Origin of the sequence: Xanthomonas codiaei (assembly GCF_002939785.1) — a bacterium.
In the GTDB taxonomy this organism is placed as follows: Bacteria; Pseudomonadota; Gammaproteobacteria; order Xanthomonadales; family Xanthomonadaceae; genus Xanthomonas; species Xanthomonas codiaei.
In genome coordinates, this window is sequence record NZ_MDEC01000001.1 from 286787 (window position 1) to 344457 (window position 57671).

The following is a 57671-nucleotide window of genomic DNA, read 5'->3' on the forward strand; positions in this document are numbered from 1 at the left end:
ATGGCAAGACGCGATACAAACAGGGACGACATCGATTCACTCCTGCGCAGCGGCCAATGCCGCCAGGCGTTGTTCGGGTAGCGCCGCAGAGTCAGCGGCGAGGTGGGGGGCGGGCGTGGCGGTGTCATGCGCGCGGTTGGGTGTGGTGGTGGCTCGTGCCGCGGTGGGCCCTCATCCGCCGCTACGCGGCACCTTCTCCCGCTGGCGGGAGAAGGACACCCATGGCTCGCGGAAAGTCAGGGTGCCGGACGAAAGGCATGCCAGGACATCAGTTCCTTCTCCCGCGTCGCGGAGAAGGTACCCGCAGGGCGAATGAAGGCATGCATCGCAGGACATCAGTTCCTTCTCCCGCTCTGCGGGAGAAGGTACCCGCAGGGCGGATGAGGGCCGCTTCGTGCTTCATTTCGCTGCCGCTGCCTCCGGCGGCTCCGGCGGAGCGCCGGCCAGCGTCGAGGCCAGGTCGCGCACCTGCAGCGCTGCCTGCACCTGCGCCATCGGCAGCTTGCTGGACACGTGCAGCGTCAGCGGCTCGCCCGGCAGCAGGTCGAAGGCGTTATCGGCCACCTTCACCTCCAGCTCGCCGAACGACAGCCATACCTCTCGCGCCAAGTTGTTGCTGGTCAGGGTCAGCGCATAGCCATCGCCATCGGCGCGCCACTGGGTGTCGATCTTGGCCGTGGGCAAGGCCAGCTGTTTGGCCGGTGCGAAGAACACCACTTCGCGCGAGAGCACCTTGTCGCCCTCCAGCAACTCGAACACCGCATAGCTGCGCTTGGGGTCGGCCTTGCCCAGCAACTGCGCATCGCTGAAGTCGCCTACCTGCAGGCTGCTCAGCGGCTTGACCATGGCCTTCTGCTCGCGCTTGCTCAGCACCTTGCCGTCCATGCCCATCACCCGCATGCGCCAGCGTGCCTGCAGTGGCGTGGTGCGATCGGAGACCAGCGAGACCTCGGTCTGGCCCTTGCCGTTGCGCAGCGCGGCGATCAGCTCCGGCGCATAGAAGCGGCGTGCGTGATAGTGCAGCGCCTTCCAGCGGCCGTAGTAATCCACGCTGGACCACGATGCGCCCGGCCATACATCGTTGAGCTGCCAGTACAGCGAGCCCATCGACTGCGGACGCGAGGCGCGCAGGTGCGAGGCGGCCAGATTGATGCCTTCGGCCTGCATCAGCTGGCTCAGGTAGACGAAGCTTTCGAAATCCTTGGGCTCGCCGAATTCGCGGCGGATGTACAGCATCAGCCGCTTGTTGCCGTTGCCCTTGTCGAACTTCTGGTGCGCGCGCATCACCGGCGATTCCGGGTCCATGTCGGCCGCATCGGCGAACACGCGCACGGTGCGCATGTCAGGGAACGACTGCAGGCCGTATTCGGACATGAAGCGCGGGGTGACGTTGAGGTATTCGGTCACCGGCAGGGCCGGGCCGCCCCACACCTTCCAGTAGTGCATGTCGCCGTCGTTGGTCTGATCGGCGGCACCATCGAAATTGGTGCCCGGCGAGGTGGCCCAGTACGGCACGTCGCTGTCGTAAGTGGCCACCACTTCGCGGAACACGGTGCCGAACAAGGTGGTCATGCCGCGCTCGATGCGGCTGCGTTCCTCCGGGTCCACCGACTGCTTGAACTTGACCCGGTCGCCCCAGTTTTCCCAGCCGGTCTGTACTTCGTTGTTGCCGCACCACAACACGATGCTGGGATGGTCGCGCAGACGCTTGACCTGTTCGATCGCCTCCTGCCGGGTGTTCTCGCGGAACTCCACGTCATACGGCGGCACCGCGCCGCCGAACATGAAGTCCTGCCAGATCATGATGCCCAGTTCGTCGGCCACCTCGTAGAAGTGGTCGTCCTGGTAATGCCCGCCGCCCCACATGCGCAGCATGTTCATGTTGGCATCGCGCGCGTCCTGCAAGGTGCTGCGCATGCGCTCGGCGGTGACGCGCGAGGGGAAGGCATCCAGCGGGATCAGGTTGGCGCCCTTGGCGAAGATCGGGATACCGTTGATCACGATCTCCATGCTATTGCCCCACTTGTCTTTTTCGCGACGCAGCTCCACCGAACGCAGGCCGGTGACGCGCTTGATCTGCTGGCTGTCGCCATCGGCGTCGCGCACGCTGGCCACGAAGGTGTAGCGATCCTGCGCACCATAGCCGGCCGGAAACCAGCGCTTGGGATTGGCGATGCGTACCGGCAGATCGATGCGGTTCTGGCCTGGGTCGACCACCGCGTCCTGGGTGAACTGGCCCACCTTCTGCCCGTCCGGGCCCAGCACCTCCAGCGTCACCTGCACCGGCCCGCTGCGCCCGGCCTGCAGTTCCAGCTGCGCCTGCAACTGCGCGCTGCCGGCGTCGACGCGTTGCTGGGCGATATGCAAGCCGTCCACGCGCACTGCGTCCCAGGCTTCCATGCGTACATCCTTCCAGATGCCGGCGTTGACCATGCGCGGGCCCCAGTCCCAGCCGTAGCTATACGGCGCCTTACGCACATAGGTGGAGCTGTGGCGGCCATCGGGCTCGTCGCCGAACGCCGAATCGTAGGCGCCCGGCAGCGCATACGGCTGCTTGGCCAGCCACGGCTGGATCTTCTTGATCGGCGAGAAGAACTTGATTTCCAGCACGTTGTCGCCGCGCTTGAGCAGCGGCTTGGCGTCCACCCGCCACTGCCGGAACATGTTGTCGGCACTGAGCAGCTTCTTTCCGTTGAGGGTGACCTCGGCCAGCGTGTCCAGGCCGTCGAACACCAGCTCCACGTGCTCGCGCTTGAGCGTGGCCGCATCCACCTTGAAGCGGGTCTGGTACTGCCAGTCGCTCAGGCCGGCCCACTGGATCTTGCCTTCGTTGTCGCGCAGGAACGGGTCGGGCACCACCTTGGCGGCGATCAGGTCGGTCTGCACCACGCCCGGCACCTGCGCCGGCATCCAGCTGGCGGCCTTGGGATAGGTCTTGGCCTGCGGTTGCCCCGGCACCAGGCGCACCTGCCAGCCGCTTTCCAGATTCACTGCCGTCGGCGGTGCGGCCCAGGCCTGCGAAAGTGCAAAGGTCAGGGCAAGCCCGAGACGTGCGGGTGTGAGCAGGGACAGTGCGGGAGTAGTGCGGTGCGACAGGGGCATGGGTGGATCTCCTTGGATGGGTCAACGCGTGGCGGCGGGGGGCGCCTGCGCGGTGGTTTCGATCAGTTGCACGGCGCCGATGGCATACAGCGGGCCGCGGATCGGTGCGGTGAAGCGCAGGCACAGATCATGGATGCCGGTGCGTGCGGGCAATGGGGTTTCCAGGGTGAATTGTTCGCCCAGGGCGTCGCTACGGGGCAATTGCACGCTGGCGAGCAGCTCGCCCTCGCAGCCCTGGCGCACTTCCAGCTCGCCACCGCGGGTTCTTGCCGGGTACTGCACCACCTTGGATTGCTCGTGCGCCAGGCCGAAGTTGTTGGGCAGGCGGGCAGCCTCGATGCGGATCGCACCAACGCCATCCAGGCGTGCCTGCGGATACAGCCGGCAGGCATGGAACAGATCGACGTTGTAGACCGGCGTGTCGGCGCCGGTCATCTCCGGCAGCAGCGGCAGGCGCAGGCCGAGCGCGCCGGCCTCCACGCAATGGCGCAGGCCTTGCGTGTCCATGCGCAACAGCGAGGCGCGGTCGAAGCTGCGGCTGCGCGTGGCGGCCAGCGGCACGCCGTCGGCGGTGAATGCCGTGGCCTTGACCGTGATCGGCAGGGTGATCGTAAACGGCGCCTCATAGCGCGGCGATGCCGGCGTGGGGTCGCTACCGTCGATGGTGTAGTGCAGCGTGCCCGCCCCAGTCTGCGTGCTCAGCGCCACCTTGGCCGGGCCACCGGCAAGCACCGGGTTGGGGCCGTTTTCCAGGGCGATCTCGGCGGCGAAGGCGCCATCGCTGTAGTCGATGCCCAGCGCCTGGTAGCGCTGCAGCTGTGCCGGAAGGCGCGCCAGAAAGCTGTCCCAGTTGCGTGCCGCCGGCGGCGACCAGGTCACTTCCGCCACCGCCGACAGACGCGGAAACAGCGCGTGATCCACATGCCAGCGCGAAGGAATGTATTCGGCCCACAATGCGCCTTGTGCGCCCAGCACATGCCTGGACTGGTCGGGCGTGAGGTCGGCCGGCACCGGCTCGAATGCGTAGACCTTGGACAGCGGCAACACCGTCAGGCGGCCGTTGGGCTCGTCGTTACGGGTGGTCTGCAGATTATCCAGATACAGCCAGTCGCCCGGCGCCAGCACCACATCGTGGCCTTGCCTGGCGGCGGTGACCGCGCCTTCCACGCCACGCCACGACATCACCGATGCGCTGGCCGGCACCCCGCCTTCGAGGATTTCATCCCAGCCGATCATGCGCCGGCCGTGCGCGGTCAGATACTGCGCCAGTTGTTCGTTGAACCAGCCTTGCATGGCGTGGGCATCCTTCACCCCCAGCTTGCGCATCTGCGCGCGCACCGCCGGCGAGGCTTCCCACTGATCCTTGACCGCCTCGTCGCCACCGATATGGATGTAGGTCGACGGGAACAGCGTCAGCACTTCGTCCAGCACCTGGGTGATGAAACTCAGGCTGCGCTCGCTGGTATTGAACAGATACGGGTTGACGCCCCAGTCCACGCCCACCTGCGTGCGCACACCGGGCACGCCCACCTCTTCCGGATACGCGGCAACGGCCGCCTGCGCGTGGCCGGGCATGTCCAGCTCAGGCAGCACGGTGATGTGCATGCGCGCGGCGTAGGCGACGATCTCGCTGATCTGCTCCTGGGTATAGAAACCGCCGTAGCGTTCCGGCGTGCCATGCCGGCCTGCGCCCGGCGGCGTGCGCCAGGCACCGACCTCGGTGAGTTTCGGGTAGCGCTTGATCTCGATGCGCCAGCCCTGGTCGTCGGTGAGATGCCAGTGCAGCACGTTGAGCTTGTGCACGGCCATTGCGTCCAGCACATGCTTGACCGTGTCCACATCGTGGAAGTGGCGGGCCACGTCCAGGTGCTGGCCGCGCCAGCCGAAGCGTGGCCAGTCGCGGATGCTGATCCCTTGCACCGTCACCGCGCCCTTGCGCGCGTCCGCTGTCATCAACTGCCAGGCGCTGACGGCGCCATACAACAGCCCGGCGCCATCGCGTGCGGCGATGCGGATGCCCTTGGCGGTCACGTCCAGGCTGTAGCCTTCCTTCTGCGCCACCGGTGCCTGCGCGCTGCGCTGCAGGCGGATGCTGGCCGGCGAGGCGGTTGCCTCGGTGCGCACTTCCAGCGTCAGCCCGCGGTTGCGCTTGAGCAGGCCGGCTAGATATTCAGCACTGCGCCGCGCATCGGCATCGCCGCCTTCGATCGAAATCACCGTGCCGGCATCGATGGTGAAACTGCCAGCCGCAGGCTTCGCCTCGACCGGTGCGGGAATCAGGGGTAACGGTGCACTGGATGAGGGCGCGGATGCGGTCGCCCCCGCATCTGCCACCGCCGGTGCGGTGCCGGCTTCGCGTTTACCACAGCCGGCCAGCATCAGCGCGGCCAGCGACAATGCAAGCAAACGCGACGGCAGTCTGCTCAACGACAGCCTGCCCAATGACGGCATGCGCACTGGCCGCGTGCACGATGCAGACGTGCTCGATAGGGGCGTACCCGATGACGATGCATCCAGCCGCAGCACTCTCGACAATGGCGTGTGTGGAGCCCGGCTGGTGTTGACCATCATGCAATCACATCCCGATATGACGGAGAGCGGGTCGCTGCGACAGGGCATCGACACAGCGGAGTAGGGCAGCGGCATCGTGCAGTGCCGCAAGCCAGCTGTGCCCGGCCGCTGCGATGCTGCGACTCACACATATGGCGACACTGGCTGCAGCCCCGTTGCAGTGTACGAGTGGCGAGCGATGATTTCGAGCGCATGCCGCATCCCCGCCGCATCGGTGCACATGGCGATCTGCTCATGCATCGCGCAACGCACAGTAACAAAGCCTCCATGCTTTACGCAGGGACTGGCGCACGCTTCAACGCGCTGCGCCAGTCGGGTGTGTGGGTCAGCGCTGCGCGACCGGCAATTCGTCCCACACCTTCGGATCTTCCGCACCCAGCACCCAGCAGCTGAAGCCTTCCAAGCCGTACTGCTTGGCCATGTCGTAGCGTGCCTTGAAGCTGCGCGCGTCGGGGCGGAACACCCACTCGCGCATATCGTCGCGATAGAAGTAGAACCACGACTCCTGCTCGACCGGATCCCACTGCACGGTAGCGTTCTGTTCGATCGCCAGCGGGAAGGACTCGTCGGCATCGATATACGTCGCGGAAATATTCGACGCTTCGGTGCCGTCTTCCTTGACCGGGTTGCCGGTGTACCAGCGATAGCCATAGGTGGCGATGCCCAGCGACAGCTTTTCCTTCGGCACCTGGGTAATCGCGTAATCCAGGTGCTTCTTCATCCACACCATGCCATCGACCGGGCCCGGCGTGGTCCAGCGGGTGTGCTGGTCGTAGGTCATCAGGCTGATCAGATCCGCAGCCTGGCCCAGCGCCTTCAGGTCGTAAGCGCCGCGCCAGTATTCCCACATCCACTTGGAGAACTGGCCGCCTTCGGCATGGCCCGGTGCGTTGGGTACCACCGCCACCGACATCTTGAAGCCGGCCTTGTGCAGCGCATCGGCGGTCTGTTTCACCATCAAGGTGTAAGCGTCGCGATCGGTCCAGGCGATATTCTCGAAATCGAACTGGAAGCCGTAGTACTTGTGCTGCTTGCCGTGGATCAGCAGCGATTCGATCATGCGCTTCTTGGCCGCTTCATCGTGCATCAGCTTGTGGAAGCCGTCGCGTCCGGTGGTCATCGACAGGATCGGCATCACCCGCAGCTTCTTCTGCTTGGCGATGTCATACAGGTACATGTTGGGGGTGCCGTTGACCAGGCCGTTCTGATCCACGCCGTACCAGGTGGGCACCACCACATCGATCTTGTCGACGTTGGCAATGAACGAGTTGGTCGATTTCTGCGTGTTCATCAGATAGAACAACGCCGTGGGGTTTTTGGCCAGGGCCGGGGCGCAGGTCAGTGCCAGCGCAAGTACTATCCAGCTCAATCGCTTGCTCATGAAAGACAACATCCGTCAGGGAGTGGGGGAAGAAAGGTCGATGCGGAATACATACGCACTCTCGCCGACCGGCTTTACCGGAAGGCGCAGATGCAGGCCGTCGGCGCGTTGTTCGAACGGAATCTTCTTGCCGTTGGCCAGCAAGGTCACGCCGCGCACGCCATCGGCGGGTGTCAGCGAGCGGATCACCGCTTCGCCATCGGTTGGCCAGCCGAGCTCGATCGCATACAGCGCGCCGTCGCGGGTGGTGAAGCGGAAATCTTCTGCCGTGTACGGTTTGGTCTTGACGTCCTGGAAGGTGCCGCCCACCACTTCGGTCGGGCCTTCGCCATACACGCGCCACGGCGCGCTGTCGTAGATCGCGCTGCCGTTGGTCTTGAGCCAACGCCCGATCGCCAGCAGGATGCCGCGCTCGGTGTCGGGGATCGAGCCATCGGCGCGCGGGCCGATGTTGAGCATCAGGTTGCCGTTCTTGGCCACCACGTCGGCCAGCATGTGGATGATGAAAGTGGGCGACTTGTAGGTGTCGTTCTCGATGTAACCCCACGATGCATTGCTCACCGAGGTATCGGTCTGCCAGTGGGTGGGGTGGATGCCGGTGAGCTGGCCGCGCTCGATATCCAGCGTGCCGGCGCCTTCCGGGAATGCGCCCAGCTTGTAGTTCACCACCACCCCGCGGTCGGCGTCGGTACGTGCCGCGCCCTGGTTGTAGTAATAGGCCAGCATGGTCGGCAGGCTGCGCCGGAAGGTAGGGTGCGCAATCCACCAATCGAAATAGATCAGGTCCGGCTGATAGGTGTCGATCAGCTCGGTGGTGCGTGCCAGCCAGTCGTCCAGCCAGGCCTGCGACACCGGCGTCCAGTCGTTGGCCACGTCGGCATCGTCCTTGCCCGGCAGGCGCACCTGCGCCGGGCCGTACAGCGCCGCATAACGCGGATCGTTGACGTCCGAGTCGAATTTGCGTCCGCCATCGAAAAACCAGTTGTGCTCGGCGCGATGCGACGACAGGCCGAAGTGCAGGCCCTGCGCGCGGATGGCGGCGGACAGCTCGCCCAACAGGTCGCGCTTGGGCCCCATCTTCATCGCGGTCCAGTCCGACAGCTTGGAGTCGTACAGCGCAAACCCGTCGTGATGCTCGGCCACTGGCACCACATAGCGCGCACCGGACTCACGGAACAACTTGGCCCATCCCTTGGGGTCGAACCGGGGCGCGGTGAATTTGGGAATCAGATCCTTGTAACCGCTGGTCGCCTGCGGGCCGTAGGTCGCCACGTGATGGGCGAACTCCTTGGAGCCTTGCAAATACATGTTGCGCGAGTACCACTCGCTACCGAACGCCGGCACCGAGAACACGCCCCAGTGGATGAAGATGCCGAACTTGGCGTTGTCGTACCACGCCGGGGAGCGATACGCCTTCAGCGCAGCCCAGTCGGGACGGAATGGACCCTTGCGCGCGCCGGCCTCGGCTTCGCGCACCAGGCGTTCGCGTTCGGGCGCGTACTTGGCGGTGGCATCGAGCCACTGCTGGTCGATGGCCTCGGGGCTGAGCGTAGTAGCGGTCGGTGCGGTGGGCGATTGCGCGCTGAGCGTGGCAGCAGGCAATGCGAGCAGCAGACCGAGCGCGACCATTCGCGTTCTGGGTGCAGCTCCGGCGTGGCGGCGGGATGGAGCCGCAAACACGCGGCTATCGGTCGTCATGGGAACTGCACTCCTGTTGAGCAAGACGCGCCGGCGATGCTGCAGCCGTGCGTGGATGGCAAAAGCGGGCCTGGCCATGCTCCCTCAACCGCGAAGGGGCGTGGCCAGTACCACTCCTTGTTACAACTTCAAGTTGTGCGCTGCATGCGACGCACAGCTCAAAAAAAAGCGCGCCACCGTGGAGGGTCGGTGGCGCGCCGGTGCTACGTCAGAACTTGAAGTTCAGCTGGGCCTGATAGCCGCGGCCGTTCTTGTAGAACGCCGTGGGCGCTGCCCGGGTGTTGCTGAAGAGCCGGTAGGTCGAATCGAGCAGGTTGGTCGCGCCGAAGGTGATGCCCATGTAGTCGGTGATCTGGTACGAGGCGGTCAGGTCCAGCTGCTTGTAGCTGTCGGCGAAGTCCTGCGAGGCCAGGCGTCCGATCTGGGTGAAGTACTTCGAGCGGTAGCTGTAGTTGACGCGCACCATCCAGTCGCCATGTTCCCAGTACGGGATGATGTTGTAGGTGTCGCGCGACAGATACGGCAGGTTCAGGCCGGAGCTGGAGTCGGATTCGGCGAAGGTGTAGTTCGCCTGCACGCCGAAGCCCAGGCCCAGCGACTGCTGGTAGTTCACCGCCACGCCCTTGACCTTGGCGTCGGACACGTTCACCGGCGTGGTCACCTGGTAGATGCCGGCTACGGCCGGCGGTGCCGGGTTGAGCTGCTGGCTGACCGTGGTGTTGACGATGTACGAACTGATATCGCGGTAGAACACTTCGCCCGACAGCATGCTGGACGGAGCGAAGTACCACTCGGCCGCCACGTCGTAGTTGGTGGATTCGTACGGCTTCAGATCCGGGTTGCCGCCATTGGCGGTCAGGTTGCCGTTACCGCTGTTGATGGTGAACGAACCGGCCAGATCGGCGTAACGCGGGCGCGCAATGACCTTGGCTGCCGAGAAGCGCAGCACGGCGTCGTCGGTGATGTCGTAAGCGATATTGAAGCTGGGCAGCGCCTTGCGATAGTCGTTGGTCTCGGCCACACGGTTGAAGGTCGCACCACCGTCCTGGCTCTGCCAGAACTCGGACTTGTCGGTGGTGTCGATCAAGCGCACGCCGACGTTGCCGCGCCACTGGCCCGACTCGAAGTTCAACTGCGTATAGACGTTCTGGGTGATTTCCTTCACGTCGAACGAAGAGCCGAAATCCGTGCGGTATGCACCCTGCGGCTGCGCGAGCAGATAGCGACGCACGGCCTCCAGGTTGGCGGTCGGCCAGGTGGTCAGGTCGCCGCTGGCGCCCAGACCGTCGTACAGGCCGCTCGGCGTGGTGCCCGGGTTGAACTGCGTCAACGAAATCGGGTCGGTGGTGTTGATGCGGTTACCACGCGCTTCCACGCCGTTGTTGTGGTTGATGTACTTGTAGCCGAACATCAGCTTGGTGAACGGACCCCAGGCCAGATCGCGCGCCGCGTCCCACTGGAAGTATTTCTCTTCGTCGGTGCTCTTCTGATAGAAGATGCCGCCGGCCTGCATGGTGCTGGAGTCCTGCGAGCCTGCCGGCAGGCCCGCCGGCGAACCCGGCAGCGTCCAATTGGCGGCGTTGCCGTTGTCGTAGTTGACGGCGGTGTTGCGGCCGTCGAATGCATAGTTGTAGCCACCGTCCTGCATCAGGAACTTCATCAGGTATTCGGGGTTCTTGCCGCCGGTGGCCTTCGTATCACCGACCTGTGTGGTGAACACCCACTTCTCGCCCGACCAGTCGTGGCGCAGGTTCAGGCTCTTGGTGGTGACGGTGCTCTCGCGGTAGTTGGCATCCAGCTGCGCATACGGCTGGCCGGCAGCGCCATCGCTGACGGTGGCCGAGGTGACAATGCCGTTCTGCACGTTTGCCTGGGTGATCTTGCGCATGTCGTCGTTGCAGGCCGGGCAGACATAACGCGACTGACTGAAGTTGTTGTACTTGCCCTTGATGTACAGGCCGGTCAGGTTGAACTCGTTCTGCTCGTTGGGCTTCCACTGCAACGCACCCTGCACGCCACTGCGTTCGCGGGTCTGCTGGAAGAATGCGCTGTTGATGCCGGCCGGCACACGGGCGGTGGCCACGTTGCTGCCGTCGCCGGTGATGGTGGCGGTCGGCGGGATGTTGGCGCCGGTGGTGTAGCCGAAGTATTCGATACCGGCGCGCGCCAGGTCCTGCTTGTCGTGCGTGGCGGAGATCAACGCGCCGAAGGTTTCGTCGTCGTTCTTCCAGCTCCACAGCGCCGAGCCGCGCGGATTGCCTTCTTCCGAGCGGTCGTTGTAGTTGTAGCCGAGCGAGCCGCGGATGGTGTTCTTGGGCAGGTCCAGCGGCTTGCGGGTGTGCACGATCACGGTGCCGCCGATCGAGCCTTCGTCGATGCGCGCCTCGGGGGTCTTGTAGACCTCCATCAGGCCGATGATTTCCGGCGACAGCAGGGTGTAGTTGAAGGTGCGGCCGCTGGTGTCGGTCGGGTTGCCGCCCCAGTCGCCGGAGGCGATGGTCTGGCCGTTGAGCAGCACGCGGTTCAACGCCGGGTCGGTGCCGTTGATGCTGACCTTCTCGCCTTCGCCGAACTGGCGGTCGACGCTGATGCCCGGCAGATGCGACAGCGATTCGGCGGCATTGATGTCCGGGAACTTGCCGATGTCCTCGGCGCTGATCGCATCGACGATGGAGTTGGCCGAGCGCTTGACCGCCTGGCTCTTCTCCAGCGACGCGCGGTAGCCGGTGACGGTGATGGTGTCCAGTTCGGTCGTTGCCGATGCGCTGGCAGGCGTTTGTTGTTGTTCTTGTCCGGCAGCCATTGCAGAGCCGGAGCAGTACAGAGCGGCGGTGATACAGAGTGCTAACGTCGTGGTGCGGCTGTGCATGGCTAAACCTCGTTGGTTAGTGCTGTGAGCGCGCCGCCTTCCAAAGGCGTCACGCGCTCGGCGTGGCCGGCAAAACAACACGCCCTGACCGATCGCGGTGGTCGCACTCGGTGCCGCGCAATGGCAGCAGGCGGTGTCGATTCGCGTGGTAGAGGAGGTGTCCCCCGTATGGTGAAGCGGTGGAGCGAACGCGACATCAGCGGGCCGCGCGTCTGACGACGCAGGACCCACGAACCTGGAATCAGCAGGGAAGGGAAGAGCCGTTCTTCAGTACCGAACAGTCCATGGCCCCTCCTGCCAGAACTCCGATTTGGATCGAGTCTCGCGTAGCGCTGACAGCGTTGTCAACACATCGTCACAGATCTCTGATGTGGCTGCGATTGCGCTGCAATGCAGCATTTTTGCGACGTGATCGCCGAAGTGCGCGTGCGTCCGGCCGCGATAATGCAGCTGGCCGGAGGGCGCGATTGGCGCTTTCAATGGCTGCACGGAGCGTAGCCGGGTCTTGCCCGATGTTTGTGCGGAAATCGTTGTGATCGGTGCGGATTTTTCGTGGATGATGGGCGTAGGCCGGGACGGCGTCGATTGTGGCCGGCACGGTTGCGTTACACGGCGATTACTGACAACGTTGTCTACCCGGTGCCGTTCGTCGGACAGCGGGACTCGACGCCAGCCCGCTGCCACTTATCAGGAGAACGCGTGAGCGCAAGCAGCCCAATGGAAGCGGTGGCCTTTCCGCGCCCCGACACCTTCGTTGCCGCAGACGTGGGAGGGACGCATGTGCGCCTGGCGTTGGTGTGCCCGAGCAACGATGCGCGCACGCCGGTCACGGTGCTCGACTACCGCAAGTACCGCTGCGCCGATTACCCGGGCCTGGCCGAGATCATGTCCGCCTTCTTTACCGAGTTGGGATGCGCGCCGGTGCGCCGCGGCGTGATTGCCAGCGCCGGGTATGCGCTGGAGGACGGCAATGTGATCACCGCGAACCTGCCGTGGGTATTAGCGCCGGAGCAGATCCGCCGCCAGCTCGGTATGCAGGCGCTGCACCTGGTCAACGATTTCGAAGCGGTGGCCTATGCGGCCAATTCCATGGTCGGCAATCAGGTCATGCAGCTCTCCGGCCCGGCGCAGGGCGCGCCCGGCCCGGCACTGGTGCTCGGCCCGGGAACGGGGCTGGGTGCGGCGGTGTGGATCCCCAATGGTGCCAACCCGGTCGTGCTGCCGACCGAAGCCGGCCACGCCGCGCTTGCCGCTGCCAGCGATCTGGAGGTGGCCTTGCTGCAGGAACTGCGCCGCACGCGCAGCCACGTAGGCACCGAAACGTTGCTGTCGGGCCCAGGTCTATTGACGCTCTACACCGCACTGGCCACGCTGCGCGGCGAGCCGGCGGTGCATGCCGGTCCGGCCGATGTCACCGCCGCCGCACTGGCCGGCAACGACGTGCTCGCGCGCGATGCGCTGCAGGCGTTCTGTGGTTTCATGGGCAGCGTGGTCGGCGACATGATGCTGCTGTACGGCATCCGTAGCGGCGTGTATCTGGCCGGTGGGTTCCTGCCGCAGATCGCCGACTTCATCGCCGCCAGCGATTTCGTCGCCCGCCTGCTCGACAAGGGTACGCTGCGCCCCGCGCTGGAGCAGGTGCCGGTGCGCATTGTCGAACACGGCCAGCTCGGCGTGATCGGCGCGGCCAACTGGTTTTTGCAGCGCGCCAGCTAGCGCGGCTAATAAAACGTAGCGAGCGGTCGTGAGGTGGGGGCGGACGGCGCGGAGCAACCACAGTGTACGCGTGGTACATGCCGCACCGAGCACCTACCGCGCCCGCCTGGCGGCCGCGCAGTCGTTTTGCCGGCTGCTCTAAGCCAAAACCAGATCGCATCGCCATGCAGGAGTGCCCCAGGGCGTTGCACGAGCGCCCCTGGGGGCGAGAGGCATTGCCGTGGCTGCTGGAAAACGTCGCTCTCCAGGGGAAGCCCTGTCGCGACCGGTTGCGCTCCTGCGCGTCATCGTGGCTGCCTTGCCTGTGGGAGCTGCCCCATCCGCGTGTAGCTGCACCTTCCACGATCCATGCCGCCACGGCAGCGCCTTATAGATCCCCGAACCGCGATTGCAGTGCCGCAATCGCCGCCAGCCCGGCGGTTTCGGTGCGCAGGATGCGCGGGCCCAATTGCAGGCCGCTGAAGCCGGCGTCTGCCAGGATGGCGCGATCGCGCGGCGACCAGCCGCCCTCCGGCCCGATCGCCACGATAAGCCCCTGTTCCATATCCGCACTCAGCGTGGACAGGCGATGCTCACCCTGCGGGTCCAGGGTCAGCCGCAGTGCCTGCAGGTCGCTGGCCTGCGCTGCCTCTTGCAAGCCAAGCGGCGCAGCGACGGTGGGTATGCGCGCGCGGCCGGATTGCTCACATGCGGACACCACCACGCTGCGCCAGTGCGCCACGCGTTTCTCCAGGCGTGCCGCATCCAGCTTGACCTCGGTGCGCTCGGCATTGACCGGCACGATGGCCGCAACGCCCAACTCGGTGGCCTTCTGCAGGATCAGGTCCATCTTCTCGCCGCGTGCAATGCCCTGCAGCAGAGTGATCCGCAATGGCGATTCGTTGTGCAGGGGCTCGACACGCTCCACCCGCGCACGCGCCTCGCGCTTGCCGGCCACGCTGATGCGGGCGTGGTAATCGCTGCCGTCGCCATTAAACAGAATGCAGGCATCGCCCTCGCGCAGACGCAGCACGCGCAGCAGGTGATTGGCGGACTCGTCTGGCAGGGTGACGTCCTGGTCGCACTGCAGCGGCAGTGCCACATGCGAGCGGGTCAGGCGCATGCAACGGCCTCCTCGATGGCGTGGCGGGTAGTGGCCGCCAGCAACGCGAGTTGCGTCTCGTCCACGCAATACGGCGGCATCCAGTACAGCACATCGCCCAGCGGCCGCAGCACCACGCCACGGTTCAGCGCTGCGCGATACGCCTTCAACCCGACCCGCGCCGCCGCAGGGAAGGGCGTACGCTTGTCGCCGTCCCGGGTCAGCTCGAACGCCACGATCATGCCGGCCTGACGCACGTCCGCCACCGCCGGGTGTTCGCCGATCTGCGCCGCGAGCGTGGCCATGTGGGCAGCGGTGTGTTGGTTGCGCGCAATCACCTCGTCGTCCGCGAAGATCTGCAGGGTCGCCAACGCGGCCGCGCATGCCAGTGGATTGCCGGTATAGCTATGCGAATGCAGGAACGCGCGCTCGCGCGAATCATCCAGGAACGCGTCGTATACCGCTTGCGTGGCCAGCACCGCCGCCAATGGCAGGAAGCCGCCGGTCAGGCCCTTGGACAGGCACAACAGGTCGGGCATCACCCCGGCCTGTTCGCAGGCGAACAAGGTGCCGGTGCGGCCGAAGCCGGAGGCGATCTCGTCGGCAATCAGGAACGCGCCATGCGCATCGCACAGTTCGCGTGCCCGACGCAGATAGGCCGGGTGATACATGCGCATGCCGCCGGCGCACTGCACGCGCGGCTCCAGGATCAGCGCGCAGATCTGCCCAGGCGAGCGCTCGAACATGGCCTGCAGTGCATCAGCTGCCTGCAGCGCGTACTCCTCCGCAGTCTGTCCGGGCTCGGCCAGATAGGCATCCGGGGATGGCGCAAAGAGCGATTCCAGCAGCAGCGGTGCGTACACGCGGCGATACAAGGGAATATCGCCCACCGACAGCGCGCCGATGGTCTCGCCGTGGTAACCGTTCTCCAGTGCGATGAAACGCGTGCGGCCGTGCTCGCCGCGGTTGTGGAAATAGTGGAAGGCCATCTTCAAGGCCACCTCCACGCCGGCCGAACCATTGTCGGCATAGAACACCTTGGCCAGCGGCGCGCGCCCGGCCTGGCGCGGTGCAATCGCCAGCAGGCGCTCGGCCAGCTGCACTGCCGGCGCATGCGTGAAGCCGGCCAGCATGACCTGCTCCAGCGTGCCGGCCTGCTGCGCGATGGCCGCACCGATACGCGGTTCGGCGTGGCCGAACAGGTTGGTCCACCAGCTGCTGACCGCGTCCAGATAACGGCGACCATCGTGGCCGATCAGCCAGGCGCCCTCGCCGCGGGCGATCGGTACCAGCGGAAGCGTGTGCGGGTGCTCGCGCATCTGCGTGCATGGGTGCCACAGCACCGCGAGATCGCGTTCTCGCCAATGATCGGCAGCTGCGGAGGCTGCCGGGTCTGCTAGGATTTCGGGCTCATGAACATGTCGATGCATCCGCCTATTCTATCGGCCCGCTCCGCGGCTGCGTGCTGCGCATGAGCCCGCGTCTGCCGATCATCCACAAGACCACCGATCTGGGCGACGGGCCGTTCCGGCGCCAGCAGCTGGATCTGGAATTTTCCAACGGCCAGCGCCGCATCTACGAACGCCAGCTCAGCCAGGGCCATGGCGCGGTGGTGGTGGTGCCGCTGCTGGACGAACAGACCGTGCTGCTGGTGCGCGAGTACGCCGCCGGCGTGCACCGCTACGAGCTGGGCCTGGTCAAGGGCCGCATCGATGCCGGCGAGACGCCCGAGCAGGCCGCCGACCGCGAGTTGAAGGAAGAAGCCGGCTACGGCGCGCGCCAGGTGCAGGTGCTGCGCGCCATGACGCTCGCTCCTACTTATATGAGTCACCAATCGTGGCTGGTGCTGGCGCGCGACCTCTACCCCGAACGCCTGCCCGGCGACGAACCGGAAGAGATGGAAGTGATCCCCTGGCCGCTGGCGCGCCTGGACGAGTTGATGCTGCGCGATGATTTTTCCGAAGGCCGCTCGCTGGCGGCACTGTTCATTGCGCGCGAGTGGCTGGAGCGCAACCGATGATCCGCATCCCGATGGAGTTGCGCGAAACCGTGATCGCCATCGCCCGCGAAGCCGGCGACGCCATCATGCAGGTGTACGCACAGGACTTCGCGGTCCAGATCAAGGACGATGCCAGCCCGTTGACCCAGGCCGATCTGGCCGCCAACCGCGTCATCGTCGAAGGGCTGCGCCGGATCACCCCGGACGTGCCGGTGCTGTCGGAAGAATCCGCGCACGTGGCATGGACGCAGCGCCAGTACTGGACCAGCTACTGGCTGGTCGATCCGCTCGATGGCACCCGCGAATTCGTCAAGCGCAATGGCGAGTTCAGCGTCAACATCGCGCTCATCCATATGGGCGCGCCGGTGCTGGGCGTGGTGCAGGCGCCGGTGGACGGCCGGGTGTGGTACGCCGCACGCGGCGAGAACGCCTACCGACGCGATGGCGATCGCGATGAAATGCTGCAGACGCGCACGCCGGCCGCTTCGCCGCTACGGGTGGCGGCCAGCCGCTCGCACCGCGATGCGCGCACCACGGCCGCGCTGGAGCGCATGGGCGAGGTCGACGTGGTGGCGCAGGGTTCGTCGTTGAAGTTCTGCCGCATCGCCGAAGGCGATCTGGATGTCTACCCTCGCTTCGGCCCCACGTCCGAGTGGGACACAGCCGCAGGCCAGTGCGTGCTGCACGCCGCCGGCGGCGTCCTGCTGGCCGGCGCCAGCGGCAAACCGTTCCGCTACAACCGTCGCGAGACCTTGCTCAACGGCGATTTCATCGCGCTGGGCGACCCCAATCTGCCATGGCGCGATTGGCTGGCCTGAGCGTGACCGTCGCTCGTGTGCGTGGCGAACGGCCGGCGGGCAGGGCCGTCATCGGCTGACCGCTACACTTCGGCAGCTTCTCCGCGCGGCATCGGTTTCGGCGATCGGCGCGGCGCGCCGGTGAATCGCGGAAGGCGCCTTCTCCCCGCATCCCGTTTCAGGAATCCAGCATGTCCCAGACTCCCTCCACCGGCGATCTCCACGGCCTGCTGCAGCTGATGGCGCGCCTGCGCGACCGCGAGCATGGATGCCCGTGGGATCTTGAGCAGACCTTCGCCAGCATCGCCCCGTACACCATCGAAGAGGCCTACGAAGTGGCCGACGCGATCGATCGCAACGATCTGCAGGGGTTGCGCGACGAGCTGGGCGACCTGCTGCTGCAGGTGGTCTTCCACGCGCAAATGGCGGCCGAGCAGGGCGCGTTCGGGTTTGCCGATGTGGTCGCCACGCTCAGCGACAAGCTGGTGCGTCGCCACCCGCATGTGTTCGCGGCGCAGGTGGCCGACGATGCGCAGGCGGTCAGCACCAATTGGGAGCGGATCAAGCGCGACGAACGCCGCACCGCCGGACACCAGGACGACTCGGCACTTGCCGGCATCGCCCGTGGCCTACCGGAGTGGCAGCGCTCCACCAAGCTGCAGGCGCGCGCGGCGCGGGTCGGCTTCGACTGGCCGGGCCCGGCGCCGGTGCTGGACAAACTGCAGGAAGAAATCGAGGAACTGCGGGTGGAATTCACGCGCGGCCCGGTGGCCGACAATCAGGCGCGCCTGCAAGACGAACTCGGCGATGTCCTGTTCGTCTGCGCCAATCTGGCGCGGCATGCCAAGGTCGACGTGGGCGCCGCGCTGCGGCACGCCAACCTGAAATTCGAACGGCGCTTCCGCGCGATGGAGGCCCGCGCGCAGGCGCAGGGCAGCGCACTGGACGCGCTGTCGTTGAGTGCGCAGGAAGCCTTGTGGCAACAGGTCAAGCGGGACGAAGCGGCCGCAGCGGCGATGCCCGATACCGGCCCTGCGGCACACCGATGAACTCCGCGCTGGGCACCGTGCTGCTGTTCGTCGCCACCGCCGTGGCCGAGCTGGTGGGCTGCTACCTTCCTTATCTATGGCTGCGCAAGGGCGGCAGTGTGTGGTTGCTGCTGCCCACCGCGTTGAGCCTTGCGCTGTTCGTGTGGCTGTTGAGCCTGCATCCCACCGCCAGCGGGCGCACCTACGCGGCCTATGGCGGGGTCTATATCGCCAGTGCGCTGCTGTGGCTGTGGTGGGTGGATCGCATCGTGCCCACGCGCTGGGACCTGCTCGGTGCCGCCTGCTGCCTGCTGGGCATGGCGGTCATCATGTTCGCGCCACGCAGCGCCTGAGCCGGGTAGACGCCGGTCGCGCAGGCCGGCTGAAGCTTGCGCGCAACGGCGTGATCGGTGCTGCGCAGCGTTGCCCGTTGCCGCCGGTGCGATGTATGCGGCGGGTGCCTACCTCGCGCAGGACCGACGCGTCATGCAAAGGGACTGCGCAGGGTTCCAACTTCGTTTCTGGCCATCGTCGTGCTGGTCGCCGGCGTCGTCGTGTCGTTCAAGACCGTGCCCATGGTGCCGCAGGGATTCCAGTGCACGGTGGAGCGCTTCGGCCGCTACACCCACACCATGTACATCCGCGACACCTAGCCGCCGCGCGATCCGATCGATTCGACGGCGCGGCAGATGAAGGCCGAGCGCGAAAAGCCCGCGCAGATTCTGGAAGAAGGCTCTCGGCAATCGGAGGTCCTGCGTGCCGATGGCGAGAAACAGGCCGCCGTGCTCGAGGCCGAAGGCCGCGAGGAAGCCGCCTTCCGTGATGCAGAAGCAGGCGGGCGGCTGGCCGAGGCCGAATCCCGCGCCAGCCAGGCGGTGTCCGATGCGATCGCCAACGGCAGCGTGCAGGCGAGCAATCGTTTCGTTGCGCAAAATGACGTGGAGGCGTTCGAGGCGCTGGCCACTGCGCCCAGTCAGAAGTTGCTGCCGATGCCGATGGAGTCCAGCGGCATCATCGGCTCGATCGCCGGCATCGCCAACCTGGCAAAGGAAGCGCTGGCCACGCCCGATACCGCCGGCGTTCGGGTGCCGCCGATGCCGCTGCGCGCGCGAGGCTGAGCCATGCGTCGGGACGTGGTGGTGTAGGCGGTGCTGGCGCTGCTGTTGATCGCCGCCGAGACCTTGGTGCCTGGTGCATTCCTGTTGTGGATGGGTATTGCCGCGGCCGCGGTGTGCGTGCTGGTGCCGGCAGTGCCGGGCATGCCGCTTTTGGTGCAGATCGTGGCGTTCGCGCTGCTCAGCTTCGTGTCGGTGCACGTCTAGCGCAGCTGGTTTGGCGGCAAGCGGCGGCAACGCGACCGTCCCTTGCTCAACCGGCGCGCCGAGCAATTGAGCGGCCGTCGCGTGTTGCTCGATCAGCCCAGCCACGATGGCCGCGGTCGCGCCGAGGCCGACGATGCGTTCCGGGTGGTCAGCGGCCCGGAGCTGCCGGCCGGCGCACCGGTACGTATCGTCGGCGTGGATGGCATGACCTTGCTGGTGGAAGCGGCGGGCTGATCGATACGCCGGCATCCCGTGCTGCACGGCATGTTGCAGTGCGGGGTCGCAGTGTCAGGCGTACGCGCCTTGGAGTCCGGCTGTGCGTCTGCACGGCTTCCCCGCAAGTGCGGCCGGGCGGCGATAATGGGCGACTTTCCTCGGACCGGCGCTCATGACCCAGAAGACCATCCTCAACGACACCCATCGTGCGCTCGGCGCCAAGATGGTCGACTTCGGCGGCTGGGACATGCCGATCCACTACGGCTCGCAGATCGACGAACACCATCAGGTGCGTCGCGACGCCGGCATGTTCGATGTCAGCCACATGACCGTGGTCGACCTGCACGGGGCGCGCGTGCGCGAGTTCCTGCGTTACCTGCTCGCCAACTCGGTGGACAAGCTCAAGGTCGCCGGCAAGGCGCTGTACACCTGCATGCTCAACCCGCAGGGCGGGGTGATCGACGATCTCATCGTCTATTTCATGCGCGAGGATTTCTTCCGTCTGGTGGTCAATGCCGCCACCCGCGAAAAGGACCTGCAGTGGATCGGCGCGCAGGCCGCACGCTTCGACGTGCAAGTGCAAGAGCGCAGCGACTTCTCCATGGTCGCGGTGCAGGGCCCCAACGCGCGTGCCAAGGTCATCGCGTTGCTGGACCCGGCCGACGCCGCGGCTGCGAGCAAGCTCGGCCGTTTTGCCGCGCTGCAGACGCACTCGCGCGACGGCGTCGCATTGTTCGTCGCACGCACTGGCTACACCGGCGAAGACGGCTTCGAGATCGTGCTCCCGCAGGAGGCGGCGGTTGCGTTCTGGAATTCGCTGCTCGCGCAGGGCGTCAAGCCTGCCGGCCTGGGCGCGCGCGACACCCTGCGGCTGGAAGCGGGCATGAATCTTTATGGCCAGGACATGGACGACGCTGTCAGTCCGTACGAGGCCGCGCTGGCCTGGACCATCGCACTGGACGAAGGCCGCGACTTCATCGGCCGCGAGGTGCTCGAGTCGCAAAAGGCGCAGGGCGCCCCGCGCCAGATGATCGGCGTGGTGATGGACGAGAAGGGCGTGCTGCGGCACGGCCAGACCGTGCTCACCGCGGCCGGCCAGGGCGAGATCCTGTCCGGCACCTTCTCGCCCACGCTGGGCAAGGCGATCGCCTTCGCACGCGTGCCTGCCGGCAGCATCGACGACCTGCGCGTGGACATTCGCGGCCGCCAGGTGCCGTTGCGCGCGGTGAAGTTTCCGTTCGTGCGCGATGGGCAGGCGCATCCTGGCGTTCTCGGCGAATGAGTCTGGCGATGCCGGCCGTCGTCGGCCGGCGTCATGCGATCGCATGCAGCCCAGCCATGCCGGCGCGCGTGCACCTGTCTCATCGCGCGGTCTAAACTAGCCACCTGTCCCCAACCCCAAGTTTCCCCGGAGCACACCCATGAGCGAGATTCCTGGCGACCTCAAGTTCCTCAAATCCCACGAGTGGGCCCGCGTCGAAAGCAACGGCCGCGTGACCGTCGGTATCTCCGACCACGCGCAGGGCTTGCTGGGCGACCTGGTCTATGTCGAACTGCCGGGCGTCGGCGACACCGTGCAGGTCGGCAACGGCGCGGCGGTGGTCGAATCGGTCAAGGCCGCCTCCGACGTGTATAGCCCGGTCAGCGGCACCGTGGTCGAGGTCAACAGCGCGCTGAGCGACAAGCCGGAAACCATCAACGAAGACGCCTACGGCGACGGCTGGATCTTCGTCGTCGAGATGGACGACAAGGACCAGCTCAACGATCTGCTGTCGCCGGACGACTACGCCGAACTGCTCGAAGACGACGACCACTGATTCCAGCTTGCCAGCCGCAATACCGATGGCCGCTCTCCGAGCGGCCATTTTTTTGGAGGCAGGGCGCGCGCGATGTGCGTGCCGGAGCGTGATCGAGTGGGCAATCGGACCCGCGCGCTGCGATCGACGCCTCGCCATGGCCGGTGCTGCCGCTGATGGGTTCGCGCTTGCCTGCATCTTCGACAGGATTCCACGGCGGCGGCACCCTGCCGGCGCGTCGGACGTCTGTGGCGTGAGTCGGTCGTGAGGGACCGGCGTGCGCTCGGTGAAAACTTTGTCGGCGACGACGCGCGTCGACGATGCTTTCCATCTCGCGTGCAGTGCCATCGCCACCGCGCAAGAGCGCATGCGCGAGGATCGAACGACGCAATAAGTTTGCGCATTTCTGCTTGTGCGACGCCGGAAGTGGAGCTTGCGGATAAAAAATTTTCAGCTGGCGGACAGGCGGCGGGCGATGCCGTGATGCGTGCCGCGCAGTCGCGGCAACGTGGCTGCTCCAGCCGCACGGTTTTGCGTCGCTTGCAGAAAACAGCCGAAAAGAAGTGCTTTTTCGAAAACGGTGTCGCGAGGCTGTGCGCCATGGGCAGGCCGCGCATACCGCGTGCGGCGCACCGGCCCGACGTCGATGCCGAACATTGCGATGGCCGGCGGAAAAAAATTTGCAAAAGAGTGTTGACAGTAAAAAAAAGCGTGATTAGGTTTCGCCCAGCAGACATTGCTGCGAAAGAGAGTGAGCAGAATCGACACCAAGCCGACCAGCTTGTCCAAGACGTCCACCGAAGCACGATCGATGGTGGAGTCGGGTCCGCTTCCCTCCAAGAAAACAGCAGTCGTCCCGATCACGCACCCGTGTCGCCGTTCGATGCGGGTGTTTCTGTATCCGTCCCGTCGCGCATCACCCGCGGACGGTTCCCGACGACGGCATGCCGGCGCGGGGTTTGGTTCAACTGGGCGTTTCACCTCCATAGTTCACTGACGAGGAGCCAATTACATGGCCACTAAAAAAGCTGCGAAGAAGAAACCCACCGCCAAGAAGGCAGTGAAGAAGACCGCCGCCAAGAAGGCGACCAAGAAGGTCGCGAAGAAGGCAACCGCCAAGAAGGCAGTGAAGAAGACCGCTGCCAAGAAGGCCGTCAAGAAGACTGCCAAGAAGGCAACCGCCAAGAAGGCAGTGAAGAAGACTGCGAAGAAGGCAACCAAGAAGACTGCCGCCAAGAAGGCAGTGAAGAAGACCGCCAAGAAGGCGACCAAGAAGGCAGCCGTCAAGAAGACTGCCAAGAAGGCAGTAGCGAAGAAGGCAACCAAGAAGGCGGCTACCAAGAAGTCCGCTGCCAAAAAGCCTGCCGCGAAGAAGGTCGCCAAGAAGAAGCCGGCCGTTCGCAAGAAGAAGGCCGCTCCGGTCGCGCTGCCCGCAACCCCGGCACCGCTGATCTGATCTGCAACACCCGATCGCCGTAAACATCGAGCTCTCTCCCCGACGCCCAGCGGGGAGGGAGCTTTTTTATTGTGTGTCCCTCAGGTCGATTGCAGCGTGCGCAGCGGTGCTGATGGGCCGATCAGGGATCGTGGCGGCGTCACGCAAACCGGGGCTGCTGGCTCTGGCAGGCGACCCCATTGCGACGCAGCTGGGTAGAGGACGACGCTAGATGCCTGCTCCGGCCGTATCCACCGGCAACGCGACATCTACCCCAGCTGTCCTGTGCAACGCGCAGGATGCCCAAAGCGCCAGTTGCGGGCTGCCGTGTCGCGGGCTACGCCGCGGCCCCAGCACAGTACCGTCGAGCTACCGCATGGCCCGGATTGCAGCACTGCGAGAGCTACAGCATGGCCAAAGCTACAGCATGGTCAGATCTACAGCAGGGCCAGAGTTACAGCACCGCCATATCTGCATCACAGCCATATCTGCATCACAGCCATATCTGCATCACAGCCATATCTGCATCACAGCCAGATCTGCAGCACAGCCAATCTGCAGCACAGCCAATCTGCAGCACAGCCAATCTGCATCACAGCCAGATCTGCCAGCACAGCCAGCCTTCGCTGAGCGTACCCCTGGCCGCATTCCAGCGTACCGGCCGCACCGCGCGGCGGAGGTCGAAGCGTATCGCCTTCCTTCCCCCGCCTGCGGGGGAAGGTGCCCGAAGGGCGGATGGGGGGGGGGCGTGGTGCCCGCACTCCGCCGAGCCGAGCCGCTGCACGACTGCACGACTGCACGGCCGCACTGTGCGACGCGGCGAGCGCTCAGGCCGGCGCGCCAGCTAGGAGTGTGTCCATATGCTGTCCCACGCCTGCGGCTTCGGTAGCAGGCGCGCGGTCCGGGCCGAGCATCGCAGGCCATCTCCCCCGCGTGGACGAATTGCGATGCCTCGGCGGTGCCATCCCCGCCTGCGACGCGCGCATTCCGGATGCGCAGCCGCCCAGGCCGAACGGGGAGCGGAGTCGCGCTGCATACGTTACGCATGCCAGTGCGACGCCCTTCGTCGTCCATTCGCGTATCCGTCCGCTCCGATCAGGGCGGAGATCGGTGCCATCCATTCCTGCACCGCGTCTCTCGCATCGTCATGTGCTGCGACGTGGGGTGTCCTGCGACGGTACGCGGGCGGTGCACCGGTCAGAAACGACACAGGCGGCCGAAGCCGCCTGTGTCTGCACGTGCGCCATCAGGCGCTGGAGACCGCGACGTGCTGGCTCAGCGCGGCGAGGCGACCGACTTGCCGGATGAAGCGCCCTTGCCGGCTGGATCGGGTCGTTCGGCCAGCATGTTCTCGCTGCCGAAGTCGCCATCCACATCGATGTCCAGCCAGCGCTTGGCCGGCAACCCGAGCGCGCGGTCCAGGATGGTCGGCATCATGCCGGAGGGCAGGCCGCTCTCGCCGTTCCACATGATCGCGATGCCGAGGTCGCGCTCGGGCAACAGGGCGACCAGGCCGCGATAGCCCTGCACCGCGCCGGCATGGAAGATCACCTGGTGGCCGGCGTAGTCGAACACGCGCCAGCCCAGCGCGTAGCTGGCGGCATCCACGCGCTCGTGGCGCCAACCCGAGCGCATTTCGCCCGGAGTGGAGATCAGCGGTGCGTGCAAGGTGGCCAACAGCGGGGCAGGCAACACATCGGGGCGGTGCCCGGTATGCGCAAGCAGCCACTGCGCCATATCGCTGGCGCTTGCATTGACGCCGGCGGCTGGTGCGAGGCGGTAATAGGTGGGCTTGGGCGTCAGCGACACCCAGCCATTGCGGCTGCGCACATGCGGAACTGCCCAACGCGGGCTGGCCTGGATACCGGCCAGGCCCATGCTGGCATCGTTCATGCCCAGCGGTTTGAAGATGCGTCGCTCCACCGATTGCTCGTAGAAGCTGCCGGAGGCGGCAAACACCACATCGCCCACCAGACTGAAAGCGACATTCTGGTAGGCATAGCAATCGCCCGGCGCACAGCGCAGCGGCGCGGCCGCCAGCTTGTGACTGAGCGAGTAGTAATCGGCGTTGGACTCGATGTCGCGGTCGTAGGCATTGCGGGTCAGGCCGACGCGATGGCTGAGCACTTCGGCGACGGTGAGGTGGCGGGTCGCTGCGGTATCGCTGAGCTGGAAGCCCGGCACGTAGTCGACCACCTTGCTGTCCCAGCGCAGCACGCCGTCGTTGACCAGCAGGCCGGCCATGGTGCCGGCGAAGGCCTTGGACAGCGAGGCCAGACGGAACACGGTGTGGGCGTCGACCGGCTGCGGGCGATTGACGTCGGTGACCCCATAGCCGCGCGCGCTGAGCACCTTGCCGCCCTGCACGATGGCCATCGCCATGCCGGGCACGCGGTTGCCATAGGTCAGCTGGTCGGCCATCGATTCGAACGCCGCCACGTCGAAGCCGGCGGCTGGCGCCAACACGCTGCTGGCCGGCAATGACGCGCGGTACGCGAGCGGTGCAGTGGGAGACTGCGCGATGGTGGCTGGCTGCAACGCGTTAGCAGTGGGCGCAGGCGTCTGTGCCGTGGAAGAGAGGGCCAGAGGCAATAACGCCCCAAGCAGCCCGATGGCCAACGGACGGAACCGTCGGCGCCTGCGCATTTGTGTCATGGTTGTCCCGCCTGTTCCACTGCCTTCGGCGATTCTAGCGCCGCGCTTCGCAATAGCACAAACTGCCGGAAGATGAATGGGCATCATATTGATCCTATTGACGATTTTGATTCAGAAACCGGGCCGCTTCGAGCGCCTGAAGTGCAGCCGGTGACCTGCATGTGGACCTGTGGCTGAAACGCTGCAAGCGGCGTGCCGGACGATGGAGCCATGGCATCCGCGTGCGGCGGCCGCTGGTCGTGCTGCGCTGCATCGGCTAACTTGCGCGCTTCTTCCGCCGCGTGCTGTGGCTGCCATGCTCTTGCTGTCGGGCTCGTTCGCGCGGGCGATGTTGACGCCATGACCCACTCGCTTGCACCGCGCTCTGCGCTTGGCCGGCTGAGCGCAGCATTGCGCCGTTCGCCGCCGCTGACCTGGTCGTTCCTGTATTTCTTCTGCCTGCTGAGCGGGTATTACGTGTTGCGCCCGGTACGCGAGGCGATGGGTGCCTCGGCGGATGTGGAAGCGATCTTTCCCACCGGCGTGATCGCCTTCTTCGCCGCACACGGTGTGCCGCTCAAGGACTTCACCTTGCAGGTGCTGTTTACCTGCACCTTCCTGATCATGGTGCTGCTGCAACCGCTGTACGGTGCGCTGGTCAGCCGTTACCCGCGGCGTGTGTTCCTGCCGGCGGTGTACGGCTTCTTCATCGCGACCCTGCTGCTGTTCTATGTGCTGTTCGACAGCGGCGTGCCCGGTCGCGGCATGGCGTTCTTCCTGTGGGTGACGGTGTTCAACCTGTTCGCGGTGGCGGTGTTCTGGAGCTTCATGGCCGATGTCTTCAGCAATGCCGAGGCGCGCAACTACTACGGCTACATCGGTGCGGCGGGCACGCTGGGCGCGTTTCTCGGGCCCGTCCTCACCCGCACCTTGGTGGAGCGGATCGGCGTCGCCCATCTGATGCTGGTGTCGGCCGGGTTCCTGACGGTGTGCCTGGTGTGCGTATTGCGGCTGCGGCTATGGGCGGTGGCGCGCGAACGGCAGTTTCGCCTGGATTCGGGCGAAGTGCCGATGGGCGGCGACGTGTTAGGCGGACTCAAGCTGATCGTGCGCGAGCCGCTGTTGCGCTGGCTGGCGCTGATGACTCTGTTCGGCGTGGGCGTCGGCACCTTGCTCTACAACGAGCAGGCCGCGTTGGTCCGTCGGCTGTATACGGATGCGGCGGCCAGTACGGCGTACTACGCCACCATCGATCTGGCGGTCAACGCGCTGACGCTGGTGCTGCAATTGCTGGTGACGCGTGCGCTGTTGTCGCGCTTCGGCATTGCGCCGGCGCTGCTGATTCCCGGCGTGGCCATCACCCTGGGCTATGCCGTGCTGACGGCCTCGCCGTTGCCGATGATGATCGCGATCGTGCAGGTGATCACCCGCTCCAGCGAGTTCGCGCTCGCCAAGCCGGCACGCGAGACGCTGTACACGCGGGTCAATCGCGAGTGGCGCTACAAGGCCGGCGCGGCGATCGATACGGTGATCTACCGCGGCGGCGACCTCAGCTTCGTGTGGATCCACAAGCTGGTTTCGGCCTTGGGCTCCAGTGCGGTGTTCGGCGTCGGCTTGCTGGCTGCGGCGGGCATGACGGTTGGGGCATTCGGCCTGTTGCGCGAAGCGCGCAAGCTGCCTGCAGAGCGCGATGCGGCGGAGGAGCGAACCCCGGCCGGCTCGCAGGGCTGATCGACGGCGCAATGTGCGTTTTGCCGCGGGTGCATGCAGGTGGGCGAGGACCGCCTGCGCCACGGTGCGGCTGGGGCTGAGCGCGCATGCCATGTCCACGCCTCGGCGCTGTCTGCGTTGCTGGTGGTCTCCCGGCGGTGCCGTCGATGGCATCGGGCTACCCTGGAGTCCCCGTCGTGCCGGTTGCGCCATCCCGGCAGGAGCCGATTGCCGGCCTCTGCGTGGTTTTCCCAACGAAGAGCAGGTGATCGCGGCTATGCTTGCCGCCCCGTCCATCACTGCTGCCTGCCATGTCCCTGTTCGCCATCGTTGCCGGCCTGTGCGTCGCCCTGCTGCACGTCTACATCCTGGTGCTGGAAATGCTGCTGTGGACCCGCCCGTTGGGTCTGAAGACCTTCCGCAATACAGCGGAGAAGGCGCAGGCCACGCGCGTGCTGGCGGCCAACCAGGGGCTCTACAACGGCTTTCTGGCCGCTGGCCTGTTCTGGGGCGCACTGGCCGAACGTGCGGACGTGCTGAGCTTCTTCCTGGGCTGCGTGGTGGTGGCCGGTTGCTACGGCGCCTACAGCGTCAACCGCCGGATCTTCTTCGTGCAGGCCTTGCCTGCGCTGATCGCATTAGCGCTGCTGTGGTTGCCGAGCTGAGCGAAACGCTTGGGCAATCGCTCCTGGGCGCGGCTGCGCGGGCGATGGTGTCCTGGCGGTAGTCGCTGGCCCGTCAGCTAGTACGCAAGCGCGGAGGCGGAACGGTGCAGCGCCTGGTCGCTGTTTGCGATGGCATCGCTGTATCTGCAGGACGGTCCGGATCTTCTTGATTGGCTGGAGGCGGGAGTCCTTCGCCTGGCAAGCCACGTGCGATCACTTCCACGGTGTACTCACCAGCTTGATACGCGATCAGGCATGACAGCTGGCATCGCCGGCGCGATGGATTGGTGCCCTAGGCCCCAGCCATGACCTGGCAAGACGCCCGCGCAGCGCCCTTGTGTTGATCTTGCCCGGCACATCCGGCACGTGACGTCTGCGCTGCAGCCACACCTGCCGTGCCCTCAACCGCAAACGGCGAGCCGAAGCTCGCCGTTTGTTTTTGCCTTGTCGACGAAAGCGCCAAATCAGGCCGCTTCGCGCGGCTGCTGTGCCTGCGGCTTGTCGTAGAAGCTGGCCGCACGCAATTCATGCGGATCGAAGTCGTCCACGGTGATGGTATCCATCATGATCTCGCGCAGTTCTTCCAGCAGCTTGCGCTCGTCCAGCGTGAGCACGCCTTCGGCGACCGCTTCGTCCAGCTGTGCGGTGAACTCCAGCGCTTCGATGCCCTTGGTCTTGAGCGCCTTGAGGAACTTGCGCTCCACCGGCTCGGCCATCACGGCTTTGGTCAGATAGCTGGCGATGCGACCACCCGGGTTGTTGGCGCACGGGGTCAGGAACACACCCTGTGCCAGGCGATCGCGTGCCTCGTTGGGCGCCATCAGGATCGATGCAACGCGGTGGCCCAGACGGTCGCCCGGCGCTTCGGCTCGGCGGCCCAGCGGGAAGATCAACACCCACATCAGCCAGCCCACCGGACGGATCGGGAAGTTGCGCAGGGCGGCCGACAGCGCGGTTTCGATCTTGTGCACGCTGTCGTGGAAGGCCCAGGCCAGCAGCGGCTGATCGCTGGCCGGTGCGCCTTCATCGTGGTAACGCTTGAGCATCGCGCTGGTCATGTAGATGTGGCTCAGCACATCGCCCAGACGGCCGGACAACGACTCCTTGAACTTCAACTTGCCGCCCAGCATCAGCATCGAGACGTCGGCCATCAACGCCAGGTTGGCCGAGTAACGGTCCAGCTTGCGGAAGAAACGGCGGGTGTAGGCATCGCCCGGCGCGGCGCCGATGCGCGCACCGGTCAGGCCGAACCAGAACGAACGCACCGCATTGGAAATGCCGAAGCGGATATGGCCGAACAGGCTCTGGTCGAACGCTTCCAGGCCGCGACGGGTGTCCGGATCCTGCGCTGCCTGCATTTCCTTCATCACCCACGGATGGCACAGGATTGCGCCCTGGCCGAAGATCAGCAGGCTGCGGGTCATGATGTTGGCGCCTTCCACGGTCACGCCGATCGGCGCGGCCTGCCAGGCGCGGCCGGCGAAGTTGCGCGGCCCCAGGATGATGCCCTTGCCGCCGATCACATCCATCATGTCGCTGACCACTTCGCGGCCCATGGTGGTGCAGTGGTACTTGGCGATCGCCGACGGCACCGACGGCACGTCGCCGCGGTCCACCGCCGCTGCCGTGGCCTGCGACAGCGCACTGATCGCATAGGCCTTGCCGCCGATACGCGCCAGCGCCTCTTCCACGCCTTCGAAACGGCCCACCGACAGGCCGAACTGCTTGCGGATGCGTGCATAGGCTCCGGTGACCACCGCAGCCGCCTTGCTGCCGCCACTGGCGGTGGAGGGCAGGGTGATCGAGCGACCCACGGCCAGGCACTCGTTGAGCATGTTCCAGCCCTTGCCGACCATTTCCACGCCGCCGATCAACTGGCTCAGCGGAATGAACACTTCTTCGCCATGGATCGGGCCATTCTGGAACGGCGAGTTCAACGGGAAGTGGCGGCGGCCGATTTCCACGCCGGGGGTTTCGCGCGGCAGCAGCGCCAGGGTGATGCCGATGTCCTTCTTGTCGCCGATCAGACCTTCCGGATCGTAGGCGCGGAAGGCAAGGCCGATCAGCGAGGCGACCGGTGCCAGGGTGATGTAGCGCTTGTCGAAGGTCAGCTTGACGCCGAGCACGTTGGCGCCATTCCACTCGCCTTTGCAGACGATGCCGTAGTCCGGGATCGAGGTGGCATCGGAGCCGGCAAACGGACCGGTCAGGCCGAAACACGGCACTTCCGCACCCACGGCCAGACGCGGCAGGTAATAGTCCTTCTGTTCCGGAGTGCCGTAGTGCAGCAGCAGCTCGCCGGGCCCTAGCGAGTTCGGCACGCCGACGGTGGAGCTGACCACGCTGGAGATCGAGGACAGCTTCTGGATCACCTTGTGGTGGGCCAGCGCGCTGAAGCCCAGGCCGCCGTACTGCTTGGGAATGATCATGCCGAAGAACTTGTTCTTCTTGATGAAGTCCCACAACTCCGGCGGCAGGTCGGCATGGACGTGGGTGATTTCCCAGTCGTTGACCATCTTGCACAGCTCTTCCACCGGGCCATCCAGGAACGCCTGCTCTTCGGCGGTGAGCTGCGGCTTGGGATAGTTGAGCAGCTTCTGCCAATCCGGGTCACCGGTGAACAGTTCGCCTTCGAAACCGACCGAGCCGGTCTCCAGCGCGATGCGCTCGGTCTGCGACAGCGGCGGCAGCACCTTGCGGAAGAACGCCATCAACGGCGTGGTCAGCAGCGGCTTGCGCAGGAAGGGCAGCAGCACTGGAGCGGATACCAGCACGACCAGCGCGGCCGCAACGATGGTGGCGATCAGGTTCGCGTCCAGCAACCAGCACGCCACCAGCACGCAGGCGCTGATCGCAACCCAGGTCGCAAGGCGCATCCGGTGATAGGCAGCGATACCCGCCGCCAGGATGACGAGGAGGAACGGTGCAACGATGCTCATGGTCTTGCTCCAGTGACATGCTCGGTGATGTTGGACGCTGCGATGGTGCCAACCGAGGGTAATGCGCCCAGGTACTGCAACACGGTGGCGGTAAACGTGGTGTTGTCGTCGCCGGCCAGCATGTGCGTGGCATCGGGTAGATGCACATGCTGTGCGTGCGGCACGATCGACAGGAACTCATTGATGGTGGCCGGCGTGACCAGGTCGCTGCGTCCGCCGCTGATCAGCAGCATCGGGCAACGCACCTGCGCTGCGGCATCCAGCAGCGCATGCTGCTGCAGCTGCGCATCCTGTCCGGCCAGCTCGTCGACCAGGCGCCGATCCCAATGCCATTGCCAACGGCCGTCGTCGCGCTGGCGCAGCAGCGCCTGCAACTGGCTTGCCGTCTTGCGTGGCCGATGCGGCAGATAGTCGGCGATCGCATCGGCGGCGGCCTCCAGCGAGGCGAAGCCATCCGGGTGCGCGGTCATGAAGCGCAGGATGCGCTCCACGCCGCTGGTGTCCCAACGCGGCGTGATGTCGACCAGCACGATGGCGCGAAACAGGCCCGGCCAACGCGCTTCGGCAAGCAGCCCAAACAATCCCCCCATCGAGGCGGCGACCAGCACCGGCGGTTGCGCGTGCTCGCCGGCCACCACGATCAGGTCATCGGCGAACTGCGTCGGCGAGTAGCGCACCTCGGCCGCATTGAAGCTTGAATCGCCATGCCCGCGCGCATCGTAGGACAGGGCACGGTAGCCAGCCTTCGCCAACGCGCGTGCAGTCGCTTCCCAGGCATGCCGCGTCTGCCCGAACCCATGCGCCAGCACGACCGTTTGCGCGCGTTCGGCGCCTTGGACCGACACCGCCAACTCGGCATCGCCAGCGCTGATGTGCGGCGCAGACACAGTGCGGGCGAGGGTAGGAGGACGAGTGACCATACCTAATGGTATGGATTCGTCACGGCAGCTGTCAATACTCTCTGGTATGGACGGTTAAGCCATTGAATCATGGCGATTGTGCGTCGATTTCGTGACGCATACTGCAACTGACTCAAGCGTATGGTTAAATCGCAGCATGAACGACATCACCGAATCCAGCCCCACCACTCCCCGGGCCAGTTCCGGCCGCGGCAACCGCCTCAGTGCGGACGACTGGGCGCAGGCCGCGCTGGACCTGATCGCCGAACAAGGCGTGGGCGCGGTTGCCGTAGAACCGTTGGCGCGCCGGCTCGGCGTGACCAAGGGCAGCTTCTACTGGCACTTCCCATCGCGCGACGCGCTGCTGCAGGCCGCCCTGGAGCGCTGGGAAATCTTTGAACAGAAGGAAGTGTTCGGCAGCCTGGAAGACGTCCCGGACCCCAGCGCCCGCCTGCGCGCCCTGTTCCAACTGGTCGCCCATGAAGTCAAACCACACGTGATCTATAGCGAACTGCTCAAGGCCCTCGACCATCCTGCGGTGCGCCCGGTCATCGACCGCGTCTCGCAGCGCCGGCTGGATTACCTGATCGCCTCCTTCCGCCAGGCCGGCCTGTCCCGCACCGACGCCCAGCACCGTGCCCGTCTGGCCTACGCCGCCTATGTCGGCTTCCTGCAGCTTTCGCTGCAACTGCAGCAACCCAAGCCCGCCCGGGAAGATTTCGAGGCCTATGTCGAGCATGTGATTCAGACCTTGATTCCTGGCTGATCGCAGCACCTGCCTGTGTATGTGGCTACTGGATCTATGTTCAGGTCGCTAGACCATGGTGGAATAAGTCTTTGTTTTAAAAGAAAATTCTAATGTTTTCGGTTGGGCTCTCTTGCCGCATGGTCATGGCTTTGGAGCTTTTAGCGGCAGCTGCAACGGGAACTTTAGCGGTCTTCGAGGGGGCTGGCGAAAGCTAAGTGCTCCCTGAATTCACGGAAAGACAATTTCTCGTTAACGCATCTTTAATTTTTCAAACTTGGTAGCTACTATCGGCTCCACCTTTCGCTTTGGGTTCGCTTCTTCGATCCCTCGAACGGTTGTTCATTACGCCACTACCAAGATCTTGGAGAGAGAGAGCTCAATGATTTACAAGACCAGCAAGCTTCGCGACGCGATTTCATTCGCCATCGCGGTTGGCGCGACTGCCTCGGCACTGCCTTCGATCGCCATCGCCCAGGACGCCGGCGCGACCAACCTCGATCGTATCGAAGTGACCGGTTCGCGCATCCGCCAGGTGGATACGGAAACCGCTCAGCCGATTCTGACCGTCAGCCGCGCCGACATCGAGAAGCAGGGCTTCTCGTCGGTCGCCGACATCCTGCAAAACATCAGCGCAGTCGGCACGCCGCCGATCAGCCGCGCGTCGCCGCTGTCTTCCGGCGAAGCGGTCGGTGGTACCTACATCAGCCTGCGTGACCTGGGTGCGGCTCGTACGCTGGTGCTGGTCAACGGCAAGCGTCTTGGCATCACCACTGACGGCCTGCAGGACATCTCCACCGTTCCTGTCTCCTCGATCGATCGCATCGAGGTGCTGAAGGACGGTGCTTCCTCGATCTACGGTTCCGACGCGATCGCCGGTGTCATCAACATCATCACCCGTACCAACTTCGATGGCGCGACCGGCAACGTCTACTACGGCCAGTACTCGCAGGGCGATGGCGAGACGACCAATGCCGATTTCGTGATGGGCGTGACCGGTGAGCGTGGAACCCTGACCGTTGGCATCGAGTACGCCAAGGAAAACAAGGTTGCTGCCTCTGACCGTCCTTACTCGGAATTCCCGCGCTCGTCCAATCATCCGGACTTTGGCTGGACCGCCGTCGGCGAGTTCGGTGGATTCGTCAGCCGTCCGGCGGATGCGCTTCCCAATGTCCGTTACCCGGCCGCCACTGCAGCCAACCCGAATCGTGAAGTCCGCGTGCTGGTACGCGATGGTGGCAACCCGGACAACCCGGCTGACTACCGCGCTCAGAACACCGACCAGACCGTTACCCAGGACAAGACCAACACCAACCGCTGGACCGACCTGCGCACTCCGCAGGAGCGCCGCTCGCTGTTCGTGGATGGTTCGTACGACCTGACGGACAACGTTCGCTTCCGCACCAACGTGCTGTACAGCAATCGTGATTCCGAGCGCCAGATCGCGGGCTACCCGTACCAGGCACTCGCATTCGGTTCGCCGATGTCGGTGGATAGCGCATTCAATCCGCTGAACCGCGAAATCCCGAACTGGTGGCGTCGTACGACCGAAGTACCGCGCACCACGCGTGCGGAGCTGACCACGTATCGCTTCTCGGGCGCGTTCGACGGCTCGTTCAATGTCGGCGACCGCATCTTCGACTGGGATGTGGGTTACCTCTATAACAACAACAAGCTGGTGCAGAGCGGTTACGGCGATCTCAACCTGACCTCGTTGCGTGCAGCTGTGGGCCCGTCCTTCATCAACGCCTCCGGCGTTGCGCAGTGCGGCTCGGCTGCCGCTCCGATCGCTCTGGCACAGTGCGTGCCGTTCAATCCGTTCATCGCCGCTGGCCTGACCGGTCCGGGTGCACTGACCGGCAATCAGGCCCTGCAGGACTTCCTGATCCCTACCACGCACGCGACCGCAGACACCAAGACCAAGGTCATTTCTGCCAACTTGTCGGGTAGCTTGTTCACCCTGCCGGCTGGCGATCTCGGCTTTGCCGTGGGTGCCGAGCAGCGCAAGGAAGAAGGCGAGTTCAGCCCGGACGCGTTGGCGCAGTCGGGTAACACTTCTGGTCTGGCCAACTTCCCCACCGGTGGCAGCTACAAGGTGGAAGAAGTCTACGCCGAGCTCAACGTGCCGATCCTGGCTGATCTGCCGTTCGCCCAGGAGCTGAGTCTGAGCCTTGCTTCCCGGTATTCCGACTACAACACCTTCGGCGACACCGTGAACAGCAAGTTCGGCTTCAAGTGGAAGCCGATCCAGTCGCTGCTGGTTCGCGGTACCTGGGCCGAAGGCTTCCGTGCGCCGACCATCTCCGACCTCTATGGCGGCGGTTCGCAGACCTTCGATTCCTATACCGATCCCTGCGACGTCCAGTTCGGTGCTTCCCGCACCAGCGCCGCTGTCCGCGCACGTTGCGCTGCAGCACTGCCCGTCAATGCGGCTACCTTCCGTCAGCAGGCGCAGGGGTTCGTGCCGACCACGGCAGCCTCGTCGCAGACGCCTCTGGCGTTCCTGTCCGGCTCCAACGAAGAGCTGACCCCGGAAACCTCCACCTCCAAGACCTTGGGTTTTGTGTGGAGCCCGGGCTTCGTCAACGGCTTGAACGTGTCGCTTGACTGGTGGCAGATCCGCGTCGAAAACACCATCATCGGCGACACCGCCAACCTGATCCTCAACGATTGCTACATCAACGGCATCGCCGAGCGCTGCAACGCGTTCACTCGCGATCCGGTCAGCGGCATCGTCAACACCTTGAGCCGTACCTCGATCAACGCGGGTTACCGCGAGGTTGAGGGTTACGACTTGGATCTGGGCTACCGCCTGGCAACCGACGCAGCCGGAACCTTCGGCGTCAAGTGGACGACCACCTACACCAGCCGCGACGAGTTGGTCACCACCCGTAATTCCGTCACCAATCCGAACCCGTTCACGGGCGTGGGCTGGGCGGGCACCACCACCGGCACGCACTTCCGTATCCGTTCCAATGTCGCTTTCAACTGGGATAAGGGCGACTTCGGTGCCAGCTGGACGGTGCGTTACTTCTCCGGCCTGAAGGAAACCTGCCTGAGTGCGTCGCTGTTCCCCGACGAGTGCAGCGATCCCAACTACCGCGCTCCGAACAACCAGGGCGTTTCGGTTGGTAACCCGACCAACGAGCGTGGCGCGACCATCTTCAACGACGTCCAAGTACGTTGGAACGCTCCGTGGAACGCGACGATTGCTGCCGGTGCCAACAACGTGTTCGACCGCGTCGGCCCGACCCTGTACAGCCAGCCGAGCTCCAACGTGTCTTACTTCGGTGGCTTCGATATCGGTCGCTTCCTCTACATGCGTTACACCCAGCGGTTCTGAGAGTGGGTTTGAAAGCTTGACCTAGGCTACGCCCCCGATCTCGGGGGCGTAGTTTTTTATGCGTTGTTACATAACTGTCTTGAATGTCGTAACACGTAGAATCTTGAAGTCTCCTGAAGTCTTTGTATGCATGGTGAATCCGTAGCGTTTGATTCGATGCGACGGGCACGTTTCTTGCGAAATTTCACTGGCCAGGATGTGAGATCATTCATCAATGATCATGTCGGCGTCTGCTCACCAAGAAAGAATGCGGGCATGGATGCGTGAAGGTGTCGCGCCCGCTGTTTCAAACAGCGCCGGATGGCTGGCATTTGCAGAAGAGCTGCATCGCCACGGCGTTCTCCATGATGCTTGTCATGCCTACTGGCATCTGGCGACTCTTCAGCCTTCCGAGCCGGCCTATCTAATCAATATCGGAAATTTATTGCTTGAACTAGAAGACTTCGGACAGTCTCTGGTCGCCTTCGAAGAGGCCATCAAGCGCGGTGCTGGAAACGAAGTGGCTTGCCAGTTGGGTCTAGGGCTGGCATTGCTTTATCTTCAAAGATATCAGCAGGCAGAAATAAGCCTTGGGCGTGCCTGGCGGCAGGAGCCCGACGCATACGACGTTGCTCTGGCCTATGCGCAATGCTTGATGGAGCTCGAGCGATTTGACGAGGTGAGATCTTGCCTTGGGCATCTGGATCATCGGGCAATGTCTCGCGCGCAATGCGAGAGTTTCGCCTGGTTGCTCGCCAATTGCGGCGAAGAGTTGCGCGCGTTGGCGCTGTATGAGCAGCTGCTTGACGACACTACCGCAACGAGCGAGTTACGAGTACAGCTCGTTCTTTTGCTCGAAAGACTCAATCGCCTGGACGAAGCCGGTCGCCATCTGCTGCACCAAAGCGTTGTCGGAAGCGAGATGTCTCCGATGAAGGCACTTGCGATGGGGCGAATGCTGCGGCGACAAAAGAAGTACGAAAGCGCTGATAAGAGTCTTGCATCGGGTATCGCGATGGCTGGGGATGGAGCAATTGGAGCATTGCTGGAGTTCGAGCGGGCCAAGAATGCCGATGCAGGCTGTCGCTTCGATGACGCCATGGCTGCATTGGATCGCGCGCACGCGCGTGCCATCGTGGCTTACACTCGCCGTTTTCCAGGGCAGACGGAGGATGGCGCCCTGGGATGGCTGGACGAATCTTTAAGAGCTCCAGTTCCTTTAACTTGGCATTCCTCGCAAACGAAAGGTGGGCGTTCAGAAGATCCGACATTTCTTGTGGGTTTTCCGCGGTCAGGCACAACACTTTTGGAGCGCATATTGGATGCGCATCCAGGTTTCGTCGTATTGGATGAGCGACCGGCGTTGGAGGAGGCTATCGCCTGCTTGCGTGCGGGCATGGATTTGGCCGAGCCGCACCTGGACGACTGGTTGGCTTCGCTTTCCGACACTCAGATTGGCAAGGCGCGAGATATCTATCATGCGGTGGTCGCCAAGTATGTTTCCGTAGATTCGTGCTTGATCGATAAATATCCCTTGAATTTGACGCGAGTCCCGTATATCGCCCGGCTATTTCCGCGTGCGAAATATATTCTCCTTTTGCGCGACCCTCATGACTGTGTATTGAGTTGTTACATGCAGGCATTCGGTATGCGTGGAGGCGCACTCTCATTCGCAACCTTGGAGGCCTCCGCAGAGACGTATGTAAAGGTAATGTCTTATTGGGAGCGCCATAGGGCATTGGCCAGTGCCCAAGTCCATGTAATTCGATACGAGGATCTGGTCAATGACATGCCGTCGCATGTATCGGCATTGCTACACTTCCTCGCGTCTGAGTGGGACGATGCCGTGACAAGTTTCCAGGAGCTCGCCAAGTCGCGACCCACGCGAATCAATACGCCGAGTTACGCCCAGGTTATCGAGCCGATCCATGATCGTGCAATTGGACGGTGGGAGCACTATCGACATCATTTCTCCCCGCGCACGCAACATCTTCTTGCGCCATGGCGCCTCCGTTATGGTTACGCCTAGTCAGCGTTGTGGGAAACGGAGATACGTGGAGAGGATGTACTTGTCCCCGCTCGTGGGTGGCCTGCCTTGATGTGCGTACATCCAATATGGCGGAAACATCAAAAGCCTACCGGCTCGCGGCGTAATGCCATGGTTTAAACCTGGAAACCAGGTTTCGCCGCCTTGCTCGACATCATTGAGATACCAGAGAAAAACCAGATACCGATCGCAGACGCTATTTATCGAATCGAAGTGCGTCTGGAAGCGCTCATCGCTTTCGGGGCGATAACGCTTGAGGATCAATGGGCTGAGAAGCGGGCTATCAGGGACCGCGATACTGAGGCCGATATCGGCATTGTAGCGAGCGAGTTCCTTGCTGATCAGAGAGCGGAAAAAGCTCAAAAATGCGTGATCTGACAGTTTGGAGATATCCAGCTCTGTCCACGCGCTGTCGTCCAGCCCGGGGCGCACGCCTCGGCCGTTCCGTTCGTGGAATTCGCCCAGCGTCAGAAAAGATTCGACCAGCTTGGCGCACAGTTGCGGCGGCAGGCTGTTGTCGTATGTCCGAATGAAGTGCCGAAGATGATCCTGAGAGGAGGGCGCCGCGGATGCGGCGCCCTCTTCCCCGTGATGCAGATCAGAATCGTGCAGTCCAACGCATCCAGTAGTACCTGCCGATGGCATCGTAGGTCCGCAAGTCGGTGGAGGCATTGAAGCCGGAATAGACCAGGGGTGGTTGACGGTCTGCCAGGTTGCGAACGCCGATCTGGATCGTACTGTTGTTCAGCGACTCAAGGCGATACCCCAACTGGAAGTCGGTCTGGGTATACGACGGAACTTGGCGCTTGGCCACGTAACCGTCGGTACCGACCTCGGCAACGTCTGGGGCCTCGTTCACATGGTGGACGTATCGGGTGGTCAGACTGGCATTCAGATTTCCGAACGTCCAGGTCAGATCATTGAGGGCGCGCCAGCGTGCAATATTACCGAAGCCTGAGGATGCGGAATCCACAAATGTGCCCGCCAAGCCCTTGCTTTCCGGTATTCCGGGGAATGCACCGACGTCGCTGGTGGGATCTCCCGAGAGCAGGCGAACATCGTATTGACGAATGTATGTCGTATCCAAATTCCACGACAGCTTGCCCCACGCAGCTTCCTGCGTGTTGTAACGGAAGCCCAGGTCGACGCCGCTCGTACGCAATTCACCAAAATTGCCGATCACATTGGTCATTTGTGCAACGTCGCCGGCTGCATCGCGAATGAATGTGTCGCAATAGCGCCCAAACTGGTAGCACTGATTCAACATCACGGTCTCGGGCAGATTGGTGATGAACTGATCAAGGCTTACACGCCAGTAGTCGGCAGTCACGCTGAACCCGTCGAGCCAGCTGGGACTGTAAACGAAGCCATATGTAAAGACGTCACCTTCTTCCGGCTGAAGGTTCGGGTTCGACACCTGGAACGAAGTCACCTGATTGTTGCTCTGGCGGAATGAGCCATCAGGAGCAACGCCTGCACACGCACGCGGATCTGCAGTCGCCTGTCCCGAATAGCCATTGCAGGGATCGACGTAGCTATTCGCGCTGGGAACCGTCGGCGAGAAGAGGTCGCCGATGGTCGGTGCACGGAACACATCTGCATACGTACCGCGGATCAGAAGATCGGAAAAGGGCTTCCACTCTATACCGACCTTCGAATTGGTCGTGCCGCCGAAATTCGAGTAATCGGAATAACGCGTGCCCATCGTCAGGTTCAGTTTTTCTGCAAAAGGCACCTCGCTCAAAAGCGGAATGAGCGCTTCTGCGTAGACTTCATTGACGTCGAACTTTCCGGAGATGTCGCCGTAAGTACAGGCTTCCTGCGTGGTGAGGCAGACAGTTTCGCCCGGCGGGATGATGGTCAGGAAATCGCTGGTCGAACTGGCAGATTCCTCACGGCGTTCCACGCCAACTGCCAGGGACACGGTGCCTGCAGGAACATCGAAGAGGTCGCCGGTCGCATTGGCGTTGAAGACCTTCAGGGTGTTTTCGTTGGTGTTGGTAATCGTCGGGTTGATCAGACTGAGCGCGTTCAACTGCGCTTGGCCGGTCGGGGTGGTCGCGTCGGGGGCAGGACCCAGGAAGTTGACGGGCAGGCAGCCATTGATCGCCGTTGCCGGGTTTCCTGGCGTACGGACGCAGATCGGATTTCCGGTTGCCGGGTCGATCATTGATGGGCCGAGTGCGGCGGCCAGACCGGGACTGTACAGATATCCCTTCACCGAGGATGACTGCGGTGAGCGGCCGTATCCGTAAGATGCGTCCCAACTCCAACTGCTGTCACCGAAGGCGCCGCGCAGCCCGCCGGTGATCTGATATGTCTCGGTGGTGAAACGCGTGGTGCGTGTAGGAATGAAATCACGAAGGCGCAGACGTGCGTCCGTGATGTCGACCCCGAAAGGGTTATAGAGGCTATCTGCGCTGATCGGAACATCGTCCACAGCAGGACGACCGTCGAACGGCAACGGTGCCAGGGCAAAGGCGGATTCAGTCCGCAACCAGGAGCCCAGTACAAATGCCTCGACGTTGTCGCTGAGCTTGTAAGTGCCGTTCATGAAGAGGCTGGTCCGCTCCTGCGGCGTCAGCGTCAGGTTTCCATCCGCCTGATAGTTGTAGACGTCCGTTTGCGGATTGAAGCAGCGGAAGTCGGATGGAGACGAACCAGGACGGCCATCGATACGCGTCAGAGTGACATTTGCGCCCGCCCCACAATTGGGATCGGCGAGGTTGACGCCAGCAGCATTGGCGCGCGGCACGACGTAACGGCCAGTCAGAATACGACTGGTACCGCCGATACCCTTCTCGCCTGCGTACAGCTGATACGGTTGACTGGAATAGGTGCGATCCGCGGCGCGAACCTCGTCAGCCTTGTCGTAGCTGGCCCCCAGCATCAGTGCGCCTCGATCGCTGGTTATCCCGAAAACAGCGTCGTAGCGTTGGGTCGCAGCATCGCCGCGCGCGGAGGTTCCGTAGTAGGCGCTCGCTTCTACACCATCGAGGTTGTTGCGAAGGATGAAGTTGACGACGCCACCGATCGCGTCGGATCCATAGATCGCCGACGCGCCGTCCTTCAACACTTCGACTCGCTCAATCAGGCCGAGCGGGATCGAGTTGATGTCGACGGCGCCATTGGCGTTGCTAACCGTGCCTATCCATCGGCGTCCGTCCACCAGAACCAGAGAGCGATTGACGCCCAATCCGCGTAGGTCCACCGTCGCCGCGCCCGCGCCGCCGCCATTGTTCACCTGCGGATTGGTCGCCGCGCCGGCAATAGCCGGTGTGCGTTGGAGAAATTCACCGACTGTCGCGGCGCCGGAACTCTGGATGGTCTGACGGTCTATCACGAACACCGGGCTGGATGTTTCCAGATCAGCGCGCTTGATACGCGACCCAGTGACCTCGATCTTGTCCAGGTTGGTCGTGGAACCAGCTGATGCGTCTTGGGCGAAGGATACTGGGGAATAGATTCCTCCGACGGCAAGCGCAAGTACGACGGCGTCACGCAACTTGCTTGACGTGTACTTCATGGGCTCTCTCTCCATAACAATTTGGGGTAGGCCTGGCAGGCGGGTCCGAAGATGCGGTCCCAAGGCGACAGGGTGAACCGATGGTATATGGCAAGCAGAGAGAATTAAAGTCCCGTTAACGCAGAGCGGGCACATACAAAAACGCCACCGCAAAACGGTGGCGCTACGCTAAATTTGATGGCTGGGCTGCTCTACAGGTCCTGCTCGTACCGGACGTACGGAACCGTGCCGTCGCTGTTGCTGTCGTTGTTCGGCGCGAAGGGGTTCTTGCCGCGCGAGATGACGTTCTCGGCGCCGACAGTCAGCTGGCCGCTCCAGGGGGTGCGCCAGGTCAGGCCCAGGCCCAGGCCTTCCCACTTCTCCGGCTGGCCGGGGACGTCCACGACGCGGCCGATGACATTGGCGCTGAAGGCGCCATAGCCGCCGCCAACGCTCAAGGTCTTGCTGTCCCATTGGTCGGCAATGGCGGGGGAGACATCTGCGAGCGGCACCAGCCGTGCGCGGGCGTAGGTGCCGCCGATCGAGACGAAGCCTTCGCGGCCGATGTTCTTCTGGCCGAACACGGTCAGATCGTTTTGCTCGACGCGCGTCAGCGGTGCCTTGCCGGCGCCGATCAGCCAGGCGGGCAGGGTGTCGCGACCGGTACCGGCGGTGACGCCCACTCGGCCGCCGGCGCGGTTGAAGCCCAGCGTTCCGGACACCCGGCGCGAGGCGGCGGCGCTGTCTTCCTCGTCGTCGCCGATGCCGGCCAGCAGGCAATGGCTGGCCAATCCGCTGATGTTGGTGCCACGGCTGCTGTTGCAAAGCAGGCCCAGCGAATCGCCGGAGGTCAGGCCGAATGCCGCGTCCAGGGAGTTGCGACCGAAGTGCCAGCGTGCGCCGGCCTTCTGTTCACCGGTAGGTTCCAGATATAGGAACGCCTCGACCTTGCCGCTTCCCTTGTTCCACACCGGCAGGATCGTGCTCTCGCGCAATTGCTGCGCCGACTGCGCGTGCACGCCCGTGGCTGCCGCAAGGGCAACCAGCAAAGCGAGCGGAAGGCGCAGAAGGTGTCGCATACCGAGAGTCAGACCCAGGCGTAGTTGTTAAGTTCCCGAGAGCGGGCAGGGAGAATGCTAGGGTGTTTATGATTATTTAACAAGTAGTCACGTTCCCCGGAACGCAGCCGTAATGCTATCTATTGCAACCGTTCCGGCGCCTGCTGAGAGGGTTGCGCTGCACTGAAAAGTACGGCCAGATCGGTCAACGGAAAGTGATACTCACGACCGCAGAATTCGCAGCGCACGTCCACGCTGCCGGTCTCTTCTGCGGCGGCGCGCGCCTCGTCTTCGCCCAGCGATTGCAGCATCGCGGCAACTCGTTCGCGCGAGCAGGAGCAGCCAAAAGCAAGTGGCTTGCTGCCCATCAACTGCGTGTCTTCTTCGTGGAACAGGCGGTGCAGCAGGTCGTCGCTGGCGACCGACAACAGCTCCGGCGCGCCGAGCGTGTCGAACAGGGCGCCGATGCGGGTCCAGCCGTCGGTGTCGCCTTCGTCGCCCGGCAGCTTCTGCAGCAGCAGGCCAGCGGCCTGATCCGGGCCGGCCGCCAGCAGCAGGCGGGTCGGCAGCTGTTCGGACTGCTGGAAATAGGTTTCGAAGGCCTCGGCCAGGTCCGGGGCCTGCATGCCGACCAGGCTCTGGTAGCGCTGCGGTTCGCGCGGGTCCAGGCCGGGGTTTTCGATGGTGATCGCCAGCAGGGCGGCCTCGCCCAGCTCGCGCAGGTCGGTCGGCGCATCGGCGCCGTCGGCCAGTTGCACGATGCCGCGCAAGGTGCCGGCGGCGGTGCATTCGGCAAACAGGGTGCGCAGCGTGTCGTTGCCGCGCAGCTGCACGGATAGGCGCCCATCCACCTTGGTGTGGCCGGTGAACAGAGCGGCCGCCACCGCGGCTTCGCCAAGCAGCTGGCGCGCGGCTGGCGGGTACTCGGCGGCGCCCTGGATGTCGTGCCAGGCCTTGGTCAGACGCACATGGACTCCGCGCACGCCGGCGGCCGGCAGCAGGAAACGGGAAAGCTGATCGTGATCGGTCATGGAGACATCGGACGTAAGGGACGCCGGTTGCCGGATAATGCGGCAGGCATCGGGATTGAAGGTCGAAGCGAACTAATGGGGACGGATGCATTGGATGGCAAGCAGGGGACACCACCGCGGCGCAGGCGCTGGCTGCGCTGGCTGCGCTGGCTATTGGCCGCGCCGCTGCTGTTCGCCGCCGCGAGCGTGTTGCAGGTGCTGGTGCTGCGGGTGGTCGACCCGCCGATCAGCAGCACGATGGTGGGCCGCTATCTGGAAGCCTGGGGCGAGGGCGATGTCGGGTTTTCCCTGCATCAGCAATGGCGCGACTACGAGAAGATCGCCGCCAGCCTGCCGATCTCGGTGGTGGCGGCAGAGGACCAGCAGTTCCCGATGCATCACGGGTTCGATCTGCAGGCCATCGAAAAGGCGCGCGATCACAATGCGCGCGGCGGGCGGGTGCGTGGCGCGAGCACGATCAGCCAGCAGGTCGCCAAGAACGTGTTCCTGTGGCAGGGCCGCAGCTGGCTGCGCAAGGGCCTGGAGGCCTGGTACACGGTGCTGATCGAGTTGTTCTGGCCCAAGCAGCGCATTCTGGAGGTGTATCTCAACGTGGCCGAGTTCGGCGACGGCGTGTATGGCGCGCAGGCGGCTGCCCGGCAGTTCTGGGGCAAGGATGCGGCCGGGCTGTCGCCGACCGAGTCGGCGCGCCTGGCTGCGGTGCTGCCTTCGCCGCGGCGCTATGACGCGCGCCGGCCGGGCGCCTATGTGCAGCGGCGCACGGCGTGGATCCAGCGGCAGGCGCGGCAGCTGGGCGGCGCTGCCTACCTGCAGGCCAGGTGAGCATGAGCAGTATCGACCCCAGCGCCGCCCCTGCCGTTGGCGAGCGGCTGACCGTGGTGATTGCGGCCTACAACGAGGAAACCAGCATCCCGTTGTTGCATCCGCGGCTGTGCGCGGTGCTGGCGCAGCTGCATGGGCTGCAGACGCAGGTGCTGTATGTCGACGACGGCAGCACCGACGGCACCTGGGACGTCTTGCAGGCGCTGGTGCAGGCCGATGCGCGGGTGGGCGCAGTACGGCTGTCGCGCAATTTCGGCAAGGAAGTGGCGGTCTCGGCGGGACTGGATCATGTGCTGCCCGGCGCGGTCGTCCTGCTCGATGCCGATGGCCAGGACCCGCCGGAACTGATCCCGGAATTCGTCGCGCTGTGGCGGGCCGGCTACGACAATATCTTCGGAACACGCGTGTTTCGCGAAGGCGAGAGCTGGATCAAACGCAGTGCCGCCCATGCGTTCTATCGGGTGATCCGGCGCCTGTCGCGCACGCCGATCCCCGCCGACACCGGCGATTTTCGCCTGCTGTCGCCGCGGGTGGTGCAGGCGTTGCAGCAGTTGCGCGAGCGGCATCGCTTCATGAAGGGCCTGTTCGGCTGGGTCGGATTCCGCCAGGTGGCGCTGCCGTACCGGCGCGCGCCGCGCCTGTCCGGGACCAGCAAGTTCACGGCCTGGCGGTTGTGGAATTTCGCGCTGGACGGCATCACCAGCTTTTCCACGGTGCCGTTGCGGGTAGCGACCTATCTGGGCCTGCTGACGGCGCTGGCGGCGTTCCTGTTCGGAGGCTGGGTGGTGATCAAGGCGGCGCTGGTGGGCGATCCGGTCGCGGGCTGGCCGACGATGATGTCGGTGATCCTGTTCCTGGGCGGCATCCAGTTGATTGCGCTGGGCCTGATCGGTGAATACCTGGGCCGCTTGTACGATGAGGCCAAGCAGCGCCCGCTGTACCTGGTCGATACCCAGCGCGGCGCGGTGGGAGTAGGCTGCGATCACCAGACCAAGCGCGGAGCGGGCCATGCAGACCGTACGACAGCTGTTGGGGACCAAGCAGGTTGAGGTGTTCGCCGTTGCGGCCGATGCCGCAGTGATCGAAGCGATCCGGCTGATGGCCGAGAAGGGCATCGGCGCGGTGTTGGTGATGGACGGGGCGAGGCTTGCCGGCATCGTGTCCGAGCGCGATTACGCGCGCAAGGTGGTCTTGCGCGAGCGTTCGTCCCACAGCACCAGCGTGGCGGAGATCATGAGTTCGCAGGTAGTGACGGTGTCGCCTTCGGACACCGTGGAGCGCTGCATGCAGCTGATGACCGAGGGCCGCTTCCGGCATCTGCCGGTGGTCGAAAATGGCCGTGTGCAGGGGGTCATCTCGATCGGCGACCTGGTCAAGGCGGTGATCGAAGATCAGCGGCGCGATATCGATCAGTTGCAGCGGTATATCGCCAGCTGACATCCGCGCGTGGTGCCGGTGCGGTCGTTGGCAAGCCTTCCGGGTAGGTGATCAGCGCAGGCGCGCCAGTGATCGGGCCCCGCCTTGGTGCTCACTGCGCGTACTTGCCGCCGCAGTCGCTGTCCTTGCCCGGGCCAGGTTCGAAGGTGGCCAGCAGCGCGGCGGGTGGCGCGATGCTGCCCAGGGCAACGGCGATCGCACCACGCACGCCCAGGGCCTTGAAATCGGGGCGGAACGAGGGGTCCTTGAAGGTGCCGGCAATGCGCAGCGGCGAACGCAGGCTCAGGATGCTGCGGTCCTTCGGGCGCGGGCGCAGCAGCAGGTCCAGGGTTTCGTTCTTCAGGCTGATGTTGCCCTCGCCGACGATGATGGTGTCGGTACTGTCGAAGGCCAGGGCGCGCGATTGCATGAGACCGTCCTGCACGCCGAAATCGCCGAAGATGCAGCGCACCGGGATCTGGCGGTCCTTGGTGATCAGGTACTTCAGCGATTCGGCGATGTCCAGGCCGGCCAGCTCCATGATCAGGTTGCCGACATGGCCGCGGCCCATGCCCACGCCAATCGAGCCATCGGCGCTGCCGAGCATGGCGGCGATCGAGTTGCCGCGGCCGCGCAGATCCAGCTCGCCGCCGATGGCGCCGGAGGCCTGCCTGGCCAGGGTGGCATCGGGAAACAGCCGGTCCAGCCGGATGCCGCGGATGCCGGCCTTCAGATGCGTGGCGATGACCTCGTTGCGCGCATCCATGCGGATGGTGGAGCGGATATCGCCGCCGGCCACGCCAAAGTTGAGTGGATCCAGCTGCAGCAGGCCATCTTTCAGGTTCAACGAGGCATCCATGTCGTCCAGCGGCCAGGACGGTGCGTTGATGCGTTGGGCGCGCCAGCGCACCTGCGCATCCATGGCGCGCAGCTTGGACAGGTCGTAGGGCGTGGCCGGCAGGACACGCGCGCTGGCGGCAAGTTGGCTGGCCTGCTTCTTCTGTTGCGCATTGGCCGATTCATCTGCGCCGGTCTTGGGCGGTGCGCCGACGAAGCCTGCAAGATCGTCGAAATCCAGGCGTTTGGAGGCCAGGTCCGCGCGCAGGAACGGGCGCTTGTTGCGCAGGTCGATCTCGGCGATACCGGACAGGTCGCTATCGCCGGCGGTGCCGGTGAACTTCTCGTAGCGCCACACATCGCCATCGCGCCGCAGCCGGCCGTCCAGTGCATACGGCGGGGTGGAGGGCATGGCAACGCCGGTCAGTGGATACAGGTCCTGCATGTCCTGGCCGCTCAGCGCCATCTGCAGGTCGAACACGCGGAACTGGAACGGATTGGTCAGCGTGCCGCGCACATGCGTGCGGGTGGCGCCGGCACGCCCACGCAGATCGACGCGGAAGGGATGCTCGCTCTGGCTCAGCTCCAGCGGCGAAGCGGTGTCGCCTTTCAGCGTGAATGGGTAGCCCTTCCAGCGGCCCTTGCCGTCGATGCCGATCGGCGCCGCACGCTGATCGCTGCGCGGCGGCGCCAGGCTGTTGATCGCCACGTCGATATCCGATCGGCTGGCGTCGTCGATATAGCGCAAGCGCCCGTCTGTCACCAGCAGCCTGCCAAGCCGCGGCATGCTGCCGTCGCCGCCGTCGGTATCGAACACCCAGTTGCCGGGATGGCCGTCGCTGCCGGCTTCGAGCAGCACATTCGGATGATCGAGCCGGATTTCCGGCAAGCGAACCGTGCCACGCAGCAGGGGCCATAGCTCCACATCGATCTCGGCTGCGTTCAATTCCGCCATCGCGCCGCGTGTGGACCAGGCGGCATTGCCCAGCTGCAGGCGTTGGCCGCGAACCGTGGTGATGCGACCCAGATCCACGTCCAGGTGGCCTAGATGGAATTCGCGCCCAGTCTTGGCACTGACCGCACGCTCGACCGGGCCGCGCAGCCAGTTCCAGTCGAACAGGATCAGGAAAACCACCACGAGCAAGGCGACGATGCCAAGCCCGATCAGCCAGCGTCGCCGACGCGGTTGGCGCAAGGTGCGTGGATCGGCGGCGGGAGTCACGTTGTTCACGTGCGCATGGTTGGCGATGGCTCGTGCAGGCCGCGCGAACGCCCGCACGCGCCGCCTCACATCACTTGCTCGATCACCGCAACGAAGTGGCAGGCGCTACCGGCAAGCACGAACAGGTGCCAGATGGCATGGAAGTAACGCTGGGTGTCGCGCTGATAGAAGTAGGTGCCCAGGGTGTAGAACAGCCCGCCGGCCAGCAGCCAGCACAGCGACCAGGTGTCGACCGAGCGTAGCAGCGGCTGGATCGCCACGATGATCAGCCAGCCCATGGCCAGATACAGGATGGTTGAGAGCAACCGAAAACGGCCGGTGAAGAACAGCTTGAAGATCACTCCGGCGGCGGCGATCGTCCAGATGGCCGCAAACAACCCCCAGCCCCATGGGCCGCGCAGGTTGATCAGCGTAAACGGCGTGTAGGTGCCGGCGATCAACAGATAGATCGCGCAGTGATCCAGCACCTGCAGGCGCGCCTTGGCGCCTGGATGCGGGATGGCATGGAATAGCGTTGAGGCGACGTAGAGCAACACCAGCGTGGCACTGAACACGATGGAGGTGGCCAGCTGCCAGCCATCGCCATAGATGGCGGCCAGCGTGATCAGCACCGAGCCGCCGGCCAGGGCGGCAATGGCACCCAGGCCGTGGGTCACGGCACTGGCAATCTCGTCGCGCAGGTCGGTCGAGGGGGAGGCGTCTGCGTTCATTCCAAAAAGGTACCGCAACTGCGAGCGATTCGCATCGCCGGCAGTGGCATGCGTCGGCGGGAATTCAAGTGCAGGTCAATCCATCGCCTTGGCATGCGCATGTTCGCGCGTGGCCGAGAAGCGCACATCCGGGGCGCGTTCCTGAGCCAGTTGCAGGTTCACGCGTGTCGGTGCCAGGTAGACCAGTTCGCCGGCCGCGTCGATGCCGAGGTTACCGGCGTTCTTCTCGCGGAATTCCTCGAGTTTCTTGGCGTTGTCGCAATGCACCCAGCGTGCGGTGGTCACGCTCACCGGCTCGAAGATCGCATCCACGCCGTATTCGTCCTTGAGCCGGTATGCGACCACGTCGAACTGCAGCACGCCCACCGCGCCCAGGATCAGGTCGTTGCTCATCAACGGGCGGAAGAATTGCGTGGCACCTTCTTCGGACAGCTGCGCCAGGCCCTTCTGCAGTTGCTTGAGCTTGAGCGGGTCGCGCAGGCGTGCGCGGCGGAACAGTTCGGGCGCGAAATTGGGAATGCCGGTGAACGACAGCGATTCGCCTTCGGTGAAGGTGTCGCCGATGGAGATGGTGCCGTGGTTGTGGATGCCGATGACATCGCCCGGCCAGGCCTCGGCGGCGATCTCGCGGTCGGAGGCCATGAAGGTCAGCGCATTGGCCAGCTTGACCTCCTTGCCGCTGCGTACGTGCAGCGCCTTCATGCCGGCGGTGAACTTGCCCGAGCACACGCGCATGAACGCGACGCGGTCGCGGTGCTGCGGGTCCATGTTGGCCTGGATCTTGAAGACGAAGCCGCTCAGTTTCGCTTCGCTGGCTTCGACGCGGCGGCCGGTGGTGTCGCGCGCCTGCGGCGGCGGTGCGTGCTCGACGAAGAAATCCAGCAGCGGCTGCACGCCGAAGTTGTTGACGCCCGAGCCGAAGAACACCGGGGTCTGCTGGCCGGCGCGATAGGCCTCCAGGTCGAACGGATTGCTCGCGCCCTGCACCAGTTCCAGCTCGTCGCGCAGTTCGGCCAGCATCTGCGCGCCGATCTTCTCTTCCAGGCCCGGGGCATCCAGCGACGGGAAGATGGTCGAGTCCTGGCGGGTGAAGTTGCGCCCCTGTTCGTACAGGTGCACTTCGCCGCTGATCAGGTGCACCACGCCTTTCAGACGCTGGCCCATGCCGATCGGCCAGGTGACCGGGGCGCACTGGATGCCGAGCACGGTTTCCACTTCATCCAGCAGTTCGATCGGGTTCTTGCCCTCGCGATCGAGCTTGTTGATGAAGGTCATGATGGGGGTGTCGCGCAGGCGGCAGACTTCCATCAGCTTGATGGTGCGTTCTTCCACGCCCTTGGCCACGTCGATCACCATCAGCGCCGAATCCACCGCGGTGAGCACGCGGTAGGTGTCCTCGCCGAAGTCGGCGTGGCCGGGGGTGTCGAGCAGGTTGACGATCTTGTCCTCGTAGGGGAACTGCATCACCGAAGATGTCACCGAGATGCCGCGTTCCTTTTCCAGCGCCATCCAGTCCGAGGTGGCGTGGCGGGCGGCCTTGCGGCCCTTGACCGAGCCGGCCATCTGGATCGCACCGCCGAACAGCAGCAGCTTTTCGGTCAGCGTGGTCTTGCCGGCGTCGGGGTGGGAAATGATGGCGAAGGTGCGGCGGCGCGCGGCTTCGTTGGAGACTTCGGACATGGGCGGTGCGCGCCCGGTCGGACGCCTGCGGAAACGGAGGAAGCCGGTGATTATAGCGGCTTCGGGGAGGCGGACCTTTGCTGGCTGCCGGCCAGACCTGCGGGACCTGGCCGGCGCCACTCAGGGAGCGGGCGAGGGAAACTGCAGCTCGCCCTGCGGCCCCAGCATGCGGAACGGTACCGAGACCAGTTGCAGGCCGGCGTTGCGCTGGACCGAGAAGTGCAGGTGCGCAGCCGTGCTGTAGCCGGTATTGCCGGAGGCGCCGAGCCGCTCGCCGGTGTCGACCCGCTGGCCGAGCCGCACCGCCACGCCGCCTGGCGCCAGGTGGGCGTACAGCGCCATGCTGCCGTCGGCGTGCAATAGGCGCACCAGATTGCCGCCACCGGCAGCCGGGTCGTCGGCGCTGCCGTCGGTCACGTCCTGGCGCAACTCCATGACCACGCCTTCGCGTGCGGCCAGCACCGGCGTGCCCTGCGGCAGGGTGAAGTCCACCGCATACCAGTTGGGCAGGTCGGCATGGCTGAAATGCCCGCCGTAGCCCTGATCCACCTGCACGGGTCGATCGCGGAACGGCAATTGGTAGCGTACGGGCTGCGGTTGGGCCTGCGGATCGCCGGGAATCACCTCCAGCCTGAGCCCCAGCCCTGCCAGGGTGCGCTGGCTGCTGGCCGGATAGAGCCGGGCGAGCAGGCGCCGCTCGTGCGCGGCCAGCAGCAGCGTCAGCGGCAATTGCGGCACGGCGCGGTAGTCCTCGCTGGGCGGCGCGCTCAGGCGAACCTGCGCAGGCCCGGCCAGCGGGTTGTCGACCCAGGCCAGGTAGGCCGGCGCCTGCCATTCCAGCCGCAGGGCCAGGCCGGCGCTGCTCGGCATGGGGAGCGGTTGCGTCGTCGTGGAGGGCGCTGCTGCAGCGCGGGGCCAGTGCCAGCGCTGCTGCGCGCTGGCGGGAGCGGCACACAACAGCAGCACGGCGGCTAGCGTTGTGCGGATCGCGCAGATGGGGCGGCGAGACAGAAGATGGGACACGCGACCGAGCCGGACCAAAGGGCGCAAGTATGCGGCCGGTCACGCCGCGTAGTGGTATCGGATGAAAATATATCTTTTCATCCGCATGAAGCGATTGACATCGCAAAAGCGCGGTGGCATCGTAGCTTCACCATCGAGACCGGCGGAGGGACAGGCCCTTTGATGCTGGGGCAGCCAGCGGAGCGCGCAAGCGCCCGCGTTTGGTGCCAAATCCTGCGGGGACCACCGCGTCCGCCGAAAGATGGTTCGATTCGTGCCTTGCGCACGTCGAACGCGAGCTCCCGCGAAGCTCGATGGCCGATCCACCCCGGATATCGCCATGAGCCTCGTGACCACAGCATCGCCAACCACTTCTGATGACCTTGTAACCCTCGCTGCCGAATCGGCTGGCCCCGCTGCGGTGCGCGGCGAACTCGTCGTATCGCTGCCGATGCGCCATGCCGGACTGCGCGAGTTGCGGCTGCGCTATGAACTGGTCGGCGCCGCCAACGCGCCGGTGGTGTTCGTGGCCGGCGGCATCTCTGCGCACCGGCATCTGGCCGCCAATGCCCTGTTTCCGGAAAAGGGCTGGGTGGATGGCCTGGTAGGCGCCGGCCGCGCGCTGGATCCGGCCACGCGCCGCCTGCTGGCGTTCGATTTCCTGGGTGCCGACGGCACCCTGGATGCGCCGATCGATACCGCCGACCAGGCCGATGCGATCGCGGCGTTGCTGGACGCGCTGGGCATCACCCGCCTGCACGGCTTCGTCGGCTATTCGTACGGCGCGCTGGTCGGGTTGCAATTGGCCGTTCGCCATGCCGGCCGCATCGGCACCTTGATCGCCGTCAGTGGCGCGCACCGCGCGCATCCGTATGCGGCGGCCTGGCGCGCGCTGCAGCGCCGCGCGGTGGCGCTGGGCCAGCTGCAGTGCGCCGAACACCATGGCCTGGCGCTGGCGCGCCAGTTCGCCATGCTCAGCTACCGCACGCCGGAAGAATTCAGCGAGCGCTTCGACGCGCCGCCGGAAGTGATCAATGGTCGCGTACGGGTAGCCGCCGAAGACTATCTGGACGCCGCCGGCGCGCAGTACGTGGCACGCACCCCGGTCACAGCCTACCTGCGCCTGTCCGAGTCCATCGACCTGCACCGCATCGACCCGGCGCAGGTGCGCGTGTCCACCGTGGTGGTGGCGGTGGAGGGCGACCGCCTGGTGCCGCTGGCCGACATGGTCGGCCTGGTCGAAGGCCTGGGGCCGCGCGGCAGCCTGCGCGTGTTGCGCTCGCCCTACGGCCATGACGCCTTCCTGAAAGAAATCGATCGCATCGACGCGATCCTGACCACTGCCCTTCGCATTACCGGAGAAACCGTATGAGCTTTCGCGACCCTGCCGACGCCCCTTGTACTGCCGCCACTGCCGCCGTGCGCGCCGGTATCGACCGCGATACCGCCTACGGCGCGGTGACTCCGCCGATCGTGCTGTCGTCGAACTTTTCGTTCGATGGATTCGGCAACAAGCGCCAGTACGACTACACCCGCAGCGGCAATCCCACCCGCGACCTGCTCGGCGAAGCGCTGGCCGAACTGGAAGGCGGTGCGGGCGGGGTGATCACCTCCACCGGCATGGGCGCGATCAATCTGGTGCTCAACGCGGTGCTGCAGCCGGGCGACACCCTGGTGGTGCCGCACGATGCCTACGGCGGCAGCTGGCGGCTGTTCAATGCGCTGGCCAAGAAGGGCCATTTCGCGCTGATCACCGCCGACCTCACCGACCCGCGCTCGCTGGCCGATGCATTGGCGCAATCGCCCAAGCTGGTGTTGATCGAAACCCCGTCCAATCCGCTGCTTCGCATCACCGACCTGCGCTTTGTCATCGAAGCGGCCAAGAAGGTGGGCGCGTTGACCGTGGTCGACAACACCTTCCTGTCGCCGGCGCTGCAGAAGCCGCTGGAATTCGGCGCCGATCTGGTGCTGCACTCCACCACCAAGTACATCAACGGCCACAGCGATGTGGTGGGCGGTGCGGTGGTGGCGCGCGATGCAGAGCTGCATCAGCAGCTGGTGTGGTGGGCCAACGCGCTGGGCCTGACCGGCTCGCCGTTCGATGCCTTCCTCACCCTGCGTGGCCTGCGCACGCTGGATGCGCGCCTGCGCGTGCACCAGGAAAATGCCGATGCCATCGCTGCGTTGCTGGACGGGCATGCGGCGGTCAACCAGGTGTATTTCCCGGGGCTGGCGTCGCACCCGGGCCACGCCCTGGCCGCGCGCCAGCAGAAGGGCTTCGGCGCGATGATGAGTTTCGAATTGAACGGTGGCGAAGCGGCGGTGCGTGCCTTCGTCGATGGCCTGCGTTACTTCACCCTGGCCGAGTCCTTGGGTGGCGTGGAAAGCCTGATCGCGCATCCGGCATCGATGACGCATGCGGCAATGACCGCCGAGGCACGTGCGGCGGCCGGAATTTCCGATGGCCTGCTGCGCTTGTCGATCGGGATCGAATCCTCCCAGGACTTGCTGGCCGACCTGCAGGCCGGCCTGGCGCGCGCCGAAGCGACCCTGGCCAACGCCACCCGCAAACAGGTCGACGCATGAGCAGCGTGCTGCCCGTATCGCCGCGCGCAGCGAAGCCGGCGGTGACACCGACGCCCCGGCTCGCGTTGCTGGGCACCGGGACGGTGGGCCGTGCCTTCGTCACCCGCTACACCGCCTTGCAGCAGCGTCGGCTGCAACTGCCGCGGTTCGATTGGTTGGCCAATTCGCGTATCGCCCACGATTGCGGCGTGAGCGCCGAACAGGCGTTGCAGCAGGCCAATGCCGCGCCGCGTGGTCGGGCCGTCCTGCAGCCCTGGGCGGAGACCGTGGCGTTGCGCGCCGGCGATGTGCTGGTGGACGCCACCGCCAGCGATGTGGTTGCGCAGTGGCATGTGGAATGGCTGAGCCGCGGTGTGCATGTGGTCACCGCCAATAAACTCGGGCAGGGCACCGCGCTGTCGCGCGCACAGGCGCTGCATGCCGCCCGGCATGCCAGTGGCGCGCACTACGGCGACAGTGCCACCGTGGGCGCCGGGCTGCCGGTGCTGAGCAGCGTGCGCGCGCTGGTGGCCGGCGGCGACCATATCCATTCGATCGAAGGCGTGTTGTCCGGATCGTTGGCGTGGCTGTTCCATCGCTATGACGGAAGTGCCGCTTTTTCGGACTGCGTGCGCGAGGCGATGGCGGCGGGCTATACCGAGCCGGATCCACGCATCGATCTGTCCGGTGAGGACGTGCGACGCAAGCTGCTGATCCTGGCGCGCGCGGCCGGCTGGCAGCTGGAAGCCGAGCAGGTGCATGTGGAATCGCTGGTACCGGCCAGCATCGCCAGAACCCCTCTGGCGCAACTGGAGGCACAGCTGGGAGCGCTGGATGCCCAACTGGATGTGCGCTGGCAGCAGGCACGCGCGGCAGGACGTTGCCTGCGCTTCGTGGGGCGCGTGGACGCGCACGGTGCGAGCGTGGGATTGCGCGAACTGGCGCTGGATCATCCCCTGGCCGGCGGTGCCGGGACCGACAACCGGGTGGCGATCAGCAGCGACCGCTACCGGGATCAGCCCTTGCTGATCCAGGGACCGGGTGCAGGCGCAGAGGTGACGGCCGCAGCCTTGCTGGATGACGTACTGCGGATCGTGGCTGGCTGACGGCGACGCGACGGAGCTGACTCCGTCGCGTCGTCATGCGTCTTGCGTGTGCATGGTCGGTGTTGCGTGTGCCCGCGCCATGCCCGCAGGATCAATGCGCGATCGCCTTCAACAGCGCAGCGTTGAAGCGCGCCGGATCCTGCACCTGTGGCGAATGGCCCAGGTCGGCGAACTCGATCAGTGTCGCATTCGGAATCGCCGCCGCCGCGCGCTTGCCGAGCTTGGTGTAATCGCCCACGCGGGCCTTGACCTCGGGGGGCGCGGTGTCCTTGCCGATGGCGGTGCGGTCCTTGAGACCGATGAACAGCGTGGTCGGCACTGCGAGTTTGGGCAGCTCGTAGACCACCGGCTGGTTGAACACCATGTCGTAGGTCAGCGCCTGATTCCACGCCACCGCCTGCTTGCCCTGGCCCAGCGACATGCCGGCCTGCATGCGCGCCCAGCGTTCGAATTCGGGCTTCCATTGACCGGCGTAGTACACCTCCATCTGGTATTTCTTGATCCGCTCGAAGCTGCTCTTCAGCTCGTTGGCGTACCAGGCATCCACGCTGCGCCAGGGGATGCCTTCGGCCTTCCAGTCTTCCAGCCCGATCGGGTCGACCAGCGCCAGATGCTCGGTGGCCTGCGGGTACATCAGCGCATAGCGGATCGCCAGCATGCCGCCCATCGAATGGCCGACTACCACCGCACGCTCGATGCCGAGCTGTTTCAGCAGCGCATGGGTGTTGTCGGCCAGTTGCGTGAACGAGAACTGATAGGCGACCGGCTTGCTGGATTTGCAGAAACCGATCTGGTCCGGCGCGATGACGCGGTAGCCGGCCTTGCGCAGCGCGGCGATGCTGTCCTCCCAGGTGGCTGCGCAGAAATTCTTGCCGTGCAGCAGCACCGCGGTGCGCCCGTTCGGCCTGCCGGTGGGCGCGACATCCATGTACGCCATTTCCAGCGGCTGCTGCTGCGAGGTGAAGGCGTAGGTCTTGAGCGGGTGGGGGTAGTCGAAGCCTTCCAGGCGCGGGCCATAACTGGCTTGCTGCGCCATCAGCGGACTGCAGGCCAGGGCAAGGGCGAGGGTAAAGGCGGGCTTTCGCATCGTCATCTCCATCCAAATCCGGTCGTTGAGGCTAGCGCGGTGGATGTGGTGGGGGCGTACAGCCGGGCGAGGTTTGGCGGGCGCTGCCAGTGCGTTGCTGGCGATGGCGTGGTGATCCGACTCCAGTGTGTGCGTCGATGCCTGTTGCCCTCATCCGCGCTTCGCGCACCTTCTCCCGCTCGCGGGAGAAGGGCAGAGCGTTCTGCGCCTGATGCGTTCGCTCATTTGCGCTTGGCGCACCTTCTCCCGCTCGCGGGAGAAGGGCAGAGCGTTCTCTGCGCGATGCGTTCGCTCAATCGCGTTTCGCGCGCCTTTTCCCGCGTGCAGGAGAAGGGTAGAACATTCTCTGCGCCTGGTGCGTTCATTCATCCGCACTTCGCGCACCTTTCCCGCTCGCGGAGACGGCCGTGCATTTGTTCGCGCTAGCTGCTTTCCTCGTTCGCACTCGGCGCGCCCTCCGCTGCTTGCGTCAAGAGGGCAGTGCATCCACGTGCGTCTGGCGTATCTTTTCCATCGAGAAGGGCGCGCATCTGTCGCCGCTGCGAACGCCGGCCCAGCCAGCGCTCCCGCATACGATTGACTCAGCACTCGATGACGTTCACCGCCAGGCCGCCACGGCTGGTTTCCTTGTACTTGTCCTGCATGTCGCGGCCGGTGTCGCGCATGGTCTTGATGACCTTGTCGAGCGAGACCTTGTGCTTGCCGTCGCCGCGCATGGCCATGCGGCTGGCGTTGATCGCCTTCACCGCGCCCATCGCGTTGCGTTCGATGCACGGAATCTGCACCAGCCCGCCGATCGGGTCGCAGGTCAGGCCGAGGTTGTGCTCCATGCCGATTTCGGCAGCGTTCTCGATCTGGCCCGGGTTGCCGCCGAGCGCGGCAACCAGGCCGCCGGCCGCCATCGAGCAAGCTACGCCGACCTCGCCCTGGCAGCCCACTTCGGCGCCGGAGATCGAGGCGTTTTCCTTGTAGAGAATGCCGATCGCTGCGGCGGTGAGCAGGAAGTCGAAGATGCGTTGCTCCGATGCGCCGGCGCAGAAACGGTCGAAGTAATGCAGCACCGCCGGAATGATGCCGGCCGCGCCGTTGGTGGGGGCAGTGACCACGCGGCCGCCGGCGGCGTTTTCTTCGTTGACCGCCAGCGCGTAGAGGTTGACCCAGTCCAGCGTGGTCAGCGGATCGCGCATCGCGGCTTCGGGTTTGGACGAAAGCTCGCGGTACAGCGCCGGTGCGCGCCGCGAGACATTCAGGCCACCGGGCAGGTTGCCTTCCTCGCGGATGCCGCGCGCCACGCAGGACTGCATCGCATTCCAGAGTTCGCGCAGGCCATGACGGATCTCGTCTTCGCTGCGCCAGCTCTTTTCGTTCTCGAACATCAGCGCAGCAATGCTCAAGCCGCTGCGCGCGCATTGCGCCAGCAGTTCGTCGCCGCTGAGGAACGGATACGGCAGCGGGGTTTCGTCGGCCACGATGCGGTCGTCTGCGGCATCGTCCTGGTTGACCACGAAGCCGCCGCCGACCGAGTAGTAGTCGCGCGTGGCGATCACAGCGTCTTGGGCATCGTAGGCGGTGAAACGCATGCCGTTGGTGTGGTACGGCAGCTTCTGCCGCTTGTTCATCGGCAGGTCGCGTTTTTCGTCGAAGCCAATCTCGTGCTC

40 protein-coding genes, 1 other RNA gene, 3 pseudogenes and 1 riboswitch (2 of these 45 running past the window's edge) are annotated in these 57671 nt (G+C 64.8%); of the genes and pseudogenes, 21 read left to right on the top strand and 23 right to left on the bottom strand.

What is annotated here, in order from left to right; all coding sequences use genetic code 11:
• From XcodCFBP4690_RS01140 to XcodCFBP4690_RS01170, 6 genes are all read right to left on the bottom strand, one after another.
• On the bottom strand, positions 1 to 32 hold the 5' portion of the coding sequence (locus XcodCFBP4690_RS01140; RefSeq protein ID WP_104539220.1) for a glycoside hydrolase family 3 C-terminal domain-containing protein. 2623 nt of this gene lie to the left of the window's left edge; the window shows 32 of its 2655 coding nt (coding positions 1-32); it begins with the start codon at positions 30 to 32; its stop codon lies beyond the left edge, outside the window.
• Between the two features lie 367 nt (positions 33 to 399).
• Entirely contained in the window at positions 400 to 3102 is a 2703-nt protein-coding gene (locus XcodCFBP4690_RS22640) for a beta-mannosidase (protein ID WP_167394410.1), read from the bottom strand.
• A gap of 21 nt (positions 3103 to 3123) precedes the next feature.
• Positions 3124 to 5553: a family 20 glycosylhydrolase gene (locus XcodCFBP4690_RS01150; RefSeq protein ID WP_167394411.1), complete on the bottom strand. Its 2430-nt coding sequence runs from the start codon at positions 5551 to 5553 to the stop codon at positions 3124 to 3126.
• Between the two features lie 445 nt (positions 5554 to 5998).
• Positions 5999 to 7066, bottom strand: coding sequence for a glycosyl hydrolase family 18 protein (locus tag XcodCFBP4690_RS01160; RefSeq protein ID WP_167394412.1), 1068 nt, complete (start codon positions 7064 to 7066; stop codon positions 5999 to 6001).
• A 3-nt stretch (positions 7067 to 7069) separates the two neighbouring features.
• Entirely contained in the window at positions 7070 to 8752 is a 1683-nt protein-coding gene (locus XcodCFBP4690_RS01165; protein ID WP_104539224.1) for an alpha-L-fucosidase, read from the bottom strand.
• Positions 8753 to 8960: 208 nt separating this feature from the next.
• Positions 8961 to 11621 (bottom strand): TonB-dependent receptor, encoded by a 2661-nt coding sequence (locus XcodCFBP4690_RS01170; RefSeq protein ID WP_104539225.1) that lies wholly within the window; start codon positions 11619 to 11621, stop codon positions 8961 to 8963.
• A 717-nt stretch (positions 11622 to 12338) separates the two neighbouring features.
• On the opposite strand from XcodCFBP4690_RS01170, the gene XcodCFBP4690_RS01175 reads away from it, so the two are divergent.
• Positions 12339 to 13337 carry a glucokinase family protein gene (locus tag XcodCFBP4690_RS01175; RefSeq protein WP_208622664.1) on the top strand — a complete coding sequence of 333 codons (999 nt, stop codon included), beginning with the start codon at positions 12339 to 12341 and terminating at the stop codon, positions 13335 to 13337.
• Positions 13338 to 13340: 3 nt separating this feature from the next.
• Here XcodCFBP4690_RS01175 and XcodCFBP4690_RS01180 read toward each other — a convergent pair.
• The 3 genes from XcodCFBP4690_RS01180 to bioA all read right to left on the bottom strand — a co-directional run bounded on the left by XcodCFBP4690_RS01180 (position 13341) and on the right by bioA (position 15848).
• A non-coding RNA gene (locus XcodCFBP4690_RS01180) (sX9 sRNA) lies at positions 13341 to 13416 on the bottom strand.
• A gap of 288 nt (positions 13417 to 13704) precedes the next feature.
• Positions 13705 to 14439 (bottom strand): 16S rRNA (uracil(1498)-N(3))-methyltransferase, encoded by a 735-nt coding sequence (locus tag XcodCFBP4690_RS01185; protein WP_104539227.1) that lies wholly within the window; start codon positions 14437 to 14439, stop codon positions 13705 to 13707.
• Positions 14430 to 15848 (bottom strand): adenosylmethionine--8-amino-7-oxononanoate transaminase, encoded by a 1419-nt coding sequence (bioA, locus tag XcodCFBP4690_RS01190; RefSeq protein WP_104539228.1) that lies wholly within the window; start codon positions 15846 to 15848, stop codon positions 14430 to 14432. The genes XcodCFBP4690_RS01185 and bioA overlap by 10 nt, the downstream gene beginning before the upstream one ends.
• 41 nt (positions 15849 to 15889) lie before the next feature.
• Between bioA and nudE the strand changes: the two genes are divergently transcribed.
• From nudE to gcvH, 8 genes and pseudogenes are all read left to right on the top strand, one after another.
• The gene (gene nudE, locus XcodCFBP4690_RS01195) at positions 15890 to 16438 is read left to right on the top strand and encodes an ADP compounds hydrolase NudE (protein ID WP_167394413.1); all 549 of its coding nucleotides are present in this window, start codon (positions 15890 to 15892) and stop codon (positions 16436 to 16438) included.
• Entirely contained in the window at positions 16435 to 17235 is an 801-nt protein-coding gene (gene cysQ, locus XcodCFBP4690_RS01200) for a 3'(2'),5'-bisphosphate nucleotidase CysQ (protein ID WP_104539230.1), read from the top strand. Before nudE ends, cysQ begins: the two co-directional genes overlap by 4 nt.
• Positions 17236 to 17405: 170 nt before the next feature.
• A pseudogene (gene mazG, locus XcodCFBP4690_RS01205) lies at positions 17406 to 18230 on the top strand (nucleoside triphosphate pyrophosphohydrolase); the annotation flags it as partial.
• A 29-nt stretch (positions 18231 to 18259) separates the two neighbouring features.
• Positions 18260 to 18595, top strand: a complete 336-nt coding sequence (locus XcodCFBP4690_RS01210; protein WP_104539232.1) for a YnfA family protein — start codon at positions 18260 to 18262, stop codon at positions 18593 to 18595.
• A gap of 144 nt (positions 18596 to 18739) precedes the next feature.
• Positions 18740 to 19360 (top strand): annotated as a pseudogene (locus XcodCFBP4690_RS01215) (SPFH domain-containing protein).
• Positions 19361 to 19390: 30 nt separating this feature from the next.
• A pseudogene (locus XcodCFBP4690_RS01220) lies at positions 19391 to 19798 on the top strand (NfeD family protein).
• Between the two features lie 154 nt (positions 19799 to 19952).
• The gene (gene gcvT / locus XcodCFBP4690_RS01225) at positions 19953 to 21062 is read left to right on the top strand and encodes a glycine cleavage system aminomethyltransferase GcvT (RefSeq protein ID WP_104539233.1); all 1110 of its coding nucleotides are present in this window, start codon (positions 19953 to 19955) and stop codon (positions 21060 to 21062) included.
• Between the two features lie 139 nt (positions 21063 to 21201).
• Positions 21202 to 21597: a glycine cleavage system protein GcvH gene (gene gcvH / locus XcodCFBP4690_RS01230; RefSeq protein WP_104539234.1), complete on the top strand. Its 396-nt coding sequence runs from the start codon at positions 21202 to 21204 to the stop codon at positions 21595 to 21597.
• A gap of 429 nt (positions 21598 to 22026) precedes the next feature.
• On the opposite strand, the gene XcodCFBP4690_RS22300 is transcribed toward gcvH, so the two are convergent.
• Positions 22027 to 22365 carry a hypothetical protein gene (locus XcodCFBP4690_RS22300; RefSeq protein ID WP_146091802.1) on the bottom strand — a complete coding sequence of 113 codons (339 nt, stop codon included), beginning with the start codon at positions 22363 to 22365 and terminating at the stop codon, positions 22027 to 22029.
• A 223-nt stretch (positions 22366 to 22588) separates the two neighbouring features.
• Between XcodCFBP4690_RS22300 and XcodCFBP4690_RS01245 the strand changes: the two genes are divergently transcribed.
• On the top strand, positions 22589 to 23032 hold the full coding sequence (locus tag XcodCFBP4690_RS01245) for a histidine biosynthesis protein HisIE (RefSeq protein WP_104539237.1): 444 nt from the start codon (positions 22589 to 22591) through the stop codon (positions 23030 to 23032).
• A 1254-nt stretch (positions 23033 to 24286) separates the two neighbouring features.
• Here the strand turns inward: XcodCFBP4690_RS01245 and XcodCFBP4690_RS01250 are convergent.
• On the bottom strand, positions 24287 to 25666 hold the full coding sequence (locus XcodCFBP4690_RS01250; RefSeq protein WP_104539238.1) for a serine hydrolase domain-containing protein: 1380 nt from the start codon (positions 25664 to 25666) through the stop codon (positions 24287 to 24289).
• A 339-nt stretch (positions 25667 to 26005) separates the two neighbouring features.
• On the opposite strand from XcodCFBP4690_RS01250, the gene XcodCFBP4690_RS01255 reads away from it, so the two are divergent.
• Both XcodCFBP4690_RS01255 and XcodCFBP4690_RS01260 read left to right on the top strand, forming a co-directional pair.
• Entirely contained in the window at positions 26006 to 27376 is a 1371-nt protein-coding gene (locus XcodCFBP4690_RS01255) for an NTP/NDP exchange transporter (RefSeq protein ID WP_104539239.1), read from the top strand.
• Between the two features lie 290 nt (positions 27377 to 27666).
• Positions 27667 to 28020 (top strand): DUF1304 domain-containing protein, encoded by a 354-nt coding sequence (locus tag XcodCFBP4690_RS01260; protein WP_104539240.1) that lies wholly within the window; start codon positions 27667 to 27669, stop codon positions 28018 to 28020.
• Positions 28021 to 28484: 464 nt separating this feature from the next.
• Here the strand turns inward: XcodCFBP4690_RS01260 and XcodCFBP4690_RS01265 are convergent, their stop codons facing one another.
• Together XcodCFBP4690_RS01265 and XcodCFBP4690_RS01270 are read right to left on the bottom strand one after the other, a co-directional pair.
• Positions 28485 to 30959, bottom strand: coding sequence for an acyl-CoA dehydrogenase (locus XcodCFBP4690_RS01265; protein WP_104539241.1), 2475 nt, complete (start codon positions 30957 to 30959; stop codon positions 28485 to 28487).
• Positions 30956 to 31879, bottom strand: a complete 924-nt coding sequence (locus XcodCFBP4690_RS01270; protein WP_146091803.1) for an alpha/beta fold hydrolase — start codon at positions 31877 to 31879, stop codon at positions 30956 to 30958. The genes XcodCFBP4690_RS01265 and XcodCFBP4690_RS01270 overlap by 4 nt, the downstream gene beginning before the upstream one ends.
• A gap of 136 nt (positions 31880 to 32015) precedes the next feature.
• Between XcodCFBP4690_RS01270 and XcodCFBP4690_RS01275 the strand changes: the two genes are divergently transcribed.
• From XcodCFBP4690_RS01275 to XcodCFBP4690_RS01285, 3 genes are all read left to right on the top strand, one after another.
• The gene (locus XcodCFBP4690_RS01275; RefSeq protein WP_104539242.1) at positions 32016 to 32624 is read left to right on the top strand and encodes a TetR/AcrR family transcriptional regulator; all 609 of its coding nucleotides are present in this window, start codon (positions 32016 to 32018) and stop codon (positions 32622 to 32624) included.
• Positions 32625 to 32985: 361 nt separating this feature from the next.
• Positions 32986 to 35946, top strand: a complete 2961-nt coding sequence (locus XcodCFBP4690_RS01280) for a TonB-dependent receptor domain-containing protein (protein ID WP_104539243.1) — start codon at positions 32986 to 32988, stop codon at positions 35944 to 35946.
• A 259-nt stretch (positions 35947 to 36205) separates the two neighbouring features.
• A complete protein-coding gene (locus XcodCFBP4690_RS01285; protein WP_167394414.1) occupies positions 36206 to 37954 on the top strand; it encodes a sulfotransferase in 1749 nt (582 codons plus the stop codon).
• Here the strand turns inward: XcodCFBP4690_RS01285 and XcodCFBP4690_RS01290 are convergent, their stop codons facing one another.
• From XcodCFBP4690_RS01290 to hslO, 4 genes are all read right to left on the bottom strand, one after another.
• Positions 37955 to 38617, bottom strand: a complete 663-nt coding sequence (locus XcodCFBP4690_RS01290) for a 2OG-Fe(II) oxygenase (RefSeq protein WP_104539245.1) — start codon at positions 38615 to 38617, stop codon at positions 37955 to 37957. It lies immediately after the preceding gene.
• Positions 38571 to 41498 carry a TonB-dependent receptor domain-containing protein gene (locus XcodCFBP4690_RS01295; protein WP_167394415.1) on the bottom strand — a complete coding sequence of 976 codons (2928 nt, stop codon included), beginning with the start codon at positions 41496 to 41498 and terminating at the stop codon, positions 38571 to 38573. The genes XcodCFBP4690_RS01290 and XcodCFBP4690_RS01295 overlap by 47 nt, the downstream gene beginning before the upstream one ends.
• Before the next feature lie 191 nt (positions 41499 to 41689).
• Positions 41690 to 42523 carry an XOO1806 family protein gene (locus tag XcodCFBP4690_RS01300; RefSeq protein WP_208622666.1) on the bottom strand — a complete coding sequence of 278 codons (834 nt, stop codon included), beginning with the start codon at positions 42521 to 42523 and terminating at the stop codon, positions 41690 to 41692.
• A gap of 152 nt (positions 42524 to 42675) precedes the next feature.
• Complete coding sequence (gene hslO, locus XcodCFBP4690_RS01305; protein ID WP_104539248.1) at positions 42676 to 43566, bottom strand: Hsp33 family molecular chaperone HslO; 891 nt, start codon at positions 43564 to 43566, stop codon at positions 42676 to 42678.
• A gap of 75 nt (positions 43567 to 43641) precedes the next feature.
• Between hslO and mtgA the strand changes: the two genes are divergently transcribed.
• The 3 genes from mtgA to XcodCFBP4690_RS01320 are packed head-to-tail and all read left to right on the top strand — an operon-like array spanning position 43642 to position 45825.
• Positions 43642 to 44388, top strand: coding sequence for a monofunctional biosynthetic peptidoglycan transglycosylase (gene mtgA / locus XcodCFBP4690_RS01310; RefSeq protein ID WP_104539249.1), 747 nt, complete (start codon positions 43642 to 43644; stop codon positions 44386 to 44388).
• A 2-nt stretch (positions 44389 to 44390) separates the two neighbouring features.
• Positions 44391 to 45437 carry a glycosyltransferase family 2 protein gene (locus tag XcodCFBP4690_RS01315; protein WP_104539250.1) on the top strand — a complete coding sequence of 349 codons (1047 nt, stop codon included), beginning with the start codon at positions 44391 to 44393 and terminating at the stop codon, positions 45435 to 45437.
• The gene (locus XcodCFBP4690_RS01320) at positions 45397 to 45825 is read left to right on the top strand and encodes a CBS domain-containing protein (RefSeq protein ID WP_104539251.1); all 429 of its coding nucleotides are present in this window, start codon (positions 45397 to 45399) and stop codon (positions 45823 to 45825) included. Before XcodCFBP4690_RS01315 ends, XcodCFBP4690_RS01320 begins: the two co-directional genes overlap by 41 nt.
• 91 nt (positions 45826 to 45916) lie before the next feature.
• Here the strand turns inward: XcodCFBP4690_RS01320 and XcodCFBP4690_RS01325 are convergent, their stop codons facing one another.
• The 4 genes from XcodCFBP4690_RS01325 to XcodCFBP4690_RS01340 all read right to left on the bottom strand — a co-directional run bounded on the left by XcodCFBP4690_RS01325 (position 45917) and on the right by XcodCFBP4690_RS01340 (position 51264).
• Positions 45917 to 47872 carry an AsmA family protein gene (locus XcodCFBP4690_RS01325; protein WP_104539291.1) on the bottom strand — a complete coding sequence of 652 codons (1956 nt, stop codon included), beginning with the start codon at positions 47870 to 47872 and terminating at the stop codon, positions 45917 to 45919.
• Between the two features lie 56 nt (positions 47873 to 47928).
• The gene (gene trhA, locus XcodCFBP4690_RS01330; RefSeq protein WP_064507376.1) at positions 47929 to 48573 is read right to left on the bottom strand and encodes a PAQR family membrane homeostasis protein TrhA; all 645 of its coding nucleotides are present in this window, start codon (positions 48571 to 48573) and stop codon (positions 47929 to 47931) included.
• 75 nt (positions 48574 to 48648) lie between these two features.
• On the bottom strand, positions 48649 to 50253 hold the full coding sequence (locus XcodCFBP4690_RS01335; protein WP_104539252.1) for a peptide chain release factor 3: 1605 nt from the start codon (positions 50251 to 50253) through the stop codon (positions 48649 to 48651).
• A gap of 120 nt (positions 50254 to 50373) precedes the next feature.
• The gene (locus tag XcodCFBP4690_RS01340; RefSeq protein ID WP_104539292.1) at positions 50374 to 51264 is read right to left on the bottom strand and encodes a M23 family metallopeptidase; all 891 of its coding nucleotides are present in this window, start codon (positions 51262 to 51264) and stop codon (positions 50374 to 50376) included.
• 139 nt (positions 51265 to 51403) lie between these two features.
• Positions 51404 to 51524: riboswitch (SAM riboswitch) on the top strand.
• Between the two features lie 71 nt (positions 51525 to 51595).
• On the opposite strand from XcodCFBP4690_RS01340, the gene metX reads away from it, so the two are divergent.
• Genes metX through XcodCFBP4690_RS01355 form a run of 3 tightly spaced genes read left to right on the top strand, consistent with a single transcriptional unit; the run spans position 51596 to position 54926 of the window.
• A complete protein-coding gene (gene metX, locus XcodCFBP4690_RS01345) occupies positions 51596 to 52627 on the top strand; it encodes a homoserine O-succinyltransferase MetX (protein ID WP_104539253.1) in 1032 nt (343 codons plus the stop codon).
• The gene (locus tag XcodCFBP4690_RS01350; protein WP_104539254.1) at positions 52624 to 53841 is read left to right on the top strand and encodes an O-succinylhomoserine (thiol)-lyase; all 1218 of its coding nucleotides are present in this window, start codon (positions 52624 to 52626) and stop codon (positions 53839 to 53841) included. The genes metX and XcodCFBP4690_RS01350 overlap by 4 nt, the downstream gene beginning before the upstream one ends.
• Entirely contained in the window at positions 53838 to 54926 is a 1089-nt protein-coding gene (locus tag XcodCFBP4690_RS01355; protein ID WP_167394416.1) for a homoserine dehydrogenase family protein, read from the top strand. The genes XcodCFBP4690_RS01350 and XcodCFBP4690_RS01355 overlap by 4 nt, the downstream gene beginning before the upstream one ends.
• 91 nt (positions 54927 to 55017) lie before the next feature.
• On the opposite strand, the gene XcodCFBP4690_RS01360 is transcribed toward XcodCFBP4690_RS01355, so the two are convergent.
• Entirely contained in the window at positions 55018 to 56025 is a 1008-nt protein-coding gene (locus tag XcodCFBP4690_RS01360) for an alpha/beta fold hydrolase (protein ID WP_167394417.1), read from the bottom strand.
• Positions 56026 to 56594: 569 nt separating this feature from the next.
• Positions 56595 to 57671, bottom strand: partial view of an L-serine ammonia-lyase gene (locus XcodCFBP4690_RS01365; protein WP_104539255.1) — the 3' portion only. 306 nt of this gene lie beyond the right edge of the window; the window shows 1077 of its 1383 coding nt (coding positions 307-1383); its start codon lies beyond the right edge, outside the window; its stop codon occupies positions 56595 to 56597.

Coding starts and splice junctions, on each gene's coding strand:
- gcvT (WP_104539233.1), top strand. CDS start 19,953: ATGACCCAGAAGACCATCCTCAACGACACCCATCGTGCGCTCGGCGCC.
- XcodCFBP4690_RS01245 (WP_104539237.1), top strand. CDS start 22,589: ATGGCCACTAAAAAAGCTGCGAAGAAGAAACCCACCGCCAAGAAGGCA.
- XcodCFBP4690_RS01185 (WP_104539227.1), bottom strand. CDS start 14,439: ATGCGCCTGACCCGCTCGCATGTGGCACTGCCGCTGCAGTGCGACCAG.
- XcodCFBP4690_RS01160 (WP_167394412.1), bottom strand. CDS start 7,066: ATGTTGTCTTTCATGAGCAAGCGATTGAGCTGGATAGTACTTGCGCTG.
- XcodCFBP4690_RS01320 (WP_104539251.1), top strand. CDS start 45,397: ATGCAGACCGTACGACAGCTGTTGGGGACCAAGCAGGTTGAGGTGTTC.
- cysQ (WP_104539230.1), top strand. CDS start 16,435: ATGATCCGCATCCCGATGGAGTTGCGCGAAACCGTGATCGCCATCGCC.
- XcodCFBP4690_RS01350 (WP_104539254.1), top strand. CDS start 52,624: ATGAGCTTTCGCGACCCTGCCGACGCCCCTTGTACTGCCGCCACTGCC.
- XcodCFBP4690_RS01280 (WP_104539243.1), top strand. CDS start 32,986: ATGATTTACAAGACCAGCAAGCTTCGCGACGCGATTTCATTCGCCATC.
- gcvH (WP_104539234.1), top strand. CDS start 21,202: ATGAGCGAGATTCCTGGCGACCTCAAGTTCCTCAAATCCCACGAGTGG.
- XcodCFBP4690_RS01285 (WP_167394414.1), top strand. CDS start 36,206: ATGCGTGAAGGTGTCGCGCCCGCTGTTTCAAACAGCGCCGGATGGCTG.
- XcodCFBP4690_RS01210 (WP_104539232.1), top strand. CDS start 18,260: ATGAACTCCGCGCTGGGCACCGTGCTGCTGTTCGTCGCCACCGCCGTG.
- XcodCFBP4690_RS01165 (WP_104539224.1), bottom strand. CDS start 8,752: ATGACGACCGATAGCCGCGTGTTTGCGGCTCCATCCCGCCGCCACGCC.
- XcodCFBP4690_RS01355 (WP_167394416.1), top strand. CDS start 53,838: ATGAGCAGCGTGCTGCCCGTATCGCCGCGCGCAGCGAAGCCGGCGGTG.
- metX (WP_104539253.1), top strand. CDS start 51,596: ATGAGCCTCGTGACCACAGCATCGCCAACCACTTCTGATGACCTTGTA.
- mtgA (WP_104539249.1), top strand. CDS start 43,642: ATGGGGACGGATGCATTGGATGGCAAGCAGGGGACACCACCGCGGCGC.
- hslO (WP_104539248.1), bottom strand. CDS start 43,566: ATGACCGATCACGATCAGCTTTCCCGTTTCCTGCTGCCGGCCGCCGGC.
- XcodCFBP4690_RS01335 (WP_104539252.1), bottom strand. CDS start 50,253: ATGTCCGAAGTCTCCAACGAAGCCGCGCGCCGCCGCACCTTCGCCATC.
- XcodCFBP4690_RS01290 (WP_104539245.1), bottom strand. CDS start 38,617: ATGCCATCGGCAGGTACTACTGGATGCGTTGGACTGCACGATTCTGAT.
- XcodCFBP4690_RS01255 (WP_104539239.1), top strand. CDS start 26,006: ATGACCCACTCGCTTGCACCGCGCTCTGCGCTTGGCCGGCTGAGCGCA.
- trhA (WP_064507376.1), bottom strand. CDS start 48,573: ATGAACGCAGACGCCTCCCCCTCGACCGACCTGCGCGACGAGATTGCC.
- XcodCFBP4690_RS01250 (WP_104539238.1), bottom strand. CDS start 25,666: ATGACACAAATGCGCAGGCGCCGACGGTTCCGTCCGTTGGCCATCGGG.
- bioA (WP_104539228.1), bottom strand. CDS start 15,848: ATGCATCGACATGTTCATGAGCCCGAAATCCTAGCAGACCCGGCAGCC.
- XcodCFBP4690_RS01315 (WP_104539250.1), top strand. CDS start 44,391: ATGAGCAGTATCGACCCCAGCGCCGCCCCTGCCGTTGGCGAGCGGCTG.
- XcodCFBP4690_RS01170 (WP_104539225.1), bottom strand. CDS start 11,621: ATGCACAGCCGCACCACGACGTTAGCACTCTGTATCACCGCCGCTCTG.
- XcodCFBP4690_RS01270 (WP_146091803.1), bottom strand. CDS start 31,879: ATGGTCACTCGTCCTCCTACCCTCGCCCGCACTGTGTCTGCGCCGCAC.
- nudE (WP_167394413.1), top strand. CDS start 15,890: ATGAGCCCGCGTCTGCCGATCATCCACAAGACCACCGATCTGGGCGAC.
- XcodCFBP4690_RS01295 (WP_167394415.1), bottom strand. CDS start 41,498: ATGAAGTACACGTCAAGCAAGTTGCGTGACGCCGTCGTACTTGCGCTT.
- XcodCFBP4690_RS22640 (WP_167394410.1), bottom strand. CDS start 3,102: ATGCCCCTGTCGCACCGCACTACTCCCGCACTGTCCCTGCTCACACCC.
- XcodCFBP4690_RS01360 (WP_167394417.1), bottom strand. CDS start 56,025: ATGGAGATGACGATGCGAAAGCCCGCCTTTACCCTCGCCCTTGCCCTG.
- XcodCFBP4690_RS01265 (WP_104539241.1), bottom strand. CDS start 30,959: ATGAGCATCGTTGCACCGTTCCTCCTCGTCATCCTGGCGGCGGGTATC.
- XcodCFBP4690_RS01150 (WP_167394411.1), bottom strand. CDS start 5,553: ATGCCGTCATTGGGCAGGCTGTCGTTGAGCAGACTGCCGTCGCGTTTG.
- XcodCFBP4690_RS01175 (WP_208622664.1), top strand. CDS start 12,339: ATGGAAGCGGTGGCCTTTCCGCGCCCCGACACCTTCGTTGCCGCAGAC.
- XcodCFBP4690_RS01275 (WP_104539242.1), top strand. CDS start 32,016: ATGAACGACATCACCGAATCCAGCCCCACCACTCCCCGGGCCAGTTCC.
- XcodCFBP4690_RS01260 (WP_104539240.1), top strand. CDS start 27,667: ATGTCCCTGTTCGCCATCGTTGCCGGCCTGTGCGTCGCCCTGCTGCAC.